This is a genomic window from Tissierellales bacterium, from assembly GCA_025210965.1.
Lineage (GTDB): Bacteria > Bacillota > Clostridia > Tissierellales > JAOAQY01 > JAOAQY01.
In genome coordinates, this window is the sequence record JAOAQY010000213.1 from 1 (window position 1) to 57,671 (window position 57,671).

General features: G+C 31.9%; 61 protein-coding genes and 2 riboswitches (1 of these 63 running past the window's edge). Of the genes, 16 read left to right on the forward strand and 45 right to left on the reverse strand.

What is annotated here, in order from left to right; all coding sequences use genetic code 11:
* Window positions 1-72: 72 nt before the first annotated feature.
* The 8 genes from N4A40_15245 to N4A40_15280 are packed head-to-tail and all read right to left on the reverse strand — an operon-like array spanning window position 73 to window position 7,326.
* Entirely contained in the window at window positions 73-564 is a 492-nt protein-coding gene (locus tag N4A40_15245; protein ID MCT4663211.1) for an ECF transporter S component, read from the reverse strand.
* Between the two features lie 13 nt (window positions 565-577).
* Complete coding sequence (locus N4A40_15250; GenBank protein ID MCT4663212.1) at window positions 578-1,927, reverse strand: cobyrinate a,c-diamide synthase; 1,350 nt, start codon at window positions 1,925-1,927, stop codon at window positions 578-580.
* 13 nt (window positions 1,928-1,940) lie between these two features.
* Window positions 1,941-2,522: an alpha-ribazole phosphatase gene (gene cobC, locus N4A40_15255; protein ID MCT4663213.1), complete on the reverse strand. Its 582-nt coding sequence runs from the start codon at window positions 2,520-2,522 to the stop codon at window positions 1,941-1,943.
* The gene (gene cobS, locus N4A40_15260) at window positions 2,504-3,277 is read right to left on the reverse strand and encodes an adenosylcobinamide-GDP ribazoletransferase (GenBank protein MCT4663214.1); all 774 of its coding nucleotides are present in this window, start codon (window positions 3,275-3,277) and stop codon (window positions 2,504-2,506) included. The genes cobC and cobS overlap by 19 nt, the downstream gene beginning before the upstream one ends.
* 13 nt (window positions 3,278-3,290) lie before the next feature.
* Entirely contained in the window at window positions 3,291-3,833 is a 543-nt protein-coding gene (gene cobU / locus N4A40_15265; protein MCT4663215.1) for a bifunctional adenosylcobinamide kinase/adenosylcobinamide-phosphate guanylyltransferase, read from the reverse strand.
* Complete coding sequence (locus N4A40_15270; GenBank protein ID MCT4663216.1) at window positions 3,821-4,876, reverse strand: aminotransferase class I/II-fold pyridoxal phosphate-dependent enzyme; 1,056 nt, start codon at window positions 4,874-4,876, stop codon at window positions 3,821-3,823. The genes cobU and N4A40_15270 overlap by 13 nt, the downstream gene beginning before the upstream one ends.
* Window positions 4,869-5,840 carry an adenosylcobinamide-phosphate synthase CbiB gene (gene cbiB / locus N4A40_15275; GenBank protein MCT4663217.1) on the reverse strand — a complete coding sequence of 324 codons (972 nt, stop codon included), beginning with the start codon at window positions 5,838-5,840 and terminating at the stop codon, window positions 4,869-4,871. Before cbiB ends, N4A40_15270 begins: the two co-directional genes overlap by 8 nt.
* Window positions 5,830-7,326, reverse strand: coding sequence for a cobyric acid synthase (locus N4A40_15280; GenBank protein ID MCT4663218.1), 1,497 nt, complete (start codon window positions 7,324-7,326; stop codon window positions 5,830-5,832). Before N4A40_15280 ends, cbiB begins: the two co-directional genes overlap by 11 nt.
* A 116-nt stretch (window positions 7,327-7,442) precedes the next feature.
* A riboswitch (cobalamin riboswitch) is annotated at window positions 7,443-7,600 on the reverse strand.
* 209 nt (window positions 7,601-7,809) lie between these two features.
* Between N4A40_15280 and N4A40_15285 the strand changes: the two genes are divergently transcribed.
* Complete coding sequence (locus tag N4A40_15285) at window positions 7,810-8,046, forward strand: hypothetical protein (protein MCT4663219.1); 237 nt, start codon at window positions 7,810-7,812, stop codon at window positions 8,044-8,046.
* 110 nt (window positions 8,047-8,156) lie between these two features.
* Here the strand turns inward: N4A40_15285 and N4A40_15290 are convergent, their stop codons facing one another.
* Window positions 8,157-9,074 (reverse strand): pseudouridine-5'-phosphate glycosidase, encoded by a 918-nt coding sequence (locus N4A40_15290; GenBank protein MCT4663220.1) that lies wholly within the window; start codon window positions 9,072-9,074, stop codon window positions 8,157-8,159.
* Window positions 9,068-10,162 (reverse strand): PfkB family carbohydrate kinase, encoded by a 1,095-nt coding sequence (locus N4A40_15295; GenBank protein ID MCT4663221.1) that lies wholly within the window; start codon window positions 10,160-10,162, stop codon window positions 9,068-9,070. The genes N4A40_15290 and N4A40_15295 overlap by 7 nt, the downstream gene beginning before the upstream one ends.
* 169 nt (window positions 10,163-10,331) lie before the next feature.
* Window positions 10,332-10,439: riboswitch (SAM riboswitch) on the forward strand.
* A gap of 87 nt (window positions 10,440-10,526) precedes the next feature.
* Here N4A40_15295 and N4A40_15300 point away from each other — a divergent pair.
* Genes N4A40_15300 through N4A40_15310 form a run of 3 tightly spaced genes read left to right on the forward strand, consistent with a single transcriptional unit; the run spans window position 10,527 to window position 12,825 of the window.
* Window positions 10,527-11,333, forward strand: coding sequence for an ATP-binding cassette domain-containing protein (locus N4A40_15300; GenBank protein ID MCT4663222.1), 807 nt, complete (start codon window positions 10,527-10,529; stop codon window positions 11,331-11,333).
* Window positions 11,326-11,979: an ABC transporter permease gene (locus tag N4A40_15305; protein ID MCT4663223.1), complete on the forward strand. Its 654-nt coding sequence runs from the start codon at window positions 11,326-11,328 to the stop codon at window positions 11,977-11,979. Before N4A40_15300 ends, N4A40_15305 begins: the two co-directional genes overlap by 8 nt.
* Before the next feature lie 42 nt (window positions 11,980-12,021).
* Entirely contained in the window at window positions 12,022-12,825 is an 804-nt protein-coding gene (locus N4A40_15310; protein ID MCT4663224.1) for a MetQ/NlpA family ABC transporter substrate-binding protein, read from the forward strand.
* 71 nt (window positions 12,826-12,896) lie between these two features.
* Here the strand turns inward: N4A40_15310 and N4A40_15315 are convergent, their stop codons facing one another.
* From N4A40_15315 to N4A40_15360, 10 genes are all read right to left on the reverse strand, one after another.
* The gene (locus tag N4A40_15315; GenBank protein MCT4663225.1) at window positions 12,897-13,367 is read right to left on the reverse strand and encodes a haloacid dehalogenase; all 471 of its coding nucleotides are present in this window, start codon (window positions 13,365-13,367) and stop codon (window positions 12,897-12,899) included.
* Window positions 13,368-13,394: 27 nt separating this feature from the next.
* On the reverse strand, window positions 13,395-13,805 hold the full coding sequence (ndk, locus tag N4A40_15320) for a nucleoside-diphosphate kinase (protein MCT4663226.1): 411 nt from the start codon (window positions 13,803-13,805) through the stop codon (window positions 13,395-13,397).
* Window positions 13,806-13,869: 64 nt separating this feature from the next.
* A complete protein-coding gene (locus N4A40_15325) occupies window positions 13,870-15,225 on the reverse strand; it encodes a TldD/PmbA family protein (protein MCT4663227.1) in 1,356 nt (451 codons plus the stop codon).
* Between the two features lie 2 nt (window positions 15,226-15,227).
* Window positions 15,228-16,619, reverse strand: a complete 1,392-nt coding sequence (locus tag N4A40_15330; protein MCT4663228.1) for a TldD/PmbA family protein — start codon at window positions 16,617-16,619, stop codon at window positions 15,228-15,230.
* A 12-nt stretch (window positions 16,620-16,631) separates the two neighbouring features.
* On the reverse strand, window positions 16,632-17,180 hold the full coding sequence (locus N4A40_15335; GenBank protein ID MCT4663229.1) for a class IV adenylate cyclase: 549 nt from the start codon (window positions 17,178-17,180) through the stop codon (window positions 16,632-16,634).
* On the reverse strand, window positions 17,173-17,868 hold the full coding sequence (locus N4A40_15340) for a metallophosphoesterase (GenBank protein MCT4663230.1): 696 nt from the start codon (window positions 17,866-17,868) through the stop codon (window positions 17,173-17,175). The genes N4A40_15335 and N4A40_15340 overlap by 8 nt, the downstream gene beginning before the upstream one ends.
* A gap of 25 nt (window positions 17,869-17,893) precedes the next feature.
* Entirely contained in the window at window positions 17,894-19,972 is a 2,079-nt protein-coding gene (locus N4A40_15345) for an AAA family ATPase (protein ID MCT4663231.1), read from the reverse strand.
* A gap of 3 nt (window positions 19,973-19,975) precedes the next feature.
* Entirely contained in the window at window positions 19,976-21,028 is a 1,053-nt protein-coding gene (locus N4A40_15350) for a metallophosphoesterase family protein (GenBank protein ID MCT4663232.1), read from the reverse strand.
* 80 nt (window positions 21,029-21,108) lie between these two features.
* On the reverse strand, window positions 21,109-21,585 hold the full coding sequence (gene ybaK / locus N4A40_15355) for a Cys-tRNA(Pro) deacylase (protein MCT4663233.1): 477 nt from the start codon (window positions 21,583-21,585) through the stop codon (window positions 21,109-21,111).
* Window positions 21,586-21,713: 128 nt separating this feature from the next.
* Window positions 21,714-22,742 carry a chemotaxis response regulator protein-glutamate methylesterase gene (locus N4A40_15360; protein MCT4663234.1) on the reverse strand — a complete coding sequence of 343 codons (1,029 nt, stop codon included), beginning with the start codon at window positions 22,740-22,742 and terminating at the stop codon, window positions 21,714-21,716.
* 241 nt (window positions 22,743-22,983) lie between these two features.
* Here N4A40_15360 and N4A40_15365 point away from each other — a divergent pair, with 241 nt between their 5' ends.
* Window positions 22,984-23,811, forward strand: a complete 828-nt coding sequence (locus N4A40_15365) for a DegV family protein (GenBank protein MCT4663235.1) — start codon at window positions 22,984-22,986, stop codon at window positions 23,809-23,811.
* Window positions 23,812-23,871: 60 nt separating this feature from the next.
* Here N4A40_15365 and N4A40_15370 read toward each other — a convergent pair whose 3' ends face one another.
* Complete coding sequence (locus tag N4A40_15370) at window positions 23,872-24,789, reverse strand: lysophospholipase (GenBank protein ID MCT4663236.1); 918 nt, start codon at window positions 24,787-24,789, stop codon at window positions 23,872-23,874.
* A gap of 134 nt (window positions 24,790-24,923) precedes the next feature.
* Here N4A40_15370 and N4A40_15375 point away from each other — a divergent pair, with 134 nt between their 5' ends.
* A complete protein-coding gene (locus N4A40_15375) occupies window positions 24,924-25,424 on the forward strand; it encodes an SEC-C metal-binding domain-containing protein (GenBank protein ID MCT4663237.1) in 501 nt (166 codons plus the stop codon).
* 49 nt (window positions 25,425-25,473) lie between these two features.
* Here the strand turns inward: N4A40_15375 and N4A40_15380 are convergent, their stop codons facing one another.
* Together N4A40_15380 and N4A40_15385 are read right to left on the reverse strand one after the other, a co-directional pair.
* Window positions 25,474-25,737 carry a hypothetical protein gene (locus N4A40_15380; GenBank protein MCT4663238.1) on the reverse strand — a complete coding sequence of 88 codons (264 nt, stop codon included), beginning with the start codon at window positions 25,735-25,737 and terminating at the stop codon, window positions 25,474-25,476.
* 73 nt (window positions 25,738-25,810) lie between these two features.
* Complete coding sequence (locus tag N4A40_15385; GenBank protein ID MCT4663239.1) at window positions 25,811-26,806, reverse strand: biotin--[acetyl-CoA-carboxylase] ligase; 996 nt, start codon at window positions 26,804-26,806, stop codon at window positions 25,811-25,813.
* Window positions 26,807-26,965: 159 nt separating this feature from the next.
* Here N4A40_15385 and N4A40_15390 point away from each other — a divergent pair, with 159 nt between their 5' ends.
* From N4A40_15390 to N4A40_15405, 4 genes are all read left to right on the forward strand, one after another.
* Window positions 26,966-27,649, forward strand: coding sequence for a response regulator transcription factor (locus N4A40_15390; GenBank protein ID MCT4663240.1), 684 nt, complete (start codon window positions 26,966-26,968; stop codon window positions 27,647-27,649).
* Window positions 27,650-27,687: 38 nt separating this feature from the next.
* The gene (locus N4A40_15395; protein MCT4663241.1) at window positions 27,688-29,142 is read left to right on the forward strand and encodes a HAMP domain-containing histidine kinase; all 1,455 of its coding nucleotides are present in this window, start codon (window positions 27,688-27,690) and stop codon (window positions 29,140-29,142) included.
* A 152-nt stretch (window positions 29,143-29,294) separates the two neighbouring features.
* The gene (locus N4A40_15400; GenBank protein MCT4663242.1) at window positions 29,295-30,509 is read left to right on the forward strand and encodes a trypsin-like peptidase domain-containing protein; all 1,215 of its coding nucleotides are present in this window, start codon (window positions 29,295-29,297) and stop codon (window positions 30,507-30,509) included.
* A 141-nt stretch (window positions 30,510-30,650) separates the two neighbouring features.
* The gene (locus tag N4A40_15405) at window positions 30,651-31,652 is read left to right on the forward strand and encodes an HD-GYP domain-containing protein (GenBank protein MCT4663243.1); all 1,002 of its coding nucleotides are present in this window, start codon (window positions 30,651-30,653) and stop codon (window positions 31,650-31,652) included.
* 37 nt (window positions 31,653-31,689) lie between these two features.
* Here the strand turns inward: N4A40_15405 and N4A40_15410 are convergent, their stop codons facing one another.
* From N4A40_15410 to N4A40_15430, 5 genes are all read right to left on the reverse strand, one after another.
* Window positions 31,690-32,571: a hypothetical protein gene (locus N4A40_15410; GenBank protein ID MCT4663244.1), complete on the reverse strand. Its 882-nt coding sequence runs from the start codon at window positions 32,569-32,571 to the stop codon at window positions 31,690-31,692.
* Window positions 32,572-32,575: 4 nt separating this feature from the next.
* Window positions 32,576-34,579 (reverse strand): fructose-1,6-bisphosphatase, encoded by a 2,004-nt coding sequence (locus tag N4A40_15415; GenBank protein MCT4663245.1) that lies wholly within the window; start codon window positions 34,577-34,579, stop codon window positions 32,576-32,578.
* A gap of 99 nt (window positions 34,580-34,678) precedes the next feature.
* Window positions 34,679-34,957 (reverse strand): HU family DNA-binding protein, encoded by a 279-nt coding sequence (locus N4A40_15420; protein ID MCT4663246.1) that lies wholly within the window; start codon window positions 34,955-34,957, stop codon window positions 34,679-34,681.
* Window positions 34,958-35,092: 135 nt separating this feature from the next.
* On the reverse strand, window positions 35,093-35,965 hold the full coding sequence (locus N4A40_15425) for an SHOCT domain-containing protein (GenBank protein MCT4663247.1): 873 nt from the start codon (window positions 35,963-35,965) through the stop codon (window positions 35,093-35,095).
* 130 nt (window positions 35,966-36,095) lie between these two features.
* On the reverse strand, window positions 36,096-36,692 hold the full coding sequence (locus N4A40_15430; protein MCT4663248.1) for a TetR/AcrR family transcriptional regulator: 597 nt from the start codon (window positions 36,690-36,692) through the stop codon (window positions 36,096-36,098).
* 141 nt (window positions 36,693-36,833) lie between these two features.
* Here N4A40_15430 and N4A40_15435 point away from each other — a divergent pair, with 141 nt between their 5' ends.
* Genes N4A40_15435 through cls form a run of 3 tightly spaced genes read left to right on the forward strand, consistent with a single transcriptional unit; the run spans window position 36,834 to window position 39,665 of the window.
* Complete coding sequence (locus N4A40_15435) at window positions 36,834-37,256, forward strand: PspC domain-containing protein (GenBank protein ID MCT4663249.1); 423 nt, start codon at window positions 36,834-36,836, stop codon at window positions 37,254-37,256.
* The gene (locus tag N4A40_15440) at window positions 37,246-38,175 is read left to right on the forward strand and encodes a DUF5668 domain-containing protein (GenBank protein MCT4663250.1); all 930 of its coding nucleotides are present in this window, start codon (window positions 37,246-37,248) and stop codon (window positions 38,173-38,175) included. Before N4A40_15435 ends, N4A40_15440 begins: the two co-directional genes overlap by 11 nt.
* 35 nt (window positions 38,176-38,210) lie before the next feature.
* The gene (gene cls / locus N4A40_15445; GenBank protein MCT4663251.1) at window positions 38,211-39,665 is read left to right on the forward strand and encodes a cardiolipin synthase; all 1,455 of its coding nucleotides are present in this window, start codon (window positions 38,211-38,213) and stop codon (window positions 39,663-39,665) included.
* Between the two features lie 36 nt (window positions 39,666-39,701).
* On the opposite strand, the gene N4A40_15450 is transcribed toward cls, so the two are convergent.
* From N4A40_15450 to N4A40_15485, 8 genes are all read right to left on the reverse strand, one after another.
* Entirely contained in the window at window positions 39,702-40,790 is a 1,089-nt protein-coding gene (locus tag N4A40_15450; protein ID MCT4663252.1) for a hypothetical protein, read from the reverse strand.
* Between the two features lie 207 nt (window positions 40,791-40,997).
* Window positions 40,998-41,300: a PspC domain-containing protein gene (locus N4A40_15455; protein ID MCT4663253.1), complete on the reverse strand. Its 303-nt coding sequence runs from the start codon at window positions 41,298-41,300 to the stop codon at window positions 40,998-41,000.
* A gap of 19 nt (window positions 41,301-41,319) precedes the next feature.
* Window positions 41,320-42,192, reverse strand: coding sequence for a DUF4097 domain-containing protein (locus N4A40_15460; GenBank protein ID MCT4663254.1), 873 nt, complete (start codon window positions 42,190-42,192; stop codon window positions 41,320-41,322).
* A 10-nt stretch (window positions 42,193-42,202) separates the two neighbouring features.
* Window positions 42,203-42,721 (reverse strand): hypothetical protein, encoded by a 519-nt coding sequence (locus tag N4A40_15465; protein MCT4663255.1) that lies wholly within the window; start codon window positions 42,719-42,721, stop codon window positions 42,203-42,205.
* 151 nt (window positions 42,722-42,872) lie between these two features.
* Window positions 42,873-43,373, reverse strand: coding sequence for a DUF5668 domain-containing protein (locus tag N4A40_15470; protein MCT4663256.1), 501 nt, complete (start codon window positions 43,371-43,373; stop codon window positions 42,873-42,875).
* Window positions 43,374-43,386: 13 nt separating this feature from the next.
* Complete coding sequence (locus N4A40_15475; GenBank protein ID MCT4663257.1) at window positions 43,387-44,118, reverse strand: toast rack family protein; 732 nt, start codon at window positions 44,116-44,118, stop codon at window positions 43,387-43,389.
* Window positions 44,119-44,190: 72 nt separating this feature from the next.
* A complete protein-coding gene (locus tag N4A40_15480; GenBank protein MCT4663258.1) occupies window positions 44,191-44,853 on the reverse strand; it encodes a response regulator transcription factor in 663 nt (220 codons plus the stop codon).
* A complete protein-coding gene (locus N4A40_15485) occupies window positions 44,846-46,054 on the reverse strand; it encodes a sensor histidine kinase (GenBank protein MCT4663259.1) in 1,209 nt (402 codons plus the stop codon). The genes N4A40_15480 and N4A40_15485 overlap by 8 nt, the downstream gene beginning before the upstream one ends.
* A gap of 87 nt (window positions 46,055-46,141) precedes the next feature.
* On the opposite strand from N4A40_15485, the gene N4A40_15490 reads away from it, so the two are divergent.
* Complete coding sequence (locus tag N4A40_15490; GenBank protein MCT4663260.1) at window positions 46,142-46,702, forward strand: histidine phosphatase family protein; 561 nt, start codon at window positions 46,142-46,144, stop codon at window positions 46,700-46,702.
* 60 nt (window positions 46,703-46,762) lie between these two features.
* Here N4A40_15490 and N4A40_15495 read toward each other — a convergent pair whose 3' ends face one another.
* Both N4A40_15495 and N4A40_15500 read right to left on the reverse strand, forming a co-directional pair.
* On the reverse strand, window positions 46,763-48,502 hold the full coding sequence (locus N4A40_15495; GenBank protein MCT4663261.1) for an ABC transporter ATP-binding protein/permease: 1,740 nt from the start codon (window positions 48,500-48,502) through the stop codon (window positions 46,763-46,765).
* A gap of 64 nt (window positions 48,503-48,566) precedes the next feature.
* A complete protein-coding gene (locus N4A40_15500) occupies window positions 48,567-49,355 on the reverse strand; it encodes a histidinol-phosphatase HisJ family protein (protein MCT4663262.1) in 789 nt (262 codons plus the stop codon).
* Window positions 49,356-49,801: 446 nt separating this feature from the next.
* On the opposite strand from N4A40_15500, the gene pyrB reads away from it, so the two are divergent.
* Entirely contained in the window at window positions 49,802-50,728 is a 927-nt protein-coding gene (gene pyrB / locus N4A40_15505; protein MCT4663263.1) for an aspartate carbamoyltransferase, read from the forward strand.
* A gap of 1 nt (window position 50,729) precedes the next feature.
* Window positions 50,730-51,161 (forward strand): aspartate carbamoyltransferase regulatory subunit, encoded by a 432-nt coding sequence (locus N4A40_15510; protein MCT4663264.1) that lies wholly within the window; start codon window positions 50,730-50,732, stop codon window positions 51,159-51,161.
* A 102-nt stretch (window positions 51,162-51,263) separates the two neighbouring features.
* Here the strand turns inward: N4A40_15510 and N4A40_15515 are convergent, their stop codons facing one another.
* The 7 genes from N4A40_15515 to N4A40_15545 form a co-directional block, all read right to left on the reverse strand.
* Window positions 51,264-52,907, reverse strand: coding sequence for a glycosyl hydrolase family 18 protein (locus N4A40_15515; protein ID MCT4663265.1), 1,644 nt, complete (start codon window positions 52,905-52,907; stop codon window positions 51,264-51,266).
* Between the two features lie 71 nt (window positions 52,908-52,978).
* Entirely contained in the window at window positions 52,979-53,797 is an 819-nt protein-coding gene (locus N4A40_15520; GenBank protein MCT4663266.1) for a 4Fe-4S binding protein, read from the reverse strand.
* Window positions 53,798-53,825: 28 nt separating this feature from the next.
* Window positions 53,826-53,957 carry a CD1871A family CXXC motif-containing protein gene (locus N4A40_15525; GenBank protein ID MCT4663267.1) on the reverse strand — a complete coding sequence of 44 codons (132 nt, stop codon included), beginning with the start codon at window positions 53,955-53,957 and terminating at the stop codon, window positions 53,826-53,828.
* Window positions 53,958-54,036: 79 nt separating this feature from the next.
* Window positions 54,037-54,741 carry a 5'/3'-nucleotidase SurE gene (gene surE / locus N4A40_15530; protein ID MCT4663268.1) on the reverse strand — a complete coding sequence of 235 codons (705 nt, stop codon included), beginning with the start codon at window positions 54,739-54,741 and terminating at the stop codon, window positions 54,037-54,039.
* Between the two features lie 24 nt (window positions 54,742-54,765).
* The gene (locus N4A40_15535; GenBank protein ID MCT4663269.1) at window positions 54,766-56,196 is read right to left on the reverse strand and encodes an aminoacyl-histidine dipeptidase; all 1,431 of its coding nucleotides are present in this window, start codon (window positions 56,194-56,196) and stop codon (window positions 54,766-54,768) included.
* A 116-nt stretch (window positions 56,197-56,312) separates the two neighbouring features.
* Window positions 56,313-56,708, reverse strand: coding sequence for a response regulator (locus tag N4A40_15540; GenBank protein ID MCT4663270.1), 396 nt, complete (start codon window positions 56,706-56,708; stop codon window positions 56,313-56,315).
* A 13-nt stretch (window positions 56,709-56,721) separates the two neighbouring features.
* A protein-coding gene (locus tag N4A40_15545; GenBank protein ID MCT4663271.1) for a chemotaxis protein CheA crosses the window boundary here: on the reverse strand, window positions 56,722-57,671 show its 3' end. The gene runs 1,177 nt beyond the window's last position; the window shows 950 of its 2,127 coding nt (coding positions 1,178-2,127); the start codon falls outside the window, past its right edge; it ends in the stop codon at window positions 56,722-56,724.

Consider the following 57,671-nt stretch of genomic DNA (forward strand, 5'->3'; position numbering starts at 1 on the left):
ATCACATGAAATCACTAGATAATCATCTTCTGAAAATGGAATACATGTCAAATCTCTTACTTTTATCATGTATTACTCCTTTCTAGCTTTCTTTATTCCCTCATACACTATAGATGCCAATATCACATTTACTGCTGCCGCTATTGTAAGAGGAACTATAAAAGCATAGAACATTGCCATTCCAGCAAACTCTGCACCTAAAATGCTAGCTAATTGTGATGCAAGGAATGTGGCTACCGGACCATTTAATACTATTCCAAGCACTATTGCTACTACTTTATTTCCGTCTCTATATACCTTTCCAAATATCGCTACAATTACCAACATTTCAACTGCTATAAGTAAATGCATCGGTAAACTTAGATAAAATCCAGCAAAACCTGCAGACATTAAATGTCCTATACATCCGATAATACCACCTGCAACAGGTCCTAGTATTATACTTCCTAAGAATGCCGGAAGTGCATCTAGTGCAATACTTCCATTAATTTTAATCACAGCTCCAATCATCGAAAGTGCTATAAATACCGCCATTGTAACTAATTGTTTTGTCTTATTATTCATAATTGAATTCCCCTTATAATTTTTCTAGTAACCATTTTAAAACATTTAAATTGCTTCCAAAGTGTAAATGCGCATAACTTGCAAGCACATTTTCTTTAACAAATCCTTCATTCCACGTTTTAAATATTTTATTCTTCCTATATTTTTTCATATCATAAAACGAAGACTCATCGAGTGATGGTTCTATTTTTGAATGATGAAATTCATGCGCTTTTATTACAAGTCCATTTTTCATATTAACCTCAGCATATCCAAAATTTTGAAGTTTATCAGTCATAAAACTATCTCTATTAAAAAATCCTACCATATCGAATTTTTCACCCTTACTATTTGTAATGGATTTTGTGAGATACATGAGTCCTCCACATTCTGCATATCCAAATACCCCTTCTTTAAAGGCTTTCTCTACGCTATTTCTCATAGATATATTTTGCTCTAACTCTTTTGCAAATATTTCTGGATAACCACCCCCTAAGTATATTCCATCAATATTTTCAGGCAAGATTTTATCATTTAATGGACTAAAAAATTTGATGTTTACACCTGTATGTTTTAATAAATCAAAATTAGACTCATAATAAAAATTAAAAGCTTCATCTTTAGCTACAGCTATTGTCTTTCCTTTAGCAATACCTTTTATTTGATTTATAGCTTCTGGCTCAATAACTTCTAGCAAAGGCTTGTTAAAATCCTCTATTATGGCATCTAAATCCACGCTAGATTCTATTCTATCAATCAGCAATTGTACTTTACACTCTAGCTCACTGTCTTCTTCAGCTGGTACCAATCCTAAATGTCTCTCTTTTAATCCAAAATTATCGTCTTTTTTCAAATATCCATAACATTTTAAGCCTGTGTAATTCTCAACTATTTCTTTCATGTAATTATAGTGCATTTCACTAGATAATCTATTTATTAAAACGCCAGCAATTCTGGTATTTTTCTCAAAATGTTTAAACCCATTTATCTCTGCAGCTAAGCTACGGCTTTTTCCTCTTCCATCTACTACTAAAATTACTGGTAGATTAAGCTTTTCAGACAAATCAGATGAGCTTCCTTCATTTGAATCTACTCCATGTCCATCAAATAATCCCATCACGCCTTCTATAACAGAAACATCTGAGTCTTTAGCAGCTTTTGAATAAACATATTTCAAGTACTCTGAATCTAACATCCATGTATCTAAATTATATGAAGCTCTATCGGTAACCTTCGCATGAAACATTGGATCAATATAGTCTGGTCCTGCTTTAAATCCTTGGACTTCAATCCCTCTTTTATGAAGCGCTGCCATAATTCCTATTGTAAATGTGGTTTTCCCACTTCCACTATTCGTTCCAGCTAACATAAACTGACAAACCATATACTGTCCTCCCCTAAGAATTAATCTGTATAAATTCATCCATCGCTGCATAATCTTCACTAAAGCTAATCTTTACATAAACTGCATTTTTTATGTTAAAATGCCATTTTGATTTTTCACCTAGCTCTAATAATTTTGCCATCATGGATCTTATTACCCCACCATGTGTCACTACAAGTATTCTTTCATACTCTGACTTTAAACAGTCTAGTAAAAAACTATGCACTCTATCATCAAACATATTCATGGATTCACCATCCATTATAATGTAGTCTTTGTTTTGTTTAACCCACTCACTCCATATTTCAGGATACTTTGATTGAATTTGCTTATATGTCATACCTTCAAAACATCCAAAATTAAACTCTCTTATTCTCTCATCAAACTCAGTTTCATCACTTAATGCGTTGCCTATAATTCTGGTGCGCTTAAGTGGGCTACTATAAATTTTGTCAAATTTTTCATTCTCAAGTTTATCAATCAATTTTTTTGTTTGAATCATTCCATTTTCGCTTAATTCTATATCTAGATGACCACAATATCTGTTCTCTAAATTTGCTGTAGTCTCTCCATGTCTTACAAATACAAGCTCCATCCAAATACCCCCATCCAAATGATTAGAATCATCATGTACAATACTTGGCTTATTTCAACACTATAACCCATTATATCTCCTGTAATTCCATCAATTTTTTTTATAATATCTCGAAGCTTAAAATGCATTATCCCAATTAATTGTATATAACTTAAGAATATTATTGCAAATAATATTTTATCAATCAAAATAGCTCCTACTAGAGCTATGGCACCAAATATTAAAACCCAATACATCCAGTGCTTCATATCTACATAATCAACTATCCCTTTTCCCATACCACCCTCTGATCTAGCATATTTTCCACTAGCTGCCGTCTGTAAAAGTGTAATTCTACCTACTAGCGGCACAAAGAGTATTCCTTGCCATCCTAGGTAACCTGCTCCTATTATAAATCCTATGCACACAATTAAAAGTGCAAGCGCTCCAAATGTTCCTACTCTACTGTCTTTCATTATCTCAAGTATTTTTTCTTTTTTGCGGCTACTGTACAATCCATCTGCTGAATCGACTAAACCATCTATGTGCAGGCCTCCTGTGATCACCAAATACGTCAAAAAAATCAAAAATCCCAACACAATACTAGGTAAATATGGCCTTAGCAAATAGCTTTCTATAGCAAGTACTGAGCCTATTAATAATCCTATAATCGGTGCATATAGTATTCCTCTTACAAAATCTTTCTCATTAAATTCTCCAATCTGCGGTAGTGGAATTCTAGTTAGAAATGTTACCATCATAACAAGTGATTTCATAAAAACACCTCTCTTATTTTATTTTTACAGGTATTCCCGAGACCAACAAGTAAACATCATCTGCTCTCGCCGCTATATTTTGATTTATTCTTCCTGCTATGTCTCTAAATATATTTCCCATTCTATAAGGTGGTACTACTCCCATTCCAATTTCATTTGTAACTATATACAAATTTTGACTTCCAAAATAGTTCAGTAAATCTTCAACTTGCATTTTGATTCTATTCTCTATTTCATCTATTGTCTCATGACTGCATGTATCATAATCAACTTTCTCATCAAGCATTAAATTGCTAACCATTATAGTCATACAATCCAAAAGAACAGCATCGTATTGTTTCTCTTCTAAATCTTTAAAATCTCTGTATCTTTCAAGAGTCTCCCACTCACTCGGTCTTTGAGCCCTATGCTTTTTAATTCTATCTTTCATTCCAGAATCAAATGCTATAGCAGTGGCTACATATAATATATTATCGCCTTCTTTTTTTATTAGTTCTTCAGCATATGAACTTTTACCGCTCCTTGCGCCTCCTGTTAACAAAACTAATTTTGACATTTTAACTCCTCCATACACTCTCTAATAGCTTTAATAAGTCCTTTATTCTCGCTCTCTGTTCTTATTGCTATCCTAAAGAAACTTTCATCTAAACCAAAAAATTCCTCACAAGTTCTTATATAATAGCCCTTTTCAAGTAATGCTTTTTGAAATTCAATTGAAGTATTGTGTTTCATCTTCCCAAACAAAAAATTAGTTTCAGTTTCAAATATTTCAAATTCATCAAATTTGACTAATTCCCCAAGCACCATATTTTTTTGTGATTTTATCTGCTCTTTTGTATTTTTTCCAAATGCTTCAAGCGTTTCAATTTCTTCTAACAAACTAAGTGCAAATGTGTTCAATGTCCACGGTTCTTTGTTTACATACAGCTTTTCTATGCACTCTTCATTTGATGCGCCATATCCGAGTCGAAGACCTGGCACTCCATAGATTTTAGTCATGGAATGAAGTATAAACACTTTGTCCAAATCACCATTATTTAAAAAACTCTCGCTATCACTAAATTCTATAAACGATTCATCCAAAAACAACCATATGTTTCTCTCTTTTAGCTTATTTATAAGTATTTTCAATGTTTCTATTTCTATACCTTTTCCGGTTGGATTATTCGGTCTACAAATCACTACAACATCGTAATTATCCTCGTATAATAGACTTATAAGGTTTTCTATACTAATTTCATATTTTTCATTCAATAAATATTTTCTGCAAACTTCTGTACCTGCCAATTTAAAAGCTCTTCTGTATTCGCTAAATGTAGGCTCTACAATCAATGCTCTGCTAAACTTCATCGTTCTAGCAAATAAATATATTAATTCTGTAGCCCCATTCCCAAGTATCATATTTTTCGACTCTAATCCAATGTGATCCGCCAATAACTTTGCAGCTTTTTTTCCGTCTACTTCTGGATAATTACCAAGCACATCTATTTTTCTATAAATTAAATTCCTTATCTCGCTTGGCAATTTAAATGGATTTATATTTATACTATGATCTTTGATATGTTCAGATTCTCCAGTATATCCTCCGTGTTTATTCAAATAAAATCACTCCTAATAAAAATATCACAAATACAGCTTCTGAAATGTATATCAATTGGCAAGTTTGTACTATATGTTTTTTTTCAAGCTCTACATTTGCATCGCCTATGGTCGGTTTTTCAACTACTTCTCCAAAATAAACATTATTACCTCCAAGCTGTATTTTAAGTAAACCAGCAACACTAGCCTCTGGATATCCACAGTTTGGACTTTTGTGATTTCTTCTGTCCCTTTTTAGTACCCTTATTCCTTGTTTCATGTCTCTGCTACAAAGCCCACCAGCTATAATTATAGCTATGCTTCCAATTCTTGCTGGTAGGTAGTTTGCAATATCATCAAGTTTTGCAGCACAAAATCCTATATCTCCATATTTCTCATTTTTATATCCAATCATGGAATCCATAGTATTTATCATTTTATACACCAGTATAAATACCACACCTTGACCAAATACGCTTCCTACAACAAAGAAAAAAATTGGAGCTAATATTCCATCAATTATGTTTTCAGCAGCAGTTTCAACGCTAGCTCTTATTATTTCATTCTCCGATAACTCACTTGTATCTCTTCCAACTAGATAACCTATTTTCCTTCTTGTTTCGGATATACTCTCTTTACTGTCAAGTGAGTTGTATATTTTCATAACCTCATCTCTAAGACATTTTGCAGCTAGACTTGAGTATATTAAATAAAGACTTATTGCATAATACAAATACAGATTTATTTTAAGTGAAACCAATAGTAAAATACTTGATAATGCTACGACAATTCCAATCGCAAGCACCACTAATAAAATGCCCCCTAATTTTAGTCTATTCGGCATGTATCTTCTTATCTTATTTTCTAAAAACTTTATCCACTTTCCCATATAAACAACTGGATGCGGCCAGCTTTGAGGATCTCCAAGTAACAAATCTATATTTATTGCCAAAACTAAAAATAATAAACTCATCCTAATAGTCATCTCTAGTCTCCATTATTGCTATCAATCTATCTATATCTAATGAATTCGCAACACTCTCTGCCAATTTATCGTATTCTCTATCTTTCATTTCTGAGTATGATAAACTTTCCATTTCGCAGCTTAATTTTTTTTCTGAAAGCAACTCTCTGAGTAATATTTTTCTAAACTCATCGTTTTCAAAAATACCATGTAAATACGTTCCTATTATCTTCCCATCTACACTTATCGCTCCATCGTCCCTTCCATCTGAGAGTTTTGCAAAAGCTTTCTCTTCTCCTAATATCTCTGTTTCTCCCATGTGAATTTCATATCCACTTACTTTAGTTCCCGCTAAGCTCATTATTCCGTCTTCAAGCAAGGTTCCTATTAAATTTCTAGTAGTTTTTAACGGTTTCATATGTGTTCTTGTCTTCAAAAGCCCAAGTCCATTTATAGAATCGATTTTAGATTCCACATTTTGATTATCTTCTATTTTTTCTCCTAATATCTGGAATCCACCGCATATTCCAATAATTCGTTTCTTATCCCTTGCAAATCTATATATTTTTTGATCTAACCCACTCTCATGTACATATTGCATATCTTTAAGTGTATTCTTGCTTCCCGGAATAATTAAAACATCTAAATCCGAAATATCATCTTTGTGTGTAATATAATTTAGACTCACAGAAGTCTCCATTTCGAGTGGTGTAAAATCAGTAAAGTTTGATATATAGGGGAGCTTAACAACTCCTATTCGTATCAATCCATCAGCTTTTTTCGTAAATCTATCAGTTACACTATCTTCATCATCTATTTGATATGAACCATATGGAATAACTCCTAGACATGGTATTGGTATCAAATCTTCTAACATTTTGATTCCTGGATCTAGTATTTCCTTTTTGCCTCTAAATTTATTTATTATAAATCCTTTTACTCTTTTCTTTTCTGCTTCATCTAACAGCATATATGTTCCATAAAGTGAAGCAAATACACCGCCTCTATCTATATCTCCTATAAGTATCACTGGAGCATCTACCATTTCTGCCATTCCCATATTAACAATGTCATTTTGTTTTAAATTAATTTCTGCTGGGCTCCCAGCTCCCTCTATCAATATATAGTCTGCCTTTTCCGCAAGTTTATTGTATGCCTTCATAATCTCTGGTCTAAACTCCTGCTTAAGTGCCATATAATTACTTGCATCTAAATTAGCATATACTTTACCCATTAAAATAACCTGACTTCCGATATCACTTGTAGGCTTTAATAATATTGGGTTCATTGCAACCTCTGGTTTCACCCTAGCTGCTTCCGCCTGAACTACTTGAGCTCTACCCATTTCAAATCCTTCATCTGTTATATATGAATTAAGTGCCATATTTTGAGATTTAAAAGGATAAACTCTATATCCTCTATCATTTAATATTCTGCCAACTGCAGCTGTTATAAGACTTTTCCCAACAGAAGATCCTGTTCCTTGAAACATTATATTTTTCGCCATATTATCTCCTCATTTACTTTGTGATTTTATGCATAAAAAAAGCACCCTACAGTAAGTAAAGGCGCACAATCATGTTCGCAAACATCATCTACACATTACGTCCTGCCCTCCGCGGCTGTAATCTCTATAAATTAGGCTGTTTTCTGGCTCATCGATAAAACGACTCACAGTAGCGGGGGCTGCAGAGGATTTACACCTCTTTACCATTTAACTTCTAATCAATTATATTAATAAAATGATTTACTATTAGAAGACCTATTTTTTTATTAAACTAATTCTCTCTTATTATATTTTATTACACTCAAGCTGTCAATCTATGCATTTTATGGCGTTACAAATACGCTTTAATCAAAAAAATTATATATAAAAATTATTTTTATACAATTAATTGGGTATATACACTTTATAACTTCATAAAAGTGGACGATATTATTAGTACAAAACCACATATGCACCAATTTCATTTACAAAGGAGGGATTTTTATGATTATCAATGAAAATGGTCGAATCGAAAAAGTCGGTGCTATTTTAATGCTTAGTGGTTATTTTGTATTAGAACCAGAACAGTTTTTAAGAGTTACAAAAGATGGCCACTTGGAATTATGGGAAGGTAAAGAAGACTATCTTAAATCAAAATCTTATAACAAATGTAAACGCATCGGTTATTGGCAACTTGATCATATAGTTGCATTGGTTGAAACGCAGCACTATCTACAATAAGTTTAGAAAGGAAGTCGTTTTAAATGACTACAGATTGTGTTAATACTTAAGCAGCGCCTAAGCTCAAATGAGATTAGACGCTGCTTTTGTATTTTGATATTTTACTTTAATTAAGCTAATTCTGCTAATTTCACTGCTGTTTGAGCTCCAATTTTTGCATTGTTAAATACAAGCTCAATATTTGTTTCCAAACTCTTACCTGCAGTAATTTCTTTTACTTTAGCAAGCAAGAATGGTGTACTTTCTTTACCCTTGATACCCTTCTGCTCTGCTTCTGCAACTGCATCATTTATAGCTTTTGTTATAACATCATAGTCCATTTGATACGCTTCTGGAACTGGATTTGCTACTACAACTCCACCTTTAAGATTCATATCCCACTTAGCTTTAAGTGCTAATGCAAGTTCATCTGGGCTATCAACTCTATAGTCAACTCCAAATCCACTTTTTCTAGTATAGAATGCTGGCAATTCATCTGTTCCAAAACCAACTACTGGAACTCCTTGTGTTTCTAAATATTCAAGAGTAAGTCCAATATCTAGTATAGATTTTGCTCCTGCGCAAACTACTGCAACATCTGTGTTAGCTAGCTCCATAAGGTCTGCTGATATGTCAAATGTTTCCTGAGCGCCTCTATGAACTCCGCCTATTCCGCCTGTTGCAAAAACTTTGATTCCGGCCATATTTGCTAAAATCATAGTAGATGCAACTGTAGTCGCTCCATTTAATTTTTTAGCTACTATAAATGGTAAATCTCTTCTACTAGCTTTTATTACATCTGTACTTTTCCCAAGTCTCTCAACTTCTTCTTCCGTTAAACCAACTTTCAATACTCCATCTAATATCGCTATTGTAGCTGGAATTGCTCCATTTTCTCTAACTATTTCTTCAACTTTTAATGCAGTTTCGACATTTTGTGGATATGGCATTCCATGTGAAATGATAGTAGATTCTAGTGCAACTACAGCCTTTCCTGCTTCTAAAGCTTCTTTTACTTCTGGTTTAATTTCTAAGTATTTTTCTAACATAAATCATACTCCTTTAATATATTATTTATTGTTTCCAGTGAAATATTTGGATTGATTGTTTCTTTATGTCTTAAAGCTACCATGGATGCTCCCATAGCATGCTTTGTACGCTTATTAATTGCATAATTATTTAAATGTCCATAAACTAATCCTGCTATAAATGCATCACCTGCACCTGTAGCATTTACTATATCTATTTTAGGTGATCTCAGCCATGCACTTTCATTTCCATCAGTATAGTAGACTCCTTCATCTCCTAAACTTATATAGACATTCTTAACTCCTTTAGCTAATAATTTCTCTCCTATTAGTTTTAAACTATTTTCATCACTTACCTTTATTCCTGTAAGAAGCTCTGCTTCTATTCTATTTGGCTTTATCGCATGGAATCTGCCAATTAAATCAAGTACTTTTTTTGCCTTTGCTGATGAAACTGTATCGAGATAAATAGGTATATGTGTATAAGTATTCAATATATACTCAATAGTCTCTCTAGGTATATTAGTATCTAGTACTATTAACTTCGCGTGTTGTATAACGCTATGTTTTTTCTTTATCAAGTCTACCGTCATTCTGTCAAACAATGACATATGAGCTATAGCTACATCCATGTCTTTTTCGCCGTCTAATATCGATAAATATGTCGATGTACTAGCATCATTAAATATTGTAGTCGCAGACATGTCTATGCCAGCTTCAATACAATCATTCATTAATTTTTGACCATATGGGTCATCTCCAAGTGCTGTTATAAGTTTTACATCTGCACCCATTCTTGTAATATTTTCTGCTATGTTTCTTCCTACCCCTCCAGCAGACATCGTTACCTCTCCTGGGTTTGAGTCATTTCTAACCAATGATGAATATGGAACTCCCTGTATATCTATATTCGCTCCACCTATCACAACTACATACTCGTCTTCTTTTAATACATATCCCTTACCTAGTATATAACCTTTTTTAATCAAATTTGTTATATGAACTGCTACAGATGAACGGGTTATTCCCAAACACTCTGATAAATCTTTTTGAGAAATAAGCGGATCTCTTTTTAGCAATTCTAGTATTTCCTCTTCTCTTTTCGTCACATCATCACCTCAACATTTGCTTACTTCTTAAGCAATAGCTTAAATATAGAATAGCATGTTTTCATTAAAGATTCAATACCTTTTTTCAAAAAATTTTTTTAAATTTTCTATTGACTTTTACTCGTTATGTACGTATAATTAATTTTATTACAAAAACAAAATACGAATGCTCTTATCAAGAGTGGCTGAGGGACTGGCCCTATGACGCCCAGCAACCAGTATCTCCATTAAGATACATGGTGCTAAATCCTGCGGTAAATTTACCGGAAGATGAGAGAGGTCTCTTTTTTATACTCAAAATTTAAAAATCAAGGTCCTCCTAGTCTTTAGGAGGACCTTTTTTCGAGCATATTTGGAGGTTATTATGATTAAACTAAATAATTTGAGTAAGACTTTTATAACAAAAGACTCTTCATTCAAAGCGTTAGATGGTGTTTCATTAGAAATTAATTCTGGAGACATTTTTGGCATTATCGGACTTAGTGGTGCTGGGAAATCAACTCTAATAAGGCTACTAAATAGATTAGAAGAACCTGATTGCGGCGAAATATATTTTGATTCTACTAATGTATTGACCCTTTCAAATAAAGAGCTTAGATCATTTAGACAAAAGCATAGCATGATATTTCAAGGATTCAACCTACTAAGTTCGCGAACAGTCGCTGGAAACATTGGTTTTCCCCTCGAAATTTTAGGATGGTCTAAAAAAGACATCAATTCTCGAGTTGATGAACTCTTAGAATTAGTTGAATTAAGTGATAAAAAGCTATCATATCCATCTCAACTAAGTGGTGGTCAAAAGCAGAGGGTTGCAATAGCTAGAGCTCTCGCAAACAATCCAAAGGTTTTGCTTTGTGACGAAGCCACTTCTGCTTTAGATCCACAGACTACGCACTCCATATTGTCTCTTTTAAGAGAATTACAAAAGAAATTCAATCTTACAATAGTAATGATTACTCACCAAATGGAAGTAGTCAAGGAAATATGCGATAGGGTAGCTATAATTGAATCTGGAAAAATAATTGAGGAAAATTCTGTAGAGGAAATTTTCTCAAATCCTAAATCTAAAACAGGCAAAAATTTTGTAAGTGCTATTAAAGGACATTTTCCAAATAGCAATAAAATTTCAAATGTAATACCACTAAAACAGGAGGTTAGTTTACATGGATAATATATTAGAACTTTTAGGCGGACCACTTTTAGAAACACTTTATATGGTTTTCGCTTCATCATTTTTTGCATTAATCGTTGGCCTTCCACTAGGTATAATACTTTATATTACCGGAAATCCCCAACTCATGCCAAATAAGTATATAAATCAAACATTAGGTGGAATTGTTAATATATTTAGATCCTTCCCATTTATCGTTCTAATGATTTTATTGTTACCACTTTCTAGAATTGTTATAGGTACTAGTATAGGTACTAGTGCTAGTATTTTACCTTTGTCAATTGCAGCTGCACCTTTCATTGCCAGAGTGGTTGAAAATGCATTATTGGAAATCGACTGTGGAATAATAGAAGCTGCTAGATCTATGGGAAGTTCGCTATTTCAAATTATATTAAAGGTTCTCTTGCCAGAATCACTTCCATCACTTGTAAATGGCATGATTCTTACTATAATAAATCTAATAGGTTATTCTGCAATGGCCGGTGCAATCGGTGGTGGTGGTCTAGGAGATCTTGCTATTCGCTATGGTTATTATCGTTTTCAAACCGACACAATGCTTGCAGCAATAATTGTAATAATAATTTTAGTTCAAAGTATTCAATTTTTTGGCAATCGCTTAGTTTCTAAACTCATGTTGTATCGCTAAATAATTAAAATAAAATAATAATATATACTCAGGAGGTTTTTTATGAAAAAGAAAATTTTAGTTGGAAGTTTATTTTTAGTATTGTTTGCACTTTTAGTTGGCTGTGGTTCAAAATCAGAAGAAAAAAAATTGACTATTGGGGCTACTCCAGTACCACATGCGGAATTATTAAATTTAATTAAAGACGATTTAGCAAAAGAAGGGATTACCCTTGAAGTAAAAGAATTTACAGATTATGTACAACCTAATATAGCTGTATCAAATGGTGATTTAGATGCAAACTTCTTTCAGCATCTTCCATATTTAGAGAATTTCTGTAAAGAACAAAATATAGAATTAGCCAGTATTGCTACTATACACGTAGAACCACTAGGTCTTTTTTCTAAAAAGTACACTAGCTTAGATCAATTACCAGATGGCGCTAGAATTGCAGTTCCTAATGATCCTACAAATGAAGGACGTGCACTTTTACTTCTTCAAGCACATGATTTGATTACTTTATCTGAAACAGCAAGTCTTGAGGGTACGGTAAATGATATCACTTCTAACCCTAGAAATTTTGAATTTTCTGAGTTAGAAGCTGCTCAACTACCTAGGATATTAGATGATTTTGATGGAGCTATTATAAATGGTAATTATGCTCTTGAAGCAGACTTATCTCCTGCTGAAGATGCTCTCTTAGTTGAAGGTGCTGAATCTCCATATGCAAATATAATCGCTGTAAAAAAAGGTGATGAAAAAAGAGAAGATTTAGCTAAATTAGTAGAAGTTCTTCAATCTGAAAAGGTAGAAAAATATATACTTGATAATTACAAAGGCGGAGTTTTACCTGCATTTTCGAAATAAGAATTAATTTATATTAAAAGGGCTTGTATCAAAATCGATTTATTTATCAATTTTGATACAAGCCCTTTACTTTAACCTCTAAGCGTAGCTACTAATCTATTCGTCTTTAATAATAGTTTTAGAGCCTCTTCTCTGTTTCCGATTATTATGTCACTATTTAGCATAGCTTCTCTAGCACAGCCCTCTTCACCCATAACACAGATTGAAAGTGCTGCTTCCTCTAGCATTTTTATATCTATTCTTCCATTTCCAATAGCTACTGTATTTTCCCAACCCAATTTTTCAATTAAGTCAAACTTTTCTTTGCTGCCATTTTCTTTAGATGTCACTATAACTTCAGCAGGCTCATCTTCAAATAGCGATCGTACATTTCCATTTGTATCTGCCGATATTACATAAACATCTAATTTAAGACTCAGCAATCTGAGATCCTCTAATATCTCATCTTCTACTTTTCCATCTTTGGCAATTGTTCCATTAAAATCCAAAACCAAATTCTCTAATTTGTAGGTTCTATAACCTGGTACTGTAATTTCCAACATAACTTCTCGGTCTCCTAACTTTACTTCTTAATGTTTTTCGGGAAACCAAATCCTAATCTCCCGCTGTGCTGCTTCTCCACTATCTGATGCATGAACTATATTTCTAGTCGTACTATTTGCGAAATCACCTCTTATAGTCCCTGGCAATGCTACTTTAAAGTTTTTATCCCCATTCATATTCCTTATAACTTCAATCGCCTCATTACCCTCAACTATCATAACAAAAACAGGGCCTTCCATAAAGTAATTCACCAATTCTTCGAAAAACGGTTTTCCGCTGTGTTCCTCATAATGTAATTCAACGATGGAACGATCAGGAGAAACAACCTTGCAACTTTTTATTTCAAATTTTCTTTTTTCATAGCGAGATATTACCTCTCCTACTAATCCTCTTTTTACACCATCAGGTTTTATAATTACCAAGGTTTGTTCTTTCATATCGGCCACCTCCTTTAGTCTATAGTCTTATGTTTAGATACCCATTTTATTTAATTTCAAGCTTTTATTCTCCAGCAACTACCAAATTTCCAACTGCTATTGAAGGTGTTCCAATATATGAACCCCCAGATGGCATTCCGAATTCTAAATCATTTCCAATGCACTTTATATTTTTTAATATATCATAGAAATTTCCAGCAATAGTTATTTGATCTACTGGGTATTCTATCTTACCATCTTTGAAGTAATATCCTTCAGCTAATAGAGAAAACTGTCCTGACAATGCATTTACACCAGAATGTAATCCTGATAAATCCGAAATCAAAAGACCCTCTCCAATCTCTTGCATCATATCTTCTCTAGTTTTTTCGCCTTTTTCTATATATAAATTCGACGGACTAATTCCAAGAGTTCCTTTGTAAGAGCTCTTATGTGCATGCCCTGTTGATCTTATTCCATCTTTTTTAGCTGTTTTTAAATTGTGGAAATACGTTTTCAATTGTCCGTTTTCTATAATTTTTTGAGGTCTAGTAGCAACTCCCTCGCTATCATAACCTCTACTTGCTAAACCTACTTCTAAATGCGGATTATCTATTAAGTTGAACTCGCTTACCGCTATTTGCTCTCCTAATTTCCCTTTTAATGCAGACAAATCTTTTTGTACACTTTCCGCTGAAAAATTTGATAGAAATGTTGAAAATAAATCACCCATAGCATCATATCTGAGTATTATTTCATAATTTCCAGTCTTAACCGGTTTAGCTCCTAATTTAGACAATCCCTCATCAACTATTTTCTTAGCTAATTCTTCGTAGTCAAATTTGCTGAAATCATTTCCAATTTGATGATTTCCTGCTGTTTTCGTGCTTCCATTTTCTTCAAATACCGCTGAAGCATAAACATAGGCCATATTACCTCTATCATTCAAACTCAAATTCTTCGTGTTAGTTATACTAGTTTTTGCCTTTCCCTCTCCGTAGATTGCTTGATTAACTTTCTGCACTCTAGAATCCATAGACTTAATTGTTTTTTCTAAGTTTTTTACAAATTCTATTTTATCAAGTTGGTCAATTTCATCTAGATTAGAATTATAATTATCTATAATCTTATATTCCTTATCTCCTGCATATATTTCATATTCATCATCACTATCTATAATCATAGCATTTTCTTGGACTGCCTTTGCTAATTCAAGTAAATCTTCTTCTTCTAATTTTTCTGCATAGGCATAACCCATTTTACCGTCGTATTTTCCTCTAATTGATACTCCAAACTCTTCTGAAAGACTATATTTATCTATTTCACCTTCGTAGATTTTAACCGAAAAATTATCGCTTTCCTGTACATATATTTCCACGTCTTCTAAACCCAATTCATAGGCTTCTCGAAATAGTTTTTCAATGGTATTATTATCTATCATCACTACTCACCCTTTCTTCCACCAACTGTTATATTTTGAACTCTAATTGTCGGTTGTCCAACATTAACAGGCAACGAGCCACTAACAGAACCACACATACCTTGTCCGTGTTCTAAATCACTACTTACTTTATCGATATTTTTAAGTACTTCACTTCCTGTTCCGATAAGAGTAGCACCTCTAACAGGCTTAGTAATCTTTCCATTCTCTATCATATAACCTTCCATTACTGCAAAATTAAAATCACCAGTAGCTGGATTTACAGAACCACCGCCCATATATTTTGCATATATTCCACTCTCTGTGCTAGAAATCATTTCTTCTATTGAATCTTTTCCTGGAGCTATAAATGTATTTGTCATCCTAGATGTAGGTGCATATTTATAAGATTGTCTTCTAGAAGAACCTGTTGGGTCCATTTTCATACGCCTTCCATTTAATTTATCAATTAAATATCCTTTTAATACACCATTTTCTATAAGTATATTTTTTTTACAGAATTCACCTTCATCATCTATATTTTGAGAACCCCATGCATTTGTAATAGTTCCATCATCTATAGCACTTACACAATCAGCTGCTATTTTCTCTCCTAGCTTATCTGAAAATACGGAAACACCCTTTGCCACCGATGTCGCCTCTAAACTATGTCCGCATGCCTCGTGGAATATTACTCCACCAAATTCATTGTTTATTATAACTGGCATTTTTCCACTCGGACATTCTTCTGCATTTAGCATTGTAACTGCTATTCTTGCAGATTCTCTTGCATAGTCTTCTATATTTATATCATCATAAAATTCAAATCCCTTATGAGCTCCTGGTCCATAAAATCCAGTTTGCATTTCTCCATCTTTTGATGCCACAGACTGCATCGCCATTCTAGTTCTAATTCTCTGATCTTCAATCCATTTTCCTTCGGTATTTGCAATCAAAACATTTTGTTTTGAATCTTGATATCTTATCATAGCTTGAGTGATAGAATCATCGTAAGAATTTATTGTCTCATGCGCTCTTCTCATAAGTTCTACCTTTTGCATTTTGGCTATTGTCTCCGGCAATACTTTAACTTCATGTCTATTTGAATACTCTACTCTATTGAGCTTTATATCACCATTTATACTTACATCTGCCATCAATGCTTTTGATGCGTTTTGAGCCATTTTTATCAGGTGATTTTCCTCTTTTTGACTAGTGTAAACATATATGCTTTTAAATCCATTAAAAATTCTAAGTCCTATACCAAAGTCTTTTCCAGATAAGGCATTTTCAACCTTACCACCTAACATAACTATACCTGTCGCTGTCTTTTGCTCTACAAACAATTCTGCAAAATCCCCGCCATAAGCAACTGCAGCTTCAAGTACTCTTCTTACAGTCTCTTGATTTAACATTTTCCCAGCCTCCTATTTCAAATTCTTTTCTTTTCTCAATGTATTTATAGATTTCGTAGTTAATTGCGACTCATTTAAATCTAAAAGTCTAACTGCTCTTTCTAAATCTTCATTTTTGCAAACTTCTATCTCCATATATGGATCTGGATATGTTTTATCATCCCAAATATCAATTTCAAATAATATCTCTTCAAATCTATAAGATACTCTTTTCTTCTCTCCACGGTGTAATACTTCTATTCCAACGGCTTTCATTATTTCCACCATAACTTCAGGCTTTTCTATTCTAGTCTCTATTTCTTCATGTACTCTACTAGTTTCATCTACACACAATTTCTTCTTCAGTGTAAATTCATGGTACTCCTCATTCGAAATTAAATCTTCAACCGATCTAACTCTCAAATATCCATCTATTCCATTTTTACTTAGACAATCATCTGTATCAAAAACAATATTTTGTTGAATTTCCTCTTTGACTTTTATTGCACCAATCTCTAAAAGTTTCTCTTTAATTTCTTCTACATCAATATTCAATACTTTAATTTCTATCTCTCTAGACATGGGCTTCCCTCAATTCTTTTAATTCAAAATTAATATAATCACAAGATACACAATAAAACTGAATACCTCCGTAATTTCCCTCTATAACATATTGATGTCCATCTCCATGTAAATGTCCATACAAGCACAAGTCCACACCATATTCCTCCATAAGATTAGAAAATTCATTAAATTCTCCATTGAATCTAAATGGAGGATAGTGAATCATGACTATCTTGTATTCTACATCTTTTATTTGTTCTAGTGACAATCTCAAACGGCTTACTTCTCTCATATATATTTTTTCATCATGGATATCGAAATCCTCGTTATCTCTATCAGTCCAACCTCGAGCACCTGCAATTCCAATTCCACCTATATCATATCCTGTATTGTGTATATATTCTATACTTTCAAAACCTAATTTTCTGAGCTTAGATATAGATTCCCACCAATAGTCATGATTTCCCTTGCTTATAAATTTTCTGCCTGGAAGAGCATCTATTTTCGCCAAATCTTCTGTAGCTTGCTCTATCCGCATAGCCCATGAGATATCTCCTGGTAGTAAGACAACATCGTCCTTTCCTACCTGATTTCTCCAATTCTCAAATATCTTTTCTTCGTGATTTTTCCAACCTTCTCCGAAGATATCCATTGGTTTTTCTTTTTTGTGATCCATATGCAAGTCGCCTATGGCAAAAATCTTCATACTTCATCCCTCTTTTACTTTTCTACTATTCTATATTTATCCAATTATAATCTAGTTCTAATTCCTCAAGTATTTGTCGTTCTCTTTTAGAACAAGTAAATACTATTATTTGATCGTCATCATTTCGATTTAACTCTTTAAATGTACTTTTCAATCTATTATCATCGTATTTAACAAAAGCCTCATCAATAATCATAGGGTAAGTTTCTTTATATGTCATAATAGACCTTAAGCTGAGCCTAATTGCAAGAAAAATTTGAGCCCTAGTTCCTGCACTCAGCTCATTTATATTCCACACTCTTTCTGAATTAGATTCTTTAAGCTCTATATCTCCAGAATCATTTATAAATAGAGTTTCATATTTTCCCTCAGTAAGAGAAAAAATCAATTCATTATACAATTTTTGGTAATCTTCAGATTCAAGCTGATTTTCAGATTCTCTCAACTTTTCAAGCAAAGCTGATGCATTTTTGTGAGCTTTGATTTCAAAATTCAAAAGCTTACGCCTCTTCTCATAATAATCTATATCTGTCTGAATGTCTACTAGACTTCTTTTCCCTTCATAACTTCCCTTTAATAATCCTTCTGTATAATCCAATTCTCTTTTAACTTCATCTAGAGCTTTTTTCAATATATCAATATCTAATAAATCACACTCTTCGTCAAATAAATCCAGTACAATAGCCTCTTTTTCATTATAGTTGAAGTTAGATAATTCATCACTCCATCGTGAAATCAAAACTTCATCTTCACATTTTTGATTGAATAATTGATAATACGTCTGTTTCTTTTCCAATCCATTTCTATATTCTTTCGAATTTGTACAACCAACTTCATTGCAAAAAGATTTTAGCTTCTTTTCAATTTTACTTTGTATTTCTACTACATCACTGAGTTTAACTTTTATTTCGTTTATTCTAGACATTTTGTATTTTTGATTTTGTTTCGTTTTGAATAATCCTAAATATCCAACTAAGATTCCACTCATAAATATGACTAAACCAATTAAAATACTAAAACTACTAAAATTTTTTATCCACGAAAATACACCTGCACCTGTAACAGTTAATATTCCAATTAACATAGCTAATAATTTTTTTGTTTTCATTTCTTTTAATATATAATTTAATTCTTCAAAATACTTTTTATCTTCTTTTCGAATTTCATTAACTTGATTTTTAATTCCACTCAGCTGCATTTCAAGTTCTTGTAAACTTGCATACTCTCTTTCTGAAAAACTTTTATATGGGAAATAATATTCTAACTCTTTTTGTAATGATTCGAAATCATTTTTCTTTATTCTAAATTTTTTATATTTCTCGTATTTTTTCTTTAACTCTATTTTTCTTCTGATATCTAATTCTTCTTCTAATTGCTTCTCTAAATTCTTTTTTTGTTTTCTATAATTTTCTCCACTTTCTATAAGCACGCTAAGTTGCTCTTCAAGCTCTAATATATCCTTTTTCTCAGATTCCAATTGTTCCAATTTATGAACTGTTTTTCCATATTCAGACGTCTTTTTTCTTCCTTCACTTCCTATTTTAGAACACTCATTATCTATCCAATTTATCGCTTTATTAAATATAGCACTACTCATTTTTCTGTCGTTTCCTCTTATGAGTTCTTTCTCTATTTGAGTATAGTATGATTTTTCTATCAGTGGATGATTTTGAGTCAAATAAACTGTATTCAAAAAGTTTCTATAGCTAATTCCAAGCCAATTACTTAAATCAGATACCTTATAGACATTGTCAAATGGCAACGTTTGAGTTAAATCTATTTTTTGATCATAGTCATAAAAAACCAAAGTCTCTCTATTAGAAAAATTTCTATCTATCCTATACGTTTTCCTTCCCTTGCTTATAAATAATTCTCCACCATAATCTAAATATTTTTTTGGTTTATATAAGTCATATTCCAAATTATATTTTCTAATTTTAGCCTGTTCTCTGTGAAATCCAAATAGCATAGCTTCTATAAATCTATGTATCGTAGTTTTCCCCGATTCATTGTTGCCGTAAATAACGTTAATCCCAGATTTTAATTCTATATCTTTGTTTCTAAGCTTTCCAAAATTTCGAATGAGTATTTTATCTATCTTCACCCTCTACGCCCTCCCTGTCTTTATCAAAGCTGTCAACACTATTTCTTCTATACGCTTTTTCATCTCTGGAGAGTAAGTCTCTTTGCTAAGTTCTTTCTGTACCTTTTCAAAGATTGGGTTGTCACAATCTAATATTTCAGTCACTCCAATAGCTTTATTTTCAAATTCAACCTTATAGAAATATTTCTCTAAATTACCTTTTATTGTTTCTGCACAAGTACTTTTGAGTACTCCTTTAAATCGAATCCTATATATATCTTCTCTACTACCTATATCATTCATCATTTTTCTACAATTTTCTTCTATTTGATCTATTTTTTCATCTCTATCGACAATTAATTCTATTGTATTGAAATTTCGCTTTGCAAACTCTACAAATTCGACCTTTATCGCCTCATCATTAGCATCTAATACCACCATTCCATGTTTTTCATTGTTTGCAAATTTCATTGGCTCTAATGATCCTGGATATGAGTATTTATTTTGAATTTCTGGTTTGTGTATATGCCCTAAGGCTAAATAGTCAAATCCTAAATTCAAATATTTTTCGACATCAATAGCAAAATAGTCTGATTTTAAATCTTTGATATCTCCATGTAGCATAAGTATATTTGTTTTGCTATTATCTAAATCAAATTCAAAAATTTTCTCATTTTTCCAAAGCTTTTGTCTCCAACTTAATCCATATATTTCTATATTTTCAACAATTGCTTTATCATTTTCATCTATCAATATATTGACATTTTCAGGCCAAGTTATCCTAGTGTACCACGATTGTTCATTGAGTGGGTCATGATTTCCAGCAATAATGTATATATTTATTTCAGCATACATCTCTATAATGCTTACTATTCTTTTTATCTCTTTATAAGTACAGGTATCATCTTCATAAAAATCGCCACTTATAAGTACATGATAAATTCCTTTATCTCTGCCATATCTCAAAACATTTTCAAATGTTTCAAAAAGTTCTTCTCTTCTTAAGTGGTTATAGTTGTGATCATTAGTATTAAAACATCTACCTAAATGTAAATCTGCAATGTGTATTAATTTCATTTCAAAGCACCTCCATACACGAACATATATTCGATATCATACCACATCCATCGCGGTTTATCAATGTTCTTAAGGATTTGCTATTTCTTTATTACAAATGAACCCCTTTTAGCATTCAGTACTTTTTCTAGTTTGCTCGGAGACATGTATATCTGCTTTCCTCTCTCTCCTGCGCTAAAATATATATTTTCTAATTCAAACATACTCTCTTCCAAATATGTTTTATATTGTTTTTTCATGCCTAATGGTGAAACGCCACCTCGTATATATCCAGTTAAACCTAGTAGTTCTTTCATTTTTATCATCTCTATTTTTTTATGCCCCGATGTCTTTGCAAGTGCTTTTAAATCTATTTCCTCTGCTCCTGGTATACAAGCTATCAATATATCTCCGTTTTTTGCTCTTAAAACCAGAGTTTTATAAACCAATTTCACGTCAACACCTAGCATTTTTGCTGCATGTGTTGCACTTAAATCAGCTTCGTCAACTTTATATTCTGTTGTTTTATACTCTACTTTTTTTTGGTCTAATAACCTCATAGCATTTGTTTTTTTCATAAATATCACTCCCAATAACATTATCTTACAAAAATAGCACCTTGTCCATTATGCGATATTAAACGTACAAAAAAGATTGTTCTAAAATAGTTTCATCAATCCATTTTAAAACAATCCCTCACAATACTTTATTTATTTTTGCACTTATCTATTATTATTTTGTGCATACCCGAAAGATTACTTACCTTTTCAACCCCTCCTATGTCGTATGCAACCTTTGGCATCCCATACACTATAGAGCTTTTTTCATCTTGACCAATTGTATAAGCCCCATTGTTTCTCATCTCCAACAATCCAGATGCACCATCTCTTCCCATTCCTGTAAGTATTACTCCTATTGCCTTTGAACCCACTCTATCTGCTACTGATTGAAATAAAATATCTACCGATGGACAATGACCATTTACCTTTCCACCTCTTTCAAGCTCAACGTAAAAATTATTGCCTCGTCTCACAACTTTCATATGCTGATCCCCTCCAGGAGCTATCAGCACTTTTCCACGTTCTATTTTATCTCCATGCTGAGCTTCTTTTACATAAACTAGGCAGCATCTATTTAGACGATCCGCATACATCTTTGTAAAACCAGCTGGCATATGCTGTACTATAACCGTACCGGGTATATCCTTTGGAAAATACTTTATTAAATCATAAGTAGCCTCCGTCCCACCAGTGGAAGCTCCTATGGCTATTATTTTTTCCGTTTTCGCCCCTCCAATAGATGCCGGTACGATTTTTTCATAACTAGTTTTATGCTGAGATACTTTAGAAACAGATGCAATTTTTATCTTAACAATCAATTCATTAATCATAGACATTATTTCACCATTTCCTCTCGCCTTGGTAACAAAATCCACTGCCCCAGCATCTAAAGCATCAAAGACATTTTCACTAACTGCACTTACAACAACTACTGGCATAGGATATTGCGGCATTAATTTTTTCAAAAAGTCTATACCATTCATCCTTGGCATCTCTACATCTAATGTCATTACATCCGGTCTATGTTTTATTATCATATCTCTTGCTTCATATGGATTAGACGCTGTCCCAACAATCTCTATCCCAGAATCTTGTTTTAAACCATCCTCTAATGTCTTTCTAAACACAATGGAATCGTCTACTATAAGCGTTTTTATTTTTTTTCTCTTCTGCATATAATCATCTCCAATTATGTCTTTATTTTATTCATATGTATTTTTACAATTTCTATAACTATATACCCGATTATGGGTATATATAGCTTAATTATAAAAAATTTTTATAATTTTTTTGAATTTAATTCATGACAAAGCTATTGCATCTATATCTACAAATATAATACAATAGTGTTCTAGAGAGCTTTATCCGAAAAAACGTATCCGTTTTTCATAAAATTATTGAAAGGAAGTGTTTTCTATGTCAAAAATCGTAATTGTTACTGATTCTACATCATGTATGACACGCGATTATGTTGAAAACAATGATATAAAAGTAATGCCTATATTAGTCGACTTTGATGGGACTGTTATTCGTGAAGGATTTCAAGGAGAATACGAAGAATCTTATAGATTGCTAGAAATTTGTAAAGATTTCCCTAAAACTTCTCAGCCACCTATTGGAGAGTTTGAAGAAGTATTTAAATCTGCTATAAATTCTGGAAATGATGTCATTGCTATAATGGTATCTTCTAAAACTAGTGGAACTTATAATACAGCGCTTATGGCCGCACATATGGTTGGTTCTGATAGCATATCCGTAATAGATTCTCAAACGTCTGGACCAAATCTAAGAGTATTAGTAGAAAGAGCAAATGAACTTGCTAACGATGGTAAATCTAGAGATGAAATAGTAAAAATTATAGAAAAAGAAAAAAAACACATGAGTGTTAACATGACATTTGAAACTCTCGACTATATAGAAAAAGCAGGTAGGCTGTCTCACAGTAAAAAAGTCATAGTTAATATGTTAAACATAAAACCAATAGTTGGAGTAGTTGATGGAACTATACAAATAGTTGGTCGATCTAGAGGAAAAAATAAAGCTATAAAACAAATGATTGACAATATTCATCCAGATGCTAAAATCATTCATATTGCTTATATTCTAAATAGAGACGAGGCACAAAAACTCGGAGATATGGTTGCAAAGAAACACCCTGATGCAGTTATAGAATTAAGTGAAATCGGACCATCTTTAGGTACAATGTTTGGACCTAGGGCCCTTGGCATTTTATGTAGTTGGTAAATATATTTATAAAAATCCCATGTGAAACATTCTATTTTAGAATATTTCACATGGGATTTTTTACAAGTGTTCCTCTATCCAATTAATTATATCTTCATATACTTCATTTTTATTCAGCTCATTTATTAATTCATGGCGAGCGCCTTCATAAAATTTATATCTTACATCTTTTATTCCACACTTTGAATAACTCAGATATGTTTGAAGAACTCCTTTTTTATATTCTCCAACAGGATCCATGCTTCCAGAAATCAAAAATATAGGCAAATTTTTTGGTATCTTTTTAATTTCTCTTCGTTTCGATATATTTATAAGCCCCCCTAATAAATCCGCATAAAATTGATTTGTACATACAAAGCCACATAGTGGGTCTTCTATGTATTTTTGAACTTCATTTTCATCTCTTGAAAGCCAATCAAATTCAGTTTTATTATCCTTACATCTATTGTTGTAGTTTCCAAAAGCCATGTCATTAAGTTTTGGACTTAATGTATCCACTCCATATTTTTTACCGTTATTTTCTGCAATCTTTTTACCTATAACACCTTTAATTCCAGGCTTTCCTGCTGTTCCTGAAAGTATTACCCCTTTAATTTCTGCGCCATACTCTTGTATATATGCCCTTGATAAAAAAGAACCCATACTATGCCCAAATAAAAATATAGGTACATTTCCTTCTCTACGTTTTATTTCTTTAGTAAGTGCATATATATCATCTCTAACTTTTTCCCATCCACTTTCATACGCAAAGAAACCAAGTTTTTCATTAGCTGATTTACCATGCCCTCTATGATCATGTGCATAAACACTAAATCCTTTTGAATTTAAAAATTTTGCAAAGTTCTCATATCTTTTCTTATGCTCTGCCATACCGTGAGAAATTTGCAATATACCGCGTGGATTTTCAACTGTCCAGCAAATACAATCTAATTCTCTGTTATTTTCTCGTTTTAACTTAAAACCATATCCTTTTGACATCAAAACCCCTCCCCTAACTATTATTCTATCATATTTCTATATATTTTCATCCTCTACAATTCAGTACTTGTCATTATTTCTCCATATGGTATAATAATAAAGTCTATATTAATGTTTAGAAAGGATGAATTATAATGGCATTATATCAACAATGGAATGATCAATTCCACACAGATATGACTAGAGAAGAATATGAATCATTTTGGAATAAATATATACCAAAGGAAACAAAGGTTTATGAACATATTTTATCAAATCCAAAAGAAAAATTAAGTGGTGATATCAAAACTTTGAGTGAAAAATTTGAGATGTCTGCTGTAGAATTTGCAGGTTTCTTAGACGGAATCAATACAAGTCTTGAGTCTGAACTTGATTTAGATTCTTTATCTGAAGAATCTAATGTAGAGTTAGATGTGAATTTAGCTAATTTATACTACAACATGCTTGATAACAAAGCAGAGTGGCTTTATACTCTTCCTATGTGGGATGAATTATTAAGTGAATCAGAAAAGAATGACATTGCTAAAAAGCAACGTAAATCTAAGACTATAGTTAAAGAGCCTAAGATTGGTAGAAATGAGCCATGCCCATGTGGTAGCGGTAAAAAATACAAAAAGTGCTGTGGCAAAAACTAAATTCAAAAAAATACCAGTAGAATTGATTATTCTACTGGTTCTTTTTTGCTTAAAATTCCATTATGCCAGTTTTAACATCTGGTATAGCTGCTAATTTATCCTCTAATTCCTGAACTTTATCATCACTATTAGGTATAAACTCTAGTATTATAAGACCTTTAGAACTGCAAGCATTATTGCTAGCTTCATGCAAACCTAGTCTAGTTTTGACATAGCATCCGTACTCTGTCAGTAATTTTTGAACTTCTAACGCTTCTTTTTCTCTGTGACCAACTGATATACCCATTATAATTTTTTCTTTAAATTGTTCCATTAACCTCTCCCCTTTCAATTGTAAACACTATAAATTTATTTCGCTATTTATTTTTTACCCTCATATATCTTGATTATTCACTGTAACCATATAATCCCCTTACGCTAACTTCTCCAGATATTACTTTTTCTAATTTACCTTCAATTTCAACTATCAAAGCCCCGTTATTGTCTATTCCAACAGCCACTCCTTTTCTCTCTTTATTATGTTTTATAATTCTAACCGTTTTGCCTATAAGTACCGAATTGGCTCTACAAACGTCTAAATACTTTTCGTGGTCATGAGCGACAAAATATTTATAGTACTTCTCTATGCTGTTTAACACTTCTCCTACTAACTCTTGTCTATTCATTTTTTGACCATTTTCCATATAGATAGATGTTGCTTTATCCAATAATTCTTCCGGAAAATCATTTTTTTCCAAATTAACATTCATTCCGATTCCAAGTATTATATAGTTAAGCCTTTCTATAGTTCCCGTCATTTCTGTGAGTATACCACAAATCTTCTTCCCATTTATCACTATATCATTAGGCCATTTTATTTGTGCTTCAATTCCAAATTTAGCTAATGCCTCTATAAGTGCTGCCGCAGCTAATTGTGTAAGCTGTGGAACTTCTCTCGGTTCAACATCTGGTCTAAGTACTATTGACATCCATATTCCAGTCTTTTTAGGCGATTGCCAAGTTCTTCCAAGGCGACCTTTGCCTTCAGTTTGCTCTTCTGCTATTACAATCCATCCTTCACCGGAATTTTTATCAGCTAATTTCTTTGCCTCCACATTAGTCGATCCTACAGAATCATAATAATAAATTTTATTTCCAATGAACTCTGTATCCAAATATGGAGATATCAGTCCATAATTCAAGCAATCTTTTTGATGTTCCTCTAATTGAACTAATTTATAACCTTTGTGTTTGATTGATTCTATCTGAAAACCCTCTTTTTTTAGGTTTTGAATATGCTTCCAAACTGCATTTCGTGATACTCCCAATTTTTCACTCATCTCTTGACCTGAAATATAATCGTTTTCATTTTTTATCAAGAACTCTAAAATTTTCTGTTTCATATATTCACTCCCCTTCACACTCTATTAACATATTAACCCTATTATATAAATTAGTAAAGTAGCTTTAATTTAGAATACTATGAATTATCCCATTCATAAACACTCTATGCTATACTAATATTGTAAAATCAAATTTGATAAATTTCGAGGAGGCTTAATATGCAATCAAAAATACTTATAGTAGAAGATGATCCTAATATCGCATCTCTTATAGAACTCTATTTACAAAAAGAAGGCTATAAAACACAAATTTCATACAATGGACGCGAAGCACTTTCTGCATTTACTGAATTCAATCCTGATCTCATGCTTCTAGACATCATGCTACCCGAGATGAATGGATACGATATATGTAGGGAAATAAGAAAACAAAGCAATGTTCCTATAATAATGTTAACTGCAAAAACAGAAACCTTTGACAAGGTTTTAGGATTAGAATTAGGTGCCGACGATTATATAGTAAAACCATTTGAACCTAAAGAACTCTTAGCTAGAGTCAAAGCTGTTATGAGAAGATATAACATACCCGTTGATCAAAAACAGTCAAACGAAATAATATATACTAATTTAAAAATAAATCCAGATGACTATAGTCTAGTTTACAGAGGTGAATTGATGGAAATTCCACCAAAAGAGTTTGAGTTGTTAACATTCCTTGCCAAAAATCCCAATCAAGTCTTTACTAGAGAACAATTACTAGACCATGTTTGGGGTTATGATTATTACGGTGAGACTAGAACCGTTGACGTTCATATTAAAAGGCTTAGAGAAAAGTTTTCTGATGAAAATGATTGGCAAATAAAAACAGTTTGGAGTGTTGGGTATAAATTCACTACAAACTAAGGAGGAGGATTATGGTTCAGCGTTCTATTTTTACCCGAATGTTTAAAATTTTTATGTCAATCACAACCTTGAGTGTTGTAGGATTAGCTTTCATTTTAAACGGGTATCTAAATACTTATTTTATAAATCAAAGAGAGGAAACTCTTTTAGAGCAATGTGTTTTGATTCAAGAACAATATACCTTGTTTCAGGAACAATACGATCTTCATGGCAAATCGCCTGCAACTACTGCATTTCAAAGTAATTTTATAAAAGAGTTATCTGCTCTAGATAAATATTTAAAAGCAAGAATTTTGCTAATTGATAAAACTGGATTAATTCTCATAGACTCTAAAGATGCAGATTCATCTATACTCAGAACAAGCGTCAAGTACAGAGAATTGACTTCTGTTTTCAAGGGTGATATTGTGACTATAAAAGACTACAACAATCCTTATTTTGACGAACCTATTTTATTGATAGGTTATCCAATAAAATCATCGGATAATGTTGTATCTGCACTATTTGTTCACTCACCACTACCTGAGATAACAAAAACATCGCATGAAATATTTAGTATAAGTTTGTTTGTTATATTGTCTATATTCCTTATAGCTTCAATAGCTATATTGATTATGGGTTCTAGGTTTAAGTACGAGTTTTATAGAATAATTAGAGCCTTAAAAAATATCGCAAAAGGTGATTTTTCAGAACGAATATTGACCAATAGGCAAGACGAGTTAGCAGAAATTGCACATCATATAAATTATATGGCAAATGAATTAGATACTATAGAGTCAAGCAGACGTACATTTATATCAAATATATCACATGACTTGAGATCTCCTCTCACTTCAATTTCTGGATACTCTCAGGCAATACTCGACCATACTATACCTGTTGAATCTCAAGATCGATATCTTAGAATAATAAATAGTGAAAGTTTGAGGTTAAAAAATTTAGCTAATAGTTTAATAAGTCTTACAAAATTCGAGTCATTTGAAATACTAGAGAAAAAGGCTTTTGATATCAATCAGTTACTTCTGTCTACTTTAGATAGTTTTGAAAACCGAATAGAAGAAAAGAACTTGCACGTTGACATACAGCTTACTGATAAACCACTAGACGCGCTCGGAGCTCCTGATCAGATTGAGCGTGTAATTTACAACCTAATAGATAATGCTATCAAATTTTCACCTAACGATGGCCTGTTTAAAATATCTATAGTTGCTGAAAAAAAACATTTTTTAGTTTCAATTTGCAATGAGGGCCCTACTATAGATACTGAAGAGCTAAATCAAATTTGGAATAGATTTTATAAATCGGACTCTTCTAGAGGCAAAAACAACAATGGTTACGGTTTGGGTCTGGCAATTGTAAGAGAAATTATTCTAAATCATAAAGAACAAATTTTCGTTGAAAGCTGTAGTGAGCATGGAACTAGCTTCTCGTTCACGCTAGAACATCAAGCTAGAAAGGTTGAAAAATCAAGTACTTTACTCTCTAAAAACTAAATAGCAACTACTAAAAAGTACTTTTTAACATTTTGTTCATATCTATGTCATTTCACATTAACACTTAATTTTTAGACTATATGTATGAAGTAATTGAGTGAATTTATTAAAATTCACTATTTAATCTTATATTCTTTGAAGGAGGTATTTATATGAGCGAAGACTTTAACTCAGACAATAATTTTAAGGAAAATGAAGCGCAAAATCCGAATGTTAGAATCTGGTCTGAACCTGCAAAAAAATCTAGATTATCATTTCCTAAAATACTTGTTTTAGGCGTGGTTTGTTCTGCTACGGCAGGTTCTTTCATTGGAGTTGGGTATAATATCGCTTCATCATATATTCCCAAAACACAAACAGTAGTTGCACAAACTATACCTGCAAATAATGTGCAGAATATATCGTTTACATCTACCGATTCTCCAATAACTAAAATCTATGAAGATGTAAATCCATCCATAGTATCGATAACTAACAAATTTACAACTGAAGATTTTTTCATGAGAGAAATAGTACAGGAAGGTCAAGGCTCTGGTATTATATTCAATACATCTGATGACGAACTTCTAATAGTTACTAACTACCATGTAGTACAAGGCGCTAATAACTTGACTATTCACTTCTCATCAGGAGAAACGGCTGAAGCCTCGATTGTCGGTGGTGATGCTCAAACTGATTTAGCCGTAGTAAAGGTACCTAAAGAAAACTTAGATGAAACATTTTTCAAAACTCTAAAACCTGCTACATTTGGCAGCTCTGATAATTTAAAAATTGGAGAACCTGCTATAGCCATAGGCTCTCCTGTAAATTACGAAAATAGTGCTACCGTTGGAGTCATATCTGGATTAAATAGGAAGCTAAATCTTTCAGGTAGGAACTTAACTCTTATACAAACCGATGCTGCTATAAATCCTGGTAATAGTGGCGGTGCTCTATTGAATATTGCTGGTGAAGTTATTGGAATCAATACAGTAAAAATTGCAGATACTGAAGTTGAAGGTATTGGTTTTGCTATTCCAATTACAGATGCTATGCCTATAATAGATGATCTTGTAAACAATGGACACGTAGAGCGACCTTATCTTGGTATAGCTGGTAAAAATGTAACAGATGAGTTATCTGATCTTTATGAACTCCCTGTTGGAGTATTTGTTCAGTATGTATATGAAAATAGTCCTGCTGACAAAGCTGGTCTAGAACCTAAAGATATAATAGTCGAGTTTGATGGTTTAAAATTACCTACAATGACTGACATAAAAAATAATATAAAATCACACGAAGTGGGCGATGAAGTAAAACTAGTAATAATAAGAGATAACAAAAGAATAGAATTTAAGGCAACATTAGATACAATTAAAAGCAATTAAATACTGTAATAGAAGAGGCTGATTGATCAATATTTATTTTGAAGCAGCCTCTTTTTATTATTTTAATTTATCATCTATGCTATAATGGGTATATCCATAATACAGAGTGTTTGAGTATATAACGCACAAAGGAGTTTTGATATGGCTATAGATCCTAAAATAATAAACATGTACAATAATTTAATAGATGAAATAAGTATATTTGTAAAATCTGATCAAAATCTTTCGTTTGATTTAAATTCAAAGTTGACCGTAAACGATTATATTACTATTGATAAACGAATTAATCGAAATGCTGTCATAAAAACTGATCCTATAGATTTGCTTTATAAAAATGAAATTAAAGAAACTAAAAAAACGTTTGAAAATGTCAAAAATGGTCAATCATTAGATATTTCTTCGATTGAATCATTTATAGATACTGCGCTTCCGGATATTACTGGAAATAACAATATTTTATCTAGAATTAGACAATTAAAAGAAGACGACGATTATACTTATAGACACTCTTTAAACGTCTCAATACTAGCTACTAATATTGGCAAGTGGCTCGGTTATTCAGCTAAGCAATTAAAAGAACTTGGCACGGCCGCACTTCTTTTTGACATTGGCAAATTGACTATACCATCTGAAATTTTAAATAGACCTCACAAAGTTACATCTAAGGAATCAAAAATTATACAACAACATACTGTGACAGGCTACAATATGTTAAAGCTATTAAACTTACCAGATAGCATACTATTAGCTGTACTTCAGCATCATGAGAATATGGACGGCTCGGGATATCCGCTAGGTGTCTCTGGCGACAAAATTCATGAGTTTGCAAAAATCATACATATATGTGATATGTATGATGCTATGACTACTGACCGCATCTACGCTCCTAAAAAATCGCCTTTTGAAGTTGCTGATTTAATTAGGATAGAAAGTGGTTCTAAACTTGATCCAGGTATAGCGTATATCTTTTTGAATAATATCGCTGAATTCTACTCTGGTTCAAAAGTAATACTAAATAACGGGCAAACTGGTACTATAAGACATATTAATCCTTTAAATCCAACATCTATTACGCTTCAAATAGGTGAGAAATTTTTAGATTTGAGTAAGTCACCACAATTAAAAATTGTTGATTTCATCTAAAAAAGTACAATTAGCAATCTCGCTAATTGTACTTTTTTTAAATTTCATCTACATAATCTATCCATCTATCTATTCTATCAAATGTTTTTTTAAACCATTCCCAAACTTCACTATATTCAAAACTAGACTTTGAAGCTAAATTTTCAAGTGGCGATAATGTCTCTAGTTCTAATATTTCTCTTCTAGTAAAGCACTCAACGTTGCATCCACTATCTGGGTATGTTTTGTTTTCAAATTCAAAACGCTTCACAAAACTATAATCTTCAAATCTATACCCAACCCAATTTCGATTGCTCATTACTCCTAATTTAAATGCATTGTTATCATCTGGTATACTTTGTATTTCTACGTGATTCTCTCCCCAATGCAGTCTCTTGTCATTTGGCCTTGAATATTTCCAAAGTAGCAACTTGTTATTTGGTGCATATCCTGTATCATCATCATTTAAGGGGATTATAACCCTACCTCTAGGTCTCATCATAGATATCGGCCATATCGAAACTTCTATTGGCCATAAATGATCATTATACAATGTGTGACTTATTTTAAATTTTCGATTGGATAATTCTTCTATTTTTATTGTCTTTTTCAATCTATTTTGAACGTCTAAATCCTGAAATAGTTTGATATACTTGTCTCCGAACTCATAACTTATTCTCTGATTATCAGGCTGATATGTTCTAGGATACGACTCTGGACTATGCCAGAATCTATGACCACCTTTTAAACAAAATTCTCCCGCTTCTGTTTCAAATTTTTCAAGTTCAGGCGATATGTCATCACAAAATAAATTGTTCATCTCGTCACCAAACCAAATTATCCTAAGACCACACTCAATAGTTACTATTATTGTCGTCTCAGAATTCTTTATTTTGATGCATTTGCCCCATTTTGGGTGATTAATTTCATTTGAAATCATTATCTTACTCCAATCTAATTTTTTTTATAGCCTTCCCAAGATTATTTTCTTTTATGAGCCCCAATCGGTATGCTGAAAGCAATCTTTCAAGTGATTCTATTTGACTCAATAACGCTACTCCAGTATCTGTATCCTCTACTTTTTTTCTATTATTTGTTTTTTCCAGTACTATAATTGTTGACAAGATGTCTTTTTCTTTCAATATAGCTGCTTCTGTCGATTCAAAAGGTTCGTGAGAAGCTAAGCGCAAGCCGTATGAATTATAAATCAAAGTATATCCAGCTATCCCAGTAGTTTCGTGATAAGCTTTTGCAAATCCACCATCTATAACCAATAATTTTCCATCTGCCTTTATAGGACTCTCACCATTTTTGGTTTTTACAGGAACATGTCCATTAATTATGTGTGATTTCTCTGCATCTAACCCAAAAGCTTCAAGTATTTTATTGCAATAATTCTTGTCATCTCTATACTTATAAAATGGATCCTTGTTTTCTTTGTGAGTAGCTTTATCCTTTATAAAATACCTCTCGAAAGTTGTCATTTGATCCTTGCCAAATAGTGGTGATTTAGGTCCACTCCATAAGTACCACATAACGTCTGCTCCAAATTCATTTTTTCCATCAAAATAAAACGATCTTGCCATCCTATCAAATTTATCAAATAGATTTCTGCCTTTGTACGTATCCCTTCCTATCTGCAACAATTCAAATTCGCCATCATCTGAGGATGGTACGCAACCGTGAAATAAGAGATTGCTGTTGTATTTCAAATATAAGCTTCCCTTTGTATACATAAAAGCAACGTGTCTTTCCAATTTCTCACTGTGTACAAATGAATTCACAAGTTTTTTTACAAGCTTATCCTCTTCTTCACTTAGTTTATAAGGCTCCTTCGGATCAATAGTAGGGAAGTTTTTATCTATCAAATCATATGTTTTCCCTTTTATTCCTATTGTTCCTTTTTCATAATCAATCTTATCCAATAATAGTCTACTCTCCATCGCGTAGCTAGGACTCTTCTTTATTATTTGTCCCTCTAATTTAAATTGTATAACAGCTATTGCCTTATGCATTTTTGCTATGACCTCTAAGTCACGATTTCCAAAATCGCATTTTTCGGGAAATTTTTCTCTGAAAACATCGCACTTATCGTCTCCATAATACTCAAGTGCAAATGTAGCTAATGGCAATAAATTTATGCCATATCCATTTTCAATAGTTTCTAAATTTGCATATCTAGTTGCTATCCTTATCACATTAGCTATACAAGCTTTAGAACCACCAGCGGCTCCCATCCAAAGAATATCATGGTTTCCCCATTGTATATCTAAAGAATGATAATCGTATAGTTCATCCATTATTAAATGAGCACCTGGCCCTCTATCATAAATATCTCCTATCAAATGCAATCTATCTATGGCAAATCTTTGTATCAGTTTACATAGCGCTATTATAAATTCATCTGCCCTATCAATTTCTATTATGGTGTGTATTATTTCATTGTAATAATCATGTTTATTATATATTTTTTCTTGCTCGTGCAATAGTTCTTCGATTATATAAGCAAAATCGTCCGGAAGTGCCTTTCTAACCTTAGATCTGGTATACTTAGATGATGTGGCTCTGCAAACTTCTATAAGCCTGTAGAGCATAATTCTATACCAATCTGAAATATGTTTTTCTCTTTTTTTAACTAGTTCTAGTTTTTTCTCCGGATAATAGATCAAAGTTGCTAAATTTTTCTTTTCACTTGATCTTACCGTATTTCCAAAAATATCATCAATCTTAATCTTAAGAACTCCAGATGCATTTCTCATAACATGGGTAAATGATTCATATTCTCCATGGACATCTGTTATAAAATGTTCTGTTCCCTTTGGTAAATTCAAAATAGCCTGAAGATTTATAATCTCTGAAGAAACTTCTGAAATAGTAGGAAATTGATTAGACAATAATTTTAAATACTTCAAATGTTCTTCCAATTCTTCTACGCAATATTTTTTCATTTTTTCACCTCGTTATATGCTTAATGCCCCCGATAAACTTAGTATAACATGATTAAAGCCAAAAGTTATATACAACTTTTGGCTTTCTATAATACACTTTTATTTATTTACCTTTTCTTTAAGTGTTTTGCCTGCTTTAAATACTGGCGCTTTAGATGCTGGAATTTTAATTTTCTTTTTAGGATCTCTTGGGTTTCTACCTTCTCTAGCTTTACGGTCTCTAACCTCAAAAGTACCAAAGCCAACTAACTGAACTTTCTCACCATCAACAAGTGCTTCTTCAACACTTTCCATAAATGCCTTTAGAGCTACCTCAGAATTTTTTTTAGTAAGACCACTCTTTTCGGCAATTGCAGCGATTAATTCGCCCTTATTCATACAATCTCCTCCTTCTCTTTTAAGAACCCCAAAATAATAGGGATTTCTCTAGCTCTTGAATAGTTCTACAAAAGATAGCGAAATCCTTTTTATTTTTTGGATTTTTTTGATTTTTAAGATTTTTTACACATTTCACTAGATTTTGTCCAATATTTCGGTCTTTTTAGTCTTAAATTCATCTTCAGTCAGAACTCCTGCTTTTCTCAATTTATCTAATTTCATAAGTGTGTCATAAAAATCGTTGCTTTCTTTTAAATTTTCCTCTAAATCTTCCGTATCAAAATCATTTAATTTATTCTCGATAAAATCATACCAATAGTCTGCTTCTTTCTTTATTTCCATGTAAATATCAGATTCTTTTTTTATTTCTGACCCTGGTTTATTGAAAAAATCAATATAGAATACTGGTCTAGTCCAACTGTTTACAACTATTTTGAGTCCCAATTGGTATGCAACATCAATTCCCTTCTCTTTTGTAACTGGGAACCCTAAGAAATCTTCAATTTCTCCATAATGAATTTCTTTCAAAAGTTTTTCATTTTCAATGTATTGACGTCTCTTCGAATTTATTTTATGTCCATTTTCTAAAAGTTCTACTTCTAAAATATTATCAAATAAAAATACATCATAATCAAAAAGATACTTTATATGATTTACAATATATGCTCTTTGCTCTTCTTCAACTTGTTTTTTTGCCTCTATAATACTGAGCCCATCATTTTTTACCCTTTTATTTATCTCTTCTAACTTCTCATCATCACTTAATATGGCTTCTCTATACCTAAAAAAAGCTATTTTTTTGCTATTTTCATCAATTACAATTCCATCCTGTCTAACGCGATTTATATATTTATTCGTAATAGTAAAATTTGGAATTGCATTTAAAAATGCATAATCTCCTTTTTCCATCTCTTTCATATAACAATCTACGCAAAGATGTTTGCCCTTTATAACATGAGTCGCCAACAATTTAATTTTTTTGTCACATAGTGCACATTTATTTGACATATGAACACCTCCTCTTTTTCATTCTATACCCTTAGTAATTTATAATAACCTATAATATCCCTTTTTTACATAAAAAAAGATGCTAATGTTTTCACATTGGCATCTTTTTATGAACTGCCTACTGCAATATTTAAAATAGCATGTTTTTCACAAGTTTATTTAAAAACAGTAGATTTTTCTCTCTCTCTTCTGGAAATGCTACTATCAAGCTCCATATATCCATAAACAATATGCCTACAAATCTCACTTCCATTCCCTCATCTATATTTACTATTCCTATTTCATTCCACTCTTTTATTTGATTTTCTATCTGCAATAATAATTTTCTTCTAATTACATTATCTGATTTTTCTTCTTCAAAATGCAAATCTTCTCTTAACTGCATTTCGAGTGCATTTGAATTTACAGTCAAATACTGTGAAATCATATGCTTTTTATCAAACATATCATCATAAATTTTTTCAAGGCTTTTTCTTACAAATTCTATCTCATGCCCTCTAACATAATTTATTCTTGCAACGTTTTTTATAGTTTCTTCCCAGCTGTTGTCAAATACCGCATTAAATATATCTTTTTTATTAGAATAGTAATTATAAAGTGTCCCAACTGCAATATTCGCATCTAATGCAATACTTTTCATGTCTACTTGATCATACTCTAAAGTTTCAAACCGTTTTGTAGCAGAATAAATAATTTTATCTTTAACATTCTTTATTATTTTTGGCATAGATCCTCCACTTTTTGAATTAAGTTCATAATCTTTCTTCAATTATATCAAATGATTTTTTTTAAATCAAATAGCTTTTGTATTTTTTCTTCTCTTCGGCTCTAATACTATGTTATACTCTTTTTAGAGGGGGATTTATTTATGAAAAAACTTTATCGCTCAACTAACACAAAAATAGTATCTGGAGTTTGTGGAGGTTTAGCCGAATATTTTGATTTAGACCCAACTTTAATTCGCATAATATGGGCTTTTTCGTCAATAGTATCTATTGCTATTGGAGTTATAGTTTATATAATATGTGCGATTATAATACCATGCAATCCCAATTTAAGTTCGAAACCTAAAATTTCGCTAGAAAAGAAAAAAATTAGAAGAAAAAAAACTTTTAAAGCGAGCATTTCAAATTCTCGTTTTGCTTTCTTCTTGATTATTCTAGGAGGTATTCTTCTTCTAAATAATTATATTGATTTCAATCTATTGGACTTTGACTACTTATTTCCTCTAGGCTTAATAGCTTTAGGCTTAAATTTATTACTTAAGGATCGTGAATCTAATGAAAGTTAAACAAAATCTAGGTATTTTTTGCATACTTGCGGGTTTGTATCTTATGGTCGAACAATTTGGTCTATTGAGCTTTTCATTTTTATTTTTATTAGCAAAATTGTGGCCAGTTTTTTTAATTGTATCTGGTTTTCAAATTATATTTTCTGAAAATAAAAATACTAAATGGTATATTTTAATAAGTCTAATTATGGTATTTTTTGGTTATAGTTTCTACTTAGAATTGGGTACAGAACAAGTAGCATCTAAATCACAAGAAAGTATACAAAATAATTATACTGATGAAAGTAAAAATAAGGTTGTTGAAAAAGTTAATATTAAAAATACTACTAATCATACTACCGACTCCAACGAATATTATTCTCAAATATCTAAAATTAGTAGCGATATTGACAAATTAGAGCTTTCCATGAGTTTAAATTCTGCAATGCTAAGTCTATCTTCAAGTAATTCTAATTTGCTTTATGACTTACTTGCACCTAAGAATGTTAAATTGGACTCACTAGAAGCAAAAAATAGCACAAAGATAGCTTCATTAGCTGATTATGGATCAAATGTAAAAGATTTTGTTCAGTTACATCTTTCGACTAAGGTAAAAATTGATCTTGATCTTAATTTGTCAGAAAATCAGAATCATAGTTTAGATTTTAAAAATCTAAATATAGATAATCTGGATATTACTACAAGCTCTTCAATTTTAAATATGGAGCTTTCTGATCAGAATCAAAATTTAGAAATAAATCTACATGGATCAGATAATAGTATTCAACTTAATGTCCCTAGTGACTACACTTTGAATATTTATGGTGATTTAGATGATATTAATATAGCTGAAAACTCAAAAACTTTGGGATCAAATTCTGACAAAGAATTGAATATCACTTTGAATCTGGACTCTCAAACTAATGTTTATATCAAGTAGCTTTTCATTTTAAGTAATCATCTAAGGAGGTCTATATGCACTTACTATTCAATATTACAGGTACATTTTCGGTTCTAATACTCATCAACATGGTTCTCGCCTTTACTCTTATTTTTTTAGAAAAAAGAAATCCATCTAGTGCATGGGCGTGGCTCATGGTACTTTTGTTTTTACCTGGAATAGGTTTTATTCTATATCTCTTAATAGGTCAAAATTTAAGTAAATCTAAAATGTTTCAATTCAAAGCAGATGAAGATATAATGATGCGAAATTTACTTGATGAACAAAAAAATCAATTGCAAAATCAAACAATCCACTTTGATGATTTGGCTCTACTCGACTATCGCTCAATGATGAGAATGTTGCTTGTGAATGACTATTCTTATATAACTCAAGATAATTCAGTAGAGATATTAACTGATGGAATTCAGAAATTTGATTCATTGATAAATGATATAAGAAATGCAAATGATCACATTCATATGGTTTATTATATAATCAAAAATGATGAACTATCAAAACGAATAGTACATGAACTTACTAAAAAAGCTCGCAAAGGAGTTCGTGTTCGATTCCTATACGATGCGTTAGGCGGCAGAACTTTGACAAAGAATTTTTTTAAAGATCTTCGCGCTGCTGGTGGAGAAGTATCTGTATTTTTCCCATCCTTGCTAAGTTTAATCAATCCACGTATCAATTATAGAAATCACCGAAAAATCGCTATAATTGACGGATTAGTTGGCTACATTGGTGGATACAATATAGGTAATGAGTACGTAGGCTCTAATAAAAAATTCGGTTATTGGAGAGACACTCATTTGAAACTTTCTGGTAGCTCTGTTTATAGTCTTCAAATTCGTTTTTTACTTGATTGGCGATATTCAACTAATACGGATTTACCTATTCAGGATCACTTTTTCCCATCTCATAGTGGTTTTGGAAATAAAACTATACAAATAGTTTCAAGTGGACCAGACTCTAAATGGGAACAAATAAAAAATGGATATATAGCACTTATAAATAGCGCTAAAAATACCATTTACATACAGTCACCATATTTTATTCCAGATGATAGTGTACTAGAAGCCTTAAAAATAGCTTGTTTATCCGGTATTGATGTTCGTATAATGATTCCAAATTTACCCGATCATCCTTTTGTTTATTGGGCAAATAGATCCTATATATGGGAGTTATTAGAAGCAGGAGCTCGCGCTTATGAATATACTAATGGTTTCTTACATGCTAAAACTATAGTCGTTGATGGAAAAGTTTGTTCTGTTGGTACTGCTAATTGGGATGTTCGAAGTTTTAAACTCAATTTTGAGGTAAATGCTTTTGTATATGATTCATCTGTTTCTAAAGAAATGAATTCTATATTTGAAGAAGACTGTAAACTCTCAAACGAACTATTTTGGGAAGACTATCAAAATAGATCTATTAGACAAAAATTAAATGAATCTGTCAGCAGATTACTCTCTCCAATATTATAAAAAGCTTACTCTTTAAAAAGAGTAAGCTTTTTCTTATTATTCTAATCCATTTTTAAGTGTCTTAACAAAATCTTGTGCATTAACTGCCATTGTAGTTACTTCTAATGTTCCTCTATCTCTCAATTTGTTTAAGATAAACTCTGAAGTATCAATAGCATAGATATATACTGGTCTGATTTCTCCATCTTTATCAATATAAGATGGTGTCATATTTCCAGATGCAATGGTGTGTAATTGAGTTGCCAAGCAAATCAATGTCGTAGCTCTTCTTGTATGATATCTCATAGCATCTTGAGCTTCATAAACATTTGCATAAACTGGAGGCAATGGACCATCATCTCTTATTGAACCAGCTAATACATAAGGCACTCCTGATTTTTCACAAGAATAAATGATACCATCTTGAATATTTTCATTTTCAATCAATGCTTTTATAGAACCATGTTTTCTAGCAACATTTATAAGATCTAAGTGATTATAATGTCCCATTGGATATGGCTCTTGTGAATAAATATCTACTCCTAATGCAGTTTTTAAGTATCCACCTTCTAAGTCATGAGTAGCTAAAGCATTACCCGCCATAAGTGCACTTACATGTCCATTTTGAACTAACCAGCTAACAGCATCTCTAGCACCTTTGTCAAATGATACAGCAGGTCCTAATACCCAAACAACATGTCCGTTATTTTTTTTTTCATATTTCAATAATTCTATTAATTCATCATAGTCTTTTGAAAATGATGTCTCACGGCTACGTCCTGTTCTAAATGCAAATACTTCACCATTTCCATCAGCTGATGTATTAAATCCATCTGCATAAACATAGATTCCTTGTGATGCATCTTCTGTTCTTCCAACTACAACCAAGTCACCTTTTTTTAAGTTTCTAAACTCTTTTGCTTCAACTCGGCCATTTTCAAATACTCCAACGCAATCCATTCTTGATTCATGAGCTATGTACCATTTGCCCTCTATCTTAAAGTATTCTGGATAAATAGAAAGTGCATGATACTTTTCTGGTGCAACACCGTCTTTCTCAACAGCAACTAACTTACACTCAGGTGCATTTTTCAAAAATTCTTGCTCAAAATTCGGTTCTGTATACTTTGGCATTTTAAAACCCATCGAATCATTCCCTTCGTTTATGTTTTATCGTTCTCTTCCTAGATTATAACCCATTTCGATTTAAATGTCATAATTTTGTCAAAATTGTTATAAAAGGATACCGATTCCATTACATTATACAACATAATAATTATACAATCAATGCATATTTATTATTTTACCAATTAAAAAACACACTTTTCATTAAAGTGTGTTTTTTATTCTTCACTAATCTTTTTTACTTAAATCTGGCCCACTATGATCTGACTTTTCTTCTGATTGATCTTGTTCGTCATCATGAATTGTATACTCTGGATTGTGGACATCTTTGCTCATTATATCTCTCTTTTCAGGCAATATAATCCACATCGCTATATAAGCAATGAGCCCTGTGCCATAAAATATTGCCCAAAGAGCCCAAATCACTCTTATTATTGTCGGATCTATTTCAAAATACTCTGCAACGCCCTGACAAACACCACCAAGTTTAGCATACTCACTATTTCTATACAATCTTTTTTGTACTGCCATCAAAATCACACCTTTCATTTTATTCTATAATTATATCTCCAACTGATGATTCTAATTTCAATTTATTCTTGCCTTCACCTACAATGCCTTTTACTTCATCGTCTTTCTTTTCAAATACTTCCGACAATATTCTATCAAATTGTACATCACCAACTGAAGCTTCAGCATCAATATTGAAATCAGCCTCATCATTATTTAATTTAATTTTCAAATCTGATGTAGACACAGTGTAATCTAAATCATAATCAAATTTTACGTACTCAATAGTAACATCTCCAGTTGAGCTCTCTCCAATTATATTACCTTCAACATTTTTAAAATCCACATCTCCAGTTGATGAATCGACTGAAATATTTTCAGATGACAAATTGTCAACAGCTATATCTCCCGTTGAACTTATAAATTCTGTATTATTTGCTTCTAATTTCGATATATAAATATCTCCTGTGCTACTGTGGCTTTTAAAACTATCCGCTATTATATCTTCTGCATTAAAATCGCCTGTTGATAGCTCTATATCATATGATTTGTTGTAAGTTTTTGGCACACTAATCTTCAGTTTAGGTGATCTAGTAAATCCAACATTTATAATCAATCCTTCACTTTCTCTCTCTGCATTTATTCTCAAAACCTTTCCTTCTGAAACACTAAGTTTTGGACCCGAATCATACGTCTCTAGTTTTACTTCTACAAATTCACTATCTACCCTCTCTAAATTCACATCAGTTATGGACGTATCTATTTCTATTTTTTCTACATTTGACAAATCTTCAATCTTTGCTTCTTGCACAATAAGTGACTGCTCATTTTCTATTATTTTTATTTCACTACACGACGATAATGTCAGGACCATGAAAATAAATGCAACTATTTCTAAACCTCTATATTTCATATTTTGCCTCCTACCTTTTTTTGTTATTATAGTTCTGCCATATAATAAGTACTCCTGCAATTATGAGTCCAATTGGCCAAACATTATTTACCAAAATTACTGTAGCTTCCCATTCAAGTACAGATACACTAAAAACAAATGCTCCAAATATACACAATATTACACCTACCCTAAATGCCCAACTCGGAACATAATATCCCCTCTTAGATGTCCGTCCACTACTTATAAAATGAATAGCTAAAAAACTCAAACCTAAAAATTCGAAAAATAGCACGCCATCCAGAATTCCTAGATCTACAACATCCTCAAGCATAGCGTATAGTGAAATTGATGTAATTATACTTCCAGCAACTAGTAAAGCATTTTTTCTATTAGTGTAATCGCTTCCTGATACTAAATATCCAACTAAAAACATTGCCGCCACAGCTAACCCACCTGAGCCATCTGGCATATTTATATACCTAGATATAAGCATGGAACATCCAAGAAGAATTAATATCGCAGCAAAAAAATTTTTATTATTATTCATATTTGTTCCCACCTTTCTTTTGTTCTCTTTATATTTAAATTATAACTCTCAAACAAGTCATATGATAAGTTACTGAAGTCACTAAATTATAAAAGTGCAACAAACAAATACTTCTAAGTATTGTGTTTATTGCACTCTCAAAAATAAATCTTTATGCTTTCCTGCTATTTTGAGCAAGTATAAGTAACCCTGCAACTATCAAAACTACTGGGAATATCCATTTGAGTTTTAGAATATGAAGTATTGACCATCCCCAAAAAAATGTTGTATATGAACTTATGGCTACAATAGTCAATATTCCAATTGGTATCAGCAAGCCGCTATCTCTTTTATCAAAAATGTATAATTGTAACAATCCAAATGCTACTGCTAAAAGATATACCGGCCAAGTATATTTTGTATAACCCCAATTTGTCATAATTTCAAATAAAAACAACAATCCCAGTATAGTAAGTATTCCTCCAGGAACCAGCACTCCTGGATTTTTCCTAGTTGAGAAATAGGAAATCTCAAATATCAGTCCTGGTATTAGTAAAAACAATGGCCATAATTGACCAATATTAGGTAGTTCAATACTAGTATACCTTTCCAATAGCACTACAATTCCAATAATTATAAATAGTATTCCCCAAAAACTATTCGTTTTTTTCACAATTATCCCTCCCCTAGTCTTCTACCAATAACTCTATTTGACCAATTCCTGCTGCTATATCTAATTCCACTACATAATCGGATGTTTGAAATGAATTGTTATAATAAATATCGTTTTTCATCAATATATTTTTACCCGAAACAGCTTTCAAACCTCCATTAATTTTAACTTTTACACCAATATCTTTTGGCAATAGCACCTTGAGTTTACCAACGCCTCCATCAATATGAATATCTAAATCTTTGCCATAATTTTTTCTAAGATTTAATGTGACGTCACCAACACCCATTTGTAAATTAAGATTTTTTAGATTCACCTCTCTAAAATCAAGTTCTCCTTCACCTATCCCCAAATCTAAATCCAAACTAACGGGTTTTATTTTAGACAATTCTAATTTCCAATTGTATTTGTAGTTATTTAGACTGTTTAAATTCACACTCGGATTTTTCATATCTACATTTTGTATTCTGCCAACTCTACTATTGTCTATTTGAGGCTCCCATGCTTCATTACTATATTCAAATTGTGCATCTACAAGTTTTTCTGATCCACCTTTTATTGAAAATTCTCCAATTCCCAATACACAATCTATATTTAGCTCATCCACGTCCTCTTGATCTTCTAACTCATAAGTTTTTTCATAACCTGATTCATTAACAATCTCACTACCATTATCTAAATATATGGTACATCCACTAAGTGTAATTGAAATCGTCATTAACAAAACCATAACATATTGTTTCATCTAGTTCCCCCCTCTTCTAGATATAGTATATGCTAATTACTAGTCATATGATTAGTTACCAAAGTAATAATGTTAGTTACTATCGTCTAGAAGAGATTGTATAAGCAATACAACTTTCGTTCTATCATTAGTCCCAAGTTTGCTGTAAATTGTACTTATATAGTTTTTCACAGTACCTTCACTTATAAACAGCTCTTTTGCAATCTGTTTATTCGTAAGCCCTTTTGATAATTTTTTTGCAATCTCAAGTTCTCTTTGCGAAAAATTTTCTAAAGCAATATCATTTATATTTTCTATATTATTATTAACATCTTCTTGTTCTCTCAATTTTACAGCTAGTTTTCTTGCAATTTTTGCAGGCAACATTATTTCACCTTTATATCCCGCTCTAATATAATCTATTAACTGATCCGCAGCTATATCTTTCAATAAATAGCCATCTGCACCATGAGCTAATGCCTCTATTATATATTCTTCATCGTCAAATGTAGTTAACATAAGTATAGATACATCCTCGTCAACTTTTTTTATTGCTTTTACACTCTCAACCCCATTCATTATAGGCATCCTTATATCCATCAATATAACATCTGGGTTTATTTTATCATTTAGTTTAACTGCCTCTTCACCATCTTCAGCAAGTGCTACTACATCTATGTCCTCTTCTAATTCAATTATTGTTTTCAATCCATCTCTCATGAGTGTTTGATCATCTACTATCATAAGTTTAATCATCTTCATTTCCCCCGTTATCATATGGAATTTCTATTTCTATGCAAAATCCATTTTCTATTTCTGTTTTAATTTCAATATTACCGTCAAGCTTCTCTACCCGCTCCTTCATAGAACTTAAGCCAAATCCATCTACTATATGATTTGCTCCCCGGCCATTGTCACATAATCTAAAATATATATCGTCATTCATTTTACATATATCAACCTTAAAATAGTCTGCTCTTCCGTGCTTTATTCCATTCGTGAGCCCTTCTTGCAAAAATCTATAAATTGCTTTTCCTATAATTTCAGGTATTTCAAGCTGTTCTTCAATATTACATTCTATTTGTACATCTGTGTGCTTTATAGTGTCTTCTATTAAAGAATAAATTGATGGCAAAATGTCCAATACATCCCCACCTTTTTTTAGAACTCTAACCGAAGTTCTTATACTATTTAATCCATTTCTAACCTGCTGCTGTGCTAGTTCTAACTTTTCTCTTGAAAGATCATCATTTCTACCGATAAGCCTTTTACCAGCCTCTATCTCAACCAAAACAGTAGTCAAAGTATGTCCTACCGTATCATGTATCTCTCGTGCAATACGATTTCGCTCCTCTATTACTGTCATTTCCTCAAGTTCTTCCGAACTGTGTTTTAATTTTTCATAGGCTGTTGATAATTCACTTGTCTTTGCATCAAGTTCTTCCATGGTTTTTTGCAAAGTTCGCCTTTGATCAATTTGATACCTCGCTACATAAAAAATTCCATAAAATAAGACAAAATTTATAACCTCTTTCCACATATCAAATAAATAATGATTTATATCTGGATATCCTAACTTAACATAAATAGAAAATGCATATGTCAAAAAGCTCAAAGTAGCAACCATAAAACTATAATTAGATGAATGAACTAATATGGCATCGCCTATTAAAACAAATAGGTATACATATGTTATATCGGTATTATCTTGCAATAATATCCAATAAACAATCGCTAAATCAAAGAAAATCATTATTTTGCTAAATTGCTCGTATTTTTTATCTGTATAAATAATAAACAATCTTGTTGTTATTGATGCTAAAAAAATAGATGTAAGTGCAACAAGTTGATAAATATTTCCCGGATTGCTAAGCATAGCATATAAAAATGGTATCATGATAGATGTATAAACGATTATCGAAAATATTTTTTGAGTTTGTCTATCTAATTTTTCCAATCGATCACTCCTTTATAATTGCATTTATACCCCTTTTATTATACTATAGATATACAAAAAGTTATATGTTTTACGAAAGGAGTTATTATGCCTAATTTATACATTGTTCGTCACGGTCAAACTGACTATAATGTTGAAAAACGAATTCAAGGAATTTTAGATATTCCTTTGAATGAAAATGGTAAATCTCAAGCTCTAGAAACTGCTAATATACTCAAAGACTATTCATTTGATGTTATTTTGGTCTCTCCTCTAAAAAGAGCTTTTGAAACTGCATCCATAATACAAAATCATCTCAATCACGAAAGTAATTTAATTGTAATCGATGATTTTAGAGAAATTTCACGAGGAGACTTAAATGGAACTCTTTTGCATCACGCACGCGAGAGTTATCCCAAATTATTTGAAGATTCTTCAGAAAGTTATTTTATGAGACCTCCAAATGGTGAGTCAATAGATGACTTCAAAAAAATAGTTCACTCTGCTTTAGATTCCGTACTACAAAATTATAACAATAAGAATATTCTTTTAGTCACTCATGGTGTTACTGCCAGTTTAATTCACCGATATTTCGAAGAATATCCCAATGAATATTTTTTCGAATATATACCAAGGAATTGTGAAATAAGACATTACGAATTTAATTAGTTTTTCAAAATACAAGAGTTGCTTCGATTTTAATCTCGAAACAACTCTTGCTTTTTATATTTACATAACTATATCATCAGGTATATAACCTTTAAATTGCATGTTATACAGTTTAGAATAAATACCTTTTTGCTTTAACAAACTTTCGTGATTCCCTTTTTCTTTTATCCCTTGTGCATCTATAACCACTATTTCATCTGCATTTTTTATCGTAGATAATCTATGTGCTATTACCAATGTCGTTCTACCCTCTGACAATTCTTCTAATGATTCTTGTATCAATCTCTCCGTTGTATTATCTAGGGCTGATGTAGCCTCATCTAATATCAGTATTGGAGGATTTTTTAAAAACACTCTAGCAATTGATAATCTTTGCTTTTGACCACCTGATAGTCTAATTCCTCTTTCACCTATATCTGTATCATAGCCTTCTGGTAGGCCAATTATAAAATCGTGTATATTTGCTTTTTTAGCCGCTTCAATTATGCTTTCATCACTTGATTCTAAGTTTCCATAGCTTATATTTTCTTTAATAGTGCCTGCAAACAAAAATACATCTTGAGATACAAGTCCTATTTTCTTTCTTAGAGAATACACATCAATATCTTGAATATTTTTACCATCAATTCTCAAATTTCCGGCTTCTATATCGTAAAATCTAGGTATCAAATGGCATATAGTTGTTTTACCGCCTCCAGATGGTCCAACTAGAGCGAGTGTTTTTCCAGCTTCTATATTTAAATTTATGCCATCTAATATTTTCTCATGTTCATCATAAGAAAAACTTACATCCTCAAATTCTATATCACCTTTAACTTCATCTAGTTTTAGCGCATTTTCTTTAGATATTATTTTAGGCTTGACTGACATTACCTCTAAAAATCGTTTAAAACCAGCCATGCCTTGCTCATATTGCTGGGTAAATTGCATTAATTTGTGTATAGGTTTCAAAAAGTAATTCACATATAAAATATATGCTGTCAATTGTCCAACATCTATTCTATTAAGATAAACAAAATAACCACCAGCAATAAGTGCTAGTAAATTTAATATATTAGATAAAAACATTACTCCTGAAGTCAATTGTCCCATATTCTTAAATGCTCTTTTTCGTGCAAGTGAAAATTTCTCATTGTTCTCATCAAATTTTGACTTTTCAAATTTTTCATTTGCAAACGCTTTAGTAACTCTGATTCCAGACAAACTATCCTCTAACTGCGAATTCACTTTAGAAATATTCTTCTTCTCTCTCATAAATGCTTTTGAAAGTCTCTTTCTCATATAGATTCCAAAAAATACAATTATTGGCACTAATGAAAATATTATAAGTGTAAGAGGAATATTCATTTGTATAAGCATAATAAAAGAACCAATTAACATCACTAGAGAAATAAATAAATCTTCTGGTCCATGATGTGCTAATTCCGATATTTCTCTTAAATCATTTACTATTCTTGACATCAAATCTCCAGTTCTATAACTGTCAAAATACCTAAGCGAAAGATTTTGAACATGAGCGAAAATATCTCTTCTCATATCTTGCTCTATCCTTACTCCCACAACATGTCCCCAATAATCTACTATATACTGACAAACCGCTCTAACTAAAAATAGTCCTAACAATATTACTCCCAAATTTAGTATACTCTGCAATTCTTTATTTGGTATATACTCATTTATCATGGTAGCTGTAGCAATAGGAAACACTAAGTCTATACCTGAAATCATAAATGCACAAATTAAATCAATAAAAAATAGCGTTTTGTGTGGTTTGTAATAAGATATAAATTTTTTAATCATAATCATTCCCCCTCAGAATTATATTTCAAGCCCCTCAAAAAAGTAAAACTCTAAGTATTACAACTTAGAGTGCAACGAATCTTACTTTTCTATTTTCAAAGGTAGCTATATTACAATATCCCAATTCTAACAATAATTTTTTCACATCACTATACCCGTGAAGTATGTCATTTATATTATGTGAATCACTTCCAAATGTTATAATCTCACCACCAAGTTTTTTGTATCTCTCAAGTAAATCTCTAGTTGGATTTATATCATTACAATATGAATACCTCAATCCACCCGTATTAATTTCTATCCCTTTACCATCTTGTATGATAAGTTTTAATATTGCATCAACTATTTCATAATGTCTATCAAAAGAAAAATCTCTAAGTGGCTCATGGTATCTCTTTATAACATCTAAATGTCCTACGACATCGTAGTTTTTGTATATTTTGATGCATCCATACAAATTTTCAAAATACGCTGTCACAACTTCATCCCAATTTCTAGAACCCACAAAGGCCTTTTCATGTATGCCAAATCCTTCTGCACTATGAACAGATCCTAGCACAAAGTCAAAATTACCTCTTTCAACAAAATCGTTTAATCTATCCAAATTATCTAGCTGTAGTCCTAGTTCTGCTCCGCTCTTTATTGTCAATTCAGGATATTTCTTTCTCAAATCGCTTATAGTTTCTTTGTAATCTCCTATATCGAAAATTTCATCTCCATATGGCGAACTTAACTCCACATGATCAGTTATGCAAATTTCTTTTGCATTTTTTTCTATAGCAGATTTTATCATTTCCTCTAATGAGTTTGCTCCATCAGGTGAAAACTTAGAATGCATATGATAATCGTACATAATATACTTACTCCTCTCAAGGTTTTTTTCTATTAAAATCATTCTATACATTTTTGGCGATAAGTATAGTTCTTTCAAATCTAATTCTACATCACAATTAATATTCTGTAAATGTAAAGTACACTTTAATAGTTCTGTACACAATATAGTTTGCAAATTTTATTTGACATTTGCTTCTTAATGTGTTAGATTATGAACAAAGAAATCTTTAATTAGATCCGAGAGATCTAGAAGGTGATTATAAAAAGTCCTATGTTTATTAGGTCTTTGTTTGTGCATGTCTTCGTGCGTTAATCATCCTTCTCAAAGATTTTGGGAAGGTTTTTTTATTGAGTTTTATAGCTCAAATAAAATTTAAACTAAAAAAACCCTTTAATCTAGTACTGTGAGACTAGAAAGGAGCTATGACTCCTAAAACGAAGTAAAATTTCAAAGGAGGCTTTTAAATGAACTTAAAAGGAAAACATCTTATCGATCCAAGTAATTTAACAATTGAAGAATTGGATCAAATATTTACAGTTGCACAAGATATGGAAAAAAATCCTACAAAATACATGGATTTATGTAAAGGAAAAATTTTAGCAACGTTATTTTTCGAACCTAGTACTAGAACTCGCCTTAGCTTTGAGTCAGCTATGCTAAGATTAGGTGGTAATATTCTTGGCTTTTCAGATGCTAGCTCTAGCTCTACAAAAAAAGGTGAAAGTGTAATGGATACTGTACGAGTAGTTGGCGGTTATTCTGATGTAATTGTCATGAGACATCCTAGAGAAGGTGCTCCTAAATTATCATCTGCATATAGCAGCGTACCTCTAATAAATGGAGGAGATGGCGGTCATCAGCATCCTACTCAGACTTTGACTGATCTTTTGACTATAAAAAATCTTCGAGGAGATATTTCTAATCTTAAAGTTGCATTCTGTGGCGATTTGAAATATGGGCGTACAGTTCACTCTCTTATAAAAACTCTTTCTAGATATCCTGGCATGTCTTTTTATCTTATATCTCCACCTCAATTACAACTTCCAGTTTATATAAAAGAATACTTAAAAGAAAAATATGACATTGATGTACATGAAACAACTGATTTAGAATCATGTATTGATGAAATTGATATTCTTTACATGACTAGAATCCAAAAAGAACGTTTCTTCAATGAAGAAGATTATGTAAAATTAAAAAATTCTTATATACTAACTCTAGACAAAATAGAACCTGCAAAAAAAGATTTATTGATAATGCATCCACTACCAAGGGTAAACGAAATAAGCTATGAAGTAGATTCTGATCCTAGAGCAGTTTACTTTAAACAAGCTGATTATGGAGTATTCGTTCGCATGTCACTTATTGCACATTTATTGGGGGTGTTATAATATGTTATCAGTAGCTGGTATTGAACAAGGAATCGTTATAGATCATATTAAGGCAGGTAATGGCCTAAAAATTATAGAAAAATTAGGACTTGGAAGTGTTGATTTTCCAGTAGTTCTTCTCATGAATGTCGACAGTGACAAATTGGATAAAAAAGACATTATAAAAATAGAAAATGCATTTGAATTAGATCTTACCATGCTAGGATTAATTGATCCTGATTTAACTGTAAATATTATAGAAAATGGAATGAAGGTAAAAAAATATAAACTTTCTACACCACTACACATAAAGGGACTATTCGACTGTCAAAACCCTAGGTGTATAACAAATCACGATATATACGCAGAACCAACTTTTACATTAGTAGATGCAAAAACACTAAAATACAAGTGCAACTTCTGTGAAGATTTCACTTATTATAAATACAAATAAAATTTTTATTATAAAAAAAGCCTGAATTATGAAATTCAGGCTTTTTCATTATTATTAATAAATATTTGTAAACTTGAAATCAATAGCTAAGTCTATATTATTCTATTTTATAATCGACCAAATATCAGTTGTTTCTAAACCTTTTTTCCAAAATGCTCCACCAACTAAATTATACTTATCTACCAAATTCATCTTTAAATTTATAGACTTACCATCTTCTATCCATATTTTTTTATGGCTTGTACCTTCATCATACTCAACAAAATATTGTTGTTCATCATCAAGCCATTTCGGCTCTAAGTTCTTTTTACTTACAATTGATTTTAAATACTTCATGGATATCGCCTTTGAATTTAAAACTTTTCCATTTTTTTCTGTCCAAATTCTCATGTAAAACGGAATTCCTAACATTAATTTTTCTGCTGGAACTTCTTTTAGCGTCTCCTCAATATTATGCTTTACCCACGGATATGAAGCTACACTACCACTTTTAGGACTTGATGCCCAGTGCTCATCATAAGCCATCAAAGTACAATAATCAACTATTTTAGCTAATTTATCTCGCTCATAGCATAGAGACCAATTCGGACTTCCTTTTGGAACACTTATCGCTATAGATGTAACTAAGTTTTGTTCTTTCAATGCCTTATTAAACTCTTCTACAAAATTAGTGAATTTGGATCTGTCTTCATAATAAATATTTTCAAAGTCTATGTTTATACCATCTAAATCATAAACAGACGAATAATTTACCATCAGTTTTATAAAATTTTCTCTTGCTCTTTCGTCGTTTAAAAATCTTCTTGTAAGCTTATTGTCGAATGAATTGTCTACAAGTGCCCACACTTTATAACCTTTTTTATGTGCTAGTTCAACATAATTCTTATCAGCATTATTCACCACGTATCCTCTATCATTTGCCAGTGAAAACCAAGTTGGAGCAAATACCGATAATGAATCTATTTTTTCATCTGCATCTAAATTATACTTTTCTCTACCAATTTGATGCCAGATTAAATTAAAATTTTCATTAACAAAATTCTCTCTTATTTCATTTATTTTTCTTTCATCATTTTTACTTATAAACTGCTCATAAGTATTTCTCTTTACATATCCTATGATTCCCTCTTCAGTCATAATTTTAGACCAGTTTCCACATCTCTCTATGACCTCGAATATTTCTCCAGCCTTCAATTTTCTATAATTTTTATGAAAATATGATGCCCTAGGTCTAATATATGTGTTTCTAAGTACTTTTCCACTAACCAATTCAATATAATCCTTATAAATCGAAATACTACTAGTCTCAAAATCATCATATATTCTAATTCCCAAAAGAATTTTATAGTTAGTTAAATCTAAATAATTTTTTCCATTTATATTTTCCATAACCAAATTCATAGTTAAATTTTCTGTATATCTTTGGTCTAGATATTCATTTTCTAGCAAATACGGTGCCTTTTTATAAACTAAATACATTCTTTTGCTAGTACTGTCAATCCACGAACCTTTGTATCCGTGCTTTAATAATTCCTTTCCATGAATTAGCAAATGACCATTTTCATCTATTACAACACTATCACTTATGTCTTTGTCATCCCAATAAATTTTTTTATTACCTATGTTTTCATTATTTCTAGTAGTGTGAGTATCTACACTTGCAAATACCTGATACAGTATTATTGCCAATATCAGAATGCCTGCACCAATCAAACTCGCTACTATAATTATTGTTTTATTCTTCATTCATTCTCCCTTCATTATTCATAATAGGACAAAAATGTATCTTTCAACTAAGTGGTTTAAAAAAAGCCCTTTTAAGATAAGGGCTTTTTCAATTTCTTTAAATTAGTAGTTATAGCTTTGGTAGGACATGCGCTAATACATTCTCCGCATCTAATACATTCACTATGATTAGGGGTTTTGCTTGGATCTACATCCATTTTACAAGTTCTAGAACATTTTCCGCAATTTATACACAGTTCATCATTTACTTCTAATTTGTAGAAGCTAATTTTGTTAAACAGTGCATAAAATGCTCCTAGCGGACAAATCACTTTACAAAATGGTCTGTAGAAAAATATAGATGAAAGTATGAATGCTCCCACTAAAAACAATTTCCAATTAAACAGCCATCCCACAGATTGCTGTAACCCTGGATTTGATGAGACTAATACAATACCGCCTTCAAGAGTTCCAGCTGGGCACAAGTACTTACAAAAATAAGGATCACCCATACCCAAATCATTTGTAAGAAGTATAGGAAATAATATTACAAAAAATATCAATATCAAATACTTTGTAAACTTCAGTATTTTGGGTACCTTAAACTTTGGAGTAGGTATTTTATAAAGCATATCTTGAATAAATCCAAATGGACATAAAATGCCACAAATCAGCCTCCCCAAAAGAATACCCATCAGCATCATAAAACCAATCACGTAAAATGAAAATTTATATCTCATATTTCCCATGACCGCTTGAAGTGAACCTATAGGACACCCTAGTCTTGCACCAGGGCAAGAATAGCAATTCAAAAAAGGAGCGCATACCGCTTTTGATTTTCCTTTGTAAATTGTTGCATTTACAAATCCTTCGAAATATGAATTACTTCCTATAGCCGTTAATATTTGGATGATTCGGCGTCTCACGCCTCTACTTAAATTAACCAATTCCTATACACTCCAAACATATATTTATTGCTTTATTGAGTACTACGGCTCCTTCGCCTCTACTAATTCCATAAAAAATCATTCCGCAACTAGTTGCTAAAACCAACCACTTCAATTTATTCATAAAATTCACTCCTTTAAACTATATTCTACGCTATTATGGTAAAATATAGCTTAAATAAAAGTAACAATCTAATTACAATCTAGATGGCTTTCAATTTCGTAATTGAAATTTTTCCATTTCTAATTGCAACCGAATCATGATGCTCATCTTCTGAGTCATCCTTCAATATTCCCTCATAATAATAATGCTTTATTCCATCTTCTTCACACGCTACTTGATTCAATTGATTATCATAAGACCTATTTCCAACTTTGGTCTCTACCCAATCGAGATTTTCTTTAATAGGACTAGGCATATTGTAATTTACAAAATAGCCATCATGGTTTTCTTCGAGATAATTTTGTGCAAACTCTATCGTATAATCAGCACAAAGTTCTAATTCCTCGGTACTTGGATGCATTTGATCATATGACGATGCCATAGATTTGATTCCTTTCATATGCGCAAGTCGTGCAGCTGCAACAGTGCCTGAATACAATGTCTCATAGCCTAGATTCGAACCCATGTTTATGCCACTTATAACTAAATCTAAAGACTCATTTTTGAATAACTTTTCAATGCAAAAATGAATACAATCACAAGGTGTTCCATCTACCCAGTAAGTTTTTTCATCTAATTTTTTGACCTTAACTCCGTCATGCAAAGATATGGCCATGCTAACTGCACTTTTGTTCTCCTTAGGGGCAACAATAAACACTTCATGCCCCCTATTTTCTAATCTCTCTCTCATCATTTCTAAAGCTGGTGAAGATATGCCATCATCATTTGTCAATAAAATACGCATTCGCAAATTCTCTCCCTCTTGTCCTTATTTGATTTTACTCAAAACTTCTAATAAATAATCGTAAACTTTATTTGCTGATTCTATTTCTATTCTTTCATTAACTGTATGTGCATCATGTATATTCGGCCCTATAGAAATGGCATCTAAATCATCTATTTTAGCATCAAACATTCCGCATTCGAGTCCTGCATGTATTGCTTCGATTTGAGGTTTTTCCCCATATTTATTTTCGTATACATTTATCATTAAATCTCTGATATATGAACTCTCTTTATACTGCCAAGCTGGATACGGGCTTTGTATATCTATACTCCCACCCATTACATCAGAAACCATATCTATCCTAGTAACGACTTCATCCCTTAGTGTTTCAACAGAACTTCTAACCGATATCATACAGTCTATACTTTTCCCATTAGTTTCTACTATTGCAAAATTACAAGAACTCTCAACTAGTCCTTCTATATCCATGCTCATAGTTTGAACTCCATGTGGCAATAAATTAAATAATACTATAGCTTTCTTAGCCGATTCATCATCTAATACCTTTTCCACTGGTTTACTCAAACATTTATATGAAATGTCTAATTTAGGTTCTGACACTTTAAATTCATTCTTATAAATACCTTTAAATGTACTTATTAAATCAACAAGTTTTCCTTCTTCTTCACTTGGAATTGATACAATTGCAATCGTTTCTCCTGGTATTACATTTGGCTTTGTACCACCATTTATTTCACTCAGTTCCATACTCATTTTGCTGCCTATTCCCTCTAATAACCTTCCCATTAATTTATTAGAGTTAGCTCTGCCCTTATCTATATCTGCACCTGAGTGCCCTCCATAAAGTCCTTTTATCTTAATTCTATAAGACTTATAATTATCTTTTAAATTATCCCATTTTATTGGTAATTTTAAACCTATTTCAACTCCACCTGCACTACTTACTAAAAAAATGCCCTCTTCTTCTGAGTCCAAGTTTATTAAAATTTTGCCATCAAGATATTTTGGGTCTAAATTTTCAGCACCACCCATTGTAGTCTCTTCCTCCGAAGTAAGTAGTACTTCCAATCTAGGATGTTTCAATTTATCATTTGATAATATAGCTAAACAATACGCTATAGCAATGCCATTATCCGCACCTAAACTAGTTTGATTTCCACTAATATATCCTGATTCTTCTACTAGCTCTATACCTTCCTTTTCAAAATCATGCGAACTTTTAGCTGTTTTTACACAAACCATGTCTGTGTGACCTTGAAGTATAATTGTCTTAGAGTTTTCATAACCTGCACTTGCTTCTTTTTTTATTATCACATTTTTGTACTCATCTTTGTGATATTCCAGATTATGCTTTGCGGCAAATTCTTCCAAGTATTTGCATATTCCATCTTCATTTCCTGATTCTCTAGGTATTTCTGATATCTCTTTGAAGTATTTTAAAATTTCAGTCATTTCTTTTCCTCCTCAGTCGCTATATCTTTTTACAAAATTATTATATCACGTTTATTTACTTTTCCAAACCATCAAAAACGCTGAAATTTATGTTTTCAATAAATTTCAGCGTTTCATTAGTTAATCAACTTAAGTTTTTTCATAACTGCAACTAGCTTTTCAGTATTAATTGGTTTAGCTGCATATGCTTCTGATCCAGCTTCAAACGCAGCATTTATCTCTTTTGTGTAATTCAATGCTGTAGTCATAATGATTCTAGCTCGATTTTCTTTAGGGATATTTCTCTCTTTTTCCAATTGTCTTATCGTTTTCAACGCCTTCAAACCATCTACTTCTGGCATCATAATATCCAAACAGATCAAATTATATGGTTTTCCTTCGTCAAGCGCCATTAAAAAAGCTTCTATTGCTTCCATACCATCTACTGTAACGTCACACTCTCCATAATCAGATAGAAATTTATACAAGAATTTTCGGCTAACATATTCGTCTTCTGCTATCAATATCTTCATAAGTCTTCCCCCTTTACATATTAATTACACCAGATGGGTCTAATATCAAACTAATGCTTCCATCGCCAAGTAATGCTCCCCCTGATATCCCCTCTACTTTTTGCATATAGGAAGATAAACTCTTTACAACTACTTGTTGTTGCCCAACAATCTCATCAACAAAAAGACATACTGTTTTATCTTCATGTTCTGTCATTACTATTATTCCCTCAATAACATTTATTAAACAATCTTTTATGTTAAATTTTTCATGCACTCTTTTTACTGGGAAAGCCTCTCCTCTCACCAATATCATTTCTTGACCATCAGGTTCTACTAAATAATCTTTTTTATTAGGTCTAAATGATTCTTTTATAGATGCAATCGGAAGTATAAATTTCGAGTCTCCAACTCTCAATACCATGCCATCTATTATTGCCAATGTAAGAGGAATCTTAATAGACATCTCGCTTCCCTTCCCTAGTTCGGAATCTATAATTATTGAGCCACCTATTTTTTCTAAGTTTTTAACAACAACATCCATTCCAACACCTCTGCCCGAAAACTCGGTTACTTCAGTATTAGTAGAAAATCCTGGCTGCAATATAAAATTAAATATCTCTTTGTCACTATAATTTTCTTCTGGCAGATCAGCTAGCCCTCTATCTACTGCTTTGTTATATATCGCCGTTCTGTCAAGACCTTTACCATCATCTTTCACTATTATCCAAACATATCCTCCAGAATGTTTAGCTTCTAATGTTACCGTTCCTCTTTCATCTTTTCCTTCAGCATCTCTCTCTTCTGGCATCTCTATTCCATGATCTACTGAATTTCTAATCAGATGCATCAATGGATCTGATATATGCTCAATAACATTTTTATCAACTTCTGTATCTTGCCCTATTATATTCAACGCTGCTTTTTTCTCTGTTTTTTTGCAAATATCCCTCACTATTCTATTCATTTTCTGGAATGTTGGTC

Bases quoted from the DNA above. Each gene is read 5' to 3' on its own strand.
- N4A40_15465 (MCT4663255.1), bottom strand. From the start codon at position 42,721: ATGAATAATAATAAAAATTTTTTTGCTGCGATATTAATTCTTCTTGGA.
- N4A40_15290 (MCT4663220.1), bottom strand. From the start codon at position 9,074: ATGTTAGAAAAATACTTAGAAATTAAACCAGAAGTAAAAGAAGCTTTA.
- N4A40_15490 (MCT4663260.1), top strand. From the start codon at position 46,142: ATGCCTAATTTATACATTGTTCGTCACGGTCAAACTGACTATAATGTT.
- N4A40_15460 (MCT4663254.1), bottom strand. From the start codon at position 42,192: ATGAAATATAGAGGTTTAGAAATAGTTGCATTTATTTTCATGGTCCTG.
- cobC (MCT4663213.1), bottom strand. From the start codon at position 2,522: ATGGAGCTTGTATTTGTAAGACATGGAGAGACTACAGCAAATTTAGAG.
- N4A40_15500 (MCT4663262.1), bottom strand. From the start codon at position 49,355: ATGTACGATTATCATATGCATTCTAAGTTTTCACCTGATGGAGCAAAC.
- N4A40_15330 (MCT4663228.1), bottom strand. From the start codon at position 16,619: ATGTTAAATCAAGAGACTGTAAGAAGAGTACTTGAAGCTGCAGTTGCT.
- N4A40_15305 (MCT4663223.1), top strand. From the start codon at position 11,326: ATGGATAATATATTAGAACTTTTAGGCGGACCACTTTTAGAAACACTT.
- N4A40_15405 (MCT4663243.1), top strand. From the start codon at position 30,651: ATGGCTATAGATCCTAAAATAATAAACATGTACAATAATTTAATAGAT.
- N4A40_15315 (MCT4663225.1), bottom strand. From the start codon at position 13,367: ATGTTGGAAATTACAGTACCAGGTTATAGAACCTACAAATTAGAGAAT.
- cobU (MCT4663215.1), bottom strand. From the start codon at position 3,833: ATGTCAAAATTAGTTTTGTTAACAGGAGGCGCAAGGAGCGGTAAAAGT.
- N4A40_15410 (MCT4663244.1), bottom strand. From the start codon at position 32,571: ATGATTTCAAATGAAATTAATCACCCAAAATGGGGCAAATGCATCAAA.
- N4A40_15380 (MCT4663238.1), bottom strand. From the start codon at position 25,737: ATGGAACAATTTAAAGAAAAAATTATAATGGGTATATCAGTTGGTCAC.
- N4A40_15285 (MCT4663219.1), top strand. From the start codon at position 7,810: ATGATTATCAATGAAAATGGTCGAATCGAAAAAGTCGGTGCTATTTTA.
- N4A40_15415 (MCT4663245.1), bottom strand. From the start codon at position 34,579: ATGAAAAAATATTGCGTAGAAGAATTGGAAGAACATTTGAAGTATTTA.
- N4A40_15325 (MCT4663227.1), bottom strand. From the start codon at position 15,225: ATGATAGATAATAATACCATTGAAAAACTATTTCGAGAAGCCTATGAA.
- N4A40_15525 (MCT4663267.1), bottom strand. From the start codon at position 53,957: ATGAATAAATTGAAGTGGTTGGTTTTAGCAACTAGTTGCGGAATGATT.
- N4A40_15425 (MCT4663247.1), bottom strand. From the start codon at position 35,965: ATGTCAAATAAATGTGCACTATGTGACAAAAAAATTAAATTGTTGGCG.
- N4A40_15370 (MCT4663236.1), bottom strand. From the start codon at position 24,789: ATGTCAAAAGGATATGGTTTTAAGTTAAAACGAGAAAATAACAGAGAA.
- N4A40_15280 (MCT4663218.1), bottom strand. From the start codon at position 7,326: ATGGCGAAAAATATAATGTTTCAAGGAACAGGATCTTCTGTTGGGAAA.
- N4A40_15250 (MCT4663212.1), bottom strand. From the start codon at position 1,927: ATGGTTTGTCAGTTTATGTTAGCTGGAACGAATAGTGGAAGTGGGAAA.
- N4A40_15430 (MCT4663248.1), bottom strand. From the start codon at position 36,692: ATGCCAAAAATAATAAAGAATGTTAAAGATAAAATTATTTATTCTGCT.
- surE (MCT4663268.1), bottom strand. From the start codon at position 54,741: ATGCGTATTTTATTGACAAATGATGATGGCATATCTTCACCAGCTTTA.
- N4A40_15300 (MCT4663222.1), top strand. From the start codon at position 10,527: ATGATTAAACTAAATAATTTGAGTAAGACTTTTATAACAAAAGACTCT.
- ybaK (MCT4663233.1), bottom strand. From the start codon at position 21,585: ATGAAAAAAACAAATGCTATGAGGTTATTAGACCAAAAAAAAGTAGAG.
- N4A40_15385 (MCT4663239.1), bottom strand. From the start codon at position 26,806: ATGAAACAGAAAATTTTAGAGTTCTTGATAAAAAATGAAAACGATTAT.
- cbiB (MCT4663217.1), bottom strand. From the start codon at position 5,840: ATGACTATTAGGATGAGTTTATTATTTTTAGTTTTGGCAATAAATATA.
- N4A40_15390 (MCT4663240.1), top strand. From the start codon at position 26,966: ATGCAATCAAAAATACTTATAGTAGAAGATGATCCTAATATCGCATCT.
- N4A40_15480 (MCT4663258.1), bottom strand. From the start codon at position 44,853: ATGATTAAACTTATGATAGTAGATGATCAAACACTCATGAGAGATGGA.
- N4A40_15440 (MCT4663250.1), top strand. From the start codon at position 37,246: ATGAAAGTTAAACAAAATCTAGGTATTTTTTGCATACTTGCGGGTTTG.
- N4A40_15540 (MCT4663270.1), bottom strand. From the start codon at position 56,708: ATGAAGATATTGATAGCAGAAGACGAATATGTTAGCCGAAAATTCTTG.
- N4A40_15515 (MCT4663265.1), bottom strand. From the start codon at position 52,907: ATGAAGAATAAAACAATAATTATAGTAGCGAGTTTGATTGGTGCAGGC.
- N4A40_15475 (MCT4663257.1), bottom strand. From the start codon at position 44,118: ATGAAACAATATGTTATGGTTTTGTTAATGACGATTTCAATTACACTT.
- N4A40_15455 (MCT4663253.1), bottom strand. From the start codon at position 41,300: ATGGCAGTACAAAAAAGATTGTATAGAAATAGTGAGTATGCTAAACTT.
- N4A40_15395 (MCT4663241.1), top strand. From the start codon at position 27,688: ATGTTTAAAATTTTTATGTCAATCACAACCTTGAGTGTTGTAGGATTA.
- N4A40_15495 (MCT4663261.1), bottom strand. From the start codon at position 48,502: ATGATTAAAAAATTTATATCTTATTACAAACCACACAAAACGCTATTT.
- pyrB (MCT4663263.1), top strand. From the start codon at position 49,802: ATGAACTTAAAAGGAAAACATCTTATCGATCCAAGTAATTTAACAATT.
- N4A40_15245 (MCT4663211.1), bottom strand. From the start codon at position 564: ATGAATAATAAGACAAAACAATTAGTTACAATGGCGGTATTTATAGCA.
- N4A40_15310 (MCT4663224.1), top strand. From the start codon at position 12,022: ATGAAAAAGAAAATTTTAGTTGGAAGTTTATTTTTAGTATTGTTTGCA.
- N4A40_15400 (MCT4663242.1), top strand. From the start codon at position 29,295: ATGAGCGAAGACTTTAACTCAGACAATAATTTTAAGGAAAATGAAGCG.
- N4A40_15365 (MCT4663235.1), top strand. From the start codon at position 22,984: ATGTCAAAAATCGTAATTGTTACTGATTCTACATCATGTATGACACGC.
- N4A40_15510 (MCT4663264.1), top strand. From the start codon at position 50,730: ATGTTATCAGTAGCTGGTATTGAACAAGGAATCGTTATAGATCATATT.
- ndk (MCT4663226.1), bottom strand. From the start codon at position 13,805: ATGAAAGAACAAACCTTGGTAATTATAAAACCTGATGGTGTAAAAAGA.
- N4A40_15350 (MCT4663232.1), bottom strand. From the start codon at position 21,028: ATGAAATTAATACACATTGCAGATTTACATTTAGGTAGATGTTTTAAT.
- N4A40_15360 (MCT4663234.1), bottom strand. From the start codon at position 22,742: ATGCAGAAGAGAAAAAAAATAAAAACGCTTATAGTAGACGATTCCATT.
- N4A40_15435 (MCT4663249.1), top strand. From the start codon at position 36,834: ATGAAAAAACTTTATCGCTCAACTAACACAAAAATAGTATCTGGAGTT.
- N4A40_15450 (MCT4663252.1), bottom strand. From the start codon at position 40,790: ATGGGTTTTAAAATGCCAAAGTATACAGAACCGAATTTTGAGCAAGAA.
- N4A40_15535 (MCT4663269.1), bottom strand. From the start codon at position 56,196: ATGACTGAAATTTTAAAATACTTCAAAGAGATATCAGAAATACCTAGA.
- cls (MCT4663251.1), top strand. From the start codon at position 38,211: ATGCACTTACTATTCAATATTACAGGTACATTTTCGGTTCTAATACTC.
- cobS (MCT4663214.1), bottom strand. From the start codon at position 3,277: ATGAAATCACTTGTTATGATGGTAACATTTCTAACTAGAATTCCACTA.
- N4A40_15335 (MCT4663229.1), bottom strand. From the start codon at position 17,180: ATGTCTAGAGAGATAGAAATTAAAGTATTGAATATTGATGTAGAAGAA.
- N4A40_15420 (MCT4663246.1), bottom strand. From the start codon at position 34,957: ATGAATAAGGGCGAATTAATCGCTGCAATTGCCGAAAAGAGTGGTCTT.
- N4A40_15375 (MCT4663237.1), top strand. From the start codon at position 24,924: ATGGCATTATATCAACAATGGAATGATCAATTCCACACAGATATGACT.
- N4A40_15340 (MCT4663230.1), bottom strand. From the start codon at position 17,868: ATGAAGATTTTTGCCATAGGCGACTTGCATATGGATCACAAAAAAGAA.